The sequence below is a fragment of the Thermanaeromonas sp. C210 genome, assembly GCF_013167955.1.
Taxonomy (GTDB): Bacteria; Bacillota; DSM-521; order Neomoorellales; family Neomoorellaceae; genus UBA12545.
Genome location: NZ_BLWF01000003.1, coordinates 518,823 through 576,493, shown reverse-complemented (window position 1 = coordinate 576,493; position 57,671 = coordinate 518,823). Strand labels below are relative to the sequence as shown.

Sequence of the window (57,671 nt, the reverse complement as noted above, 5' to 3'; positions counted from 1 at the left end):
CCTGGCCCTTTACGGCGGGAACGCGGGTAACGCCGAAGGCCCGACCGGTAAAGGCGGCGCCGTGGCCTATTATGTACCCCAGGGGAGTACCCTTAGCGCATTCCTTCAGGAGGTTTATGGCCCCCTGGGCATCTCCGAACTTTATGAGCCCGGCCTCCATGGCCACCCCCAGGGTGACCCCGGCTTCAATGGTGTCCAGGCCGGTATCGTTGCAGATCCATATCAGTTCCGCTACGGCGTCTATATCATCTATCCCGCAGTTGGCCCCCAGGGCCCATACCGACTCGTATTCCAGGCAAGACACGTGCTCTGAGCCGTCCGGCCGGGCCCATATATTGCTGCACTGGATGATGCAGCCCGGGTGGCAGGCGTGCCCAGTGGCGCCCTGGCCTTTCCTCCGGGAGATGATCTCCGCTATCGTCTCGCCGGCAATCTTGCCTGCTCCTTCAAATCTGCCGGCGCTGAAATTGCGCGTGGGAAGTCCGCCGGCTTCATTCAAAACATTGATAAGGGCGGCCGTGCCGTAAGCATTGAGGGTACCGCCCGGTTTGGTGACTCCGTGTTCCCTCAAGGCCTCCACCAGCTTGCGCTGGCCCGCCTTGAAAAGGTCCGGATCGGCCACCTGGACCCCCGGTGCCCCGGAGGAGTCTATGACTATACCCTTCAGGCCCTTGGCACCCATTACTGCCCCCAGTCCCCCGCGGCCGGCATAGCGGCTGGGACGGTCGTCCTTATCGTTGAAGCATACACCGGCCATGGAAAGAAACCTCTCCCCCGCGGGACCGGTGACCGCGAAATCCACGTCTCCGTACCTCTCTTTTACGCGCCGGGCGAAATCGTAAAGCCCCAGGCCCACCAGATCCCCCGCCGGCTCCAGGCTGCCGCCGTCCTTGTTTAGCCGTAAAAGGAAGAACTGGCCCTTCTCCCGCGGCCGGCCTTCTACTATGATGGCTTTGACGCCCATCTTGGCCAGGCTCTGGGCCGCCGGCGTTCCGGCGTTGGCCTCCTTAATACCGCCGGTTAAGGGTGACTTTCCTCCCACCGATATGCGGCCCGAGGACGGGGCGGAGGTGCCCGTTACTATGCCGGGGGCGAAGACCACCTTATTGTTAGGCCCCAGGGGATGGCACGTAGCCGGCACTTCGTCGTAAACTATACGGGAGGTGAGCGCCCGTCCGCCGAGAGTACGGTACTTGGCCGGTACTTCCTCGAATTTTACGGTGCCCTCGGTCATGTTGACCCGGACGATGTAGGCCATGTTGTTCACAACCCCCACTTTCTTCCGTATTAAACAAACTTTAAAAAATTTAAGATCTCGCCGTCTCTCCCCTCCTGTCTGCGCTGGCCTATCCCCACTTTGGAGGCAAAGCCTGCTTGGCTTTCGCTCGCTTATGGCTTCCCTCGCGGGCCCAACTAGCACTAAAGCCTTAAAGCTTTAAGCGGGCTTCCCGGCAAATTCGACCCCCTGTCTCCGTTGCCGGCCGCAAGGCTCCTGCGGCCTCGCGAAGTTTGGCAGCCGCTTGGGTTTAGTTGCTCCTTTTAAGCCAAGGCAGGCCTCTCCCAGGCCACTATCACCCCCTCCTTTCCAGCTCTTCCCGGGCGGGAGCCTATCCCTCTTCCCTTTCTGGTCTGGTTAGCAAAAGGGTGGACAATTTGGCAAAAGTGTAAGACTCATATGGATATATTCGCTACAAAAAGTAAAAATCCTTCTGAAACTATGTCCATAAATCCGAATCCCCAAAGGCCGAGGCGGTGAAGGTTAAACCTCCACCGCTCCCTTTAAAGGCTCAATCTATTCCCCTTATTTGCTGGCGCTTCTCTTCCAGGACCTTCTCGTACTGGGATGCAAGCTGGTCCCGGAGGCGGAGCCATTCTTCCTGGAATTCCGGCATGTGTTCCACGTTGATGCCGGTGCGGCCGCCCATGGGCAGGTTCATGGCCCGGGCGCCCTGGGCCACCTTGACGGCAAAGTCCTCCTTCAAATTGAGGTAGGCCTGTTCCAGGGACCGGGCGTAATATTGGAAGAGCATTTCTATCTCCTTGAACACTTGCTTCAGCAGACTCCTGTTCTTCTTTATCTGGAGCAGGCCGTCCATGCACCGGCGGTTGGTGTTCATGGTGTCCCCGTCCCGGGGCAGGCGGAGGTTGTTTAAAAAGGTTTCCTCTAACCCCTTCAAGACATGCGGCCTTACCTCCGGCTGGATCTTGAGGAGTTCCTCTTTCAAGTTAAGCTCCTGGTCGCTTAAGAAACGCGCCCCCAGCACCTTGCCCTGGGATAAGTTCTCGATCTCTAAAAGCTTTTCCGGGTCCACTTTTACGGCCGCCGCCCTTTCGAGGGCGATCTCCAGGGCGGTCTTAATTCTATCCACGGGAAGCCACCTCCTAACCCTTTATATTATAGCCCTTCCGGCCGGGCTGTACCAAGATCCCAGTTCCTTAGCCACCCCTTGCCGGGGTACTTACGCGCCCGGGCCAGTCTTGCCCGGTCCGGCAGCATGCCCGCCTTCCTTTTCCGGCGTCCCACCTTCCCCGCCACCGGCGGTCTTCGCTACCGCAGACTGCTGGCCCCGGGCTTCTTTGGCCCTCTTGCGGCGGTTTTTAAAAAAGCCCAGGATCCCCAGAAACACCACGATGAGCGCTCCGGCCAGGGCCGAGGCGAAAATAACAATAACCAGCGATACCCCGGGGAAGGTCCACATCAAAAAGTGGATGTCCACCGGGACGGCGTTCTGCACCGCGAACACCGCTATCAACAAAACAAAAACCAGGGCCAGCACACCCCAAAGCTGCATGAAATACTACCCCCGTTCGCGTCTGTTTGTGAGCCTAAGACCGTCCCGGGGAGCGGAACGCCTCCCCCCTGGCCCCAAAAACCTTACAGAATCCCAACCGGCTTCCACCCTTGGGTAAGAATAATGGGGATTTTCGACACCAAGGTTGTTTTTTCCTGCTCCACTCCACCGGAAATCGCCCTCGGTTCCCGGCCCGTAAGGCCCCGGCAGGTCACCCCGGGCGGGCCGGGCAGGGCCGCGCCCTGCAACAGTACCCATCAAGAAGCAAGGGCCCGGGATTTCCTCCCCGGGCCCTCCGATACACCGGTTCTAATCTTCCGCAGCTATTATTACGGCGCGGCCTGTTCCCAAGCACTCCTGCGCCTCTGAAAAGAGCTCTTCCGGTGAAGGAGGGGGTTCCGGCTCCTTTCGGCCGGCGCTGCGGGCTATGAGCCTTAACGCGAGCCACCGCTGCTGCATGCGCTTGTGGAGGCGGGTTACGTACGCCGGCAGCTCTCTATCGATCCAGTCCTCCAGGTAATTACCCACGTAATCGCGGTCGGCGGCGGTGGGCATTTTATAAAAAGCGGCCTTTGCCGCCCGTACGCGGCCGCCGGTGTAAGGCAGCCACCACGGCCGGTAGGGCTCCTCACCGCTGTCGGCGCGTAAGTACCTTATATATTTTCCGGCCACCAGAAAGCTCAGGGCGGGCTTTATCCAAAAGCGCGCGGCTGCGCCCACGCGCAGGATACGGCCGTCTCCCCACAGAAGCAGCTTCCACTGGAGGGCCCGGGCCCGGCGCAGGTATGCCCTTCCCGCGGCGGACAGGACGCCCTGTAGCCGAAGGATCCCGGCCTCCTCAGGGGCTATGCCCCCTTCCACCGCTGCGCGAAAGCCCCGGAAATAGGCCTCTTCCTCATTCCGGTCCTGCACCCACTTGACGGCCTGCAGAACTTCTTCGGCCACCTCCGGCCACACGATATCCGGCCGGTCCCTCCAGCCGGGGCCCAGCTTAGCGGTAATTCTTTCAAGCTGTGATTTAACAGTACCCGGCTTAATACCAAGAGAAGCCGCTATCTCCCACCGTTTTAACCCGGCCCTGGCCAGCAGGGCTACCTGCAGTTCCAGCTCTGCCAGGGTAAGCCGGGCAACAACGAGTTTGCCCTCCCCTGCACACATTCCATTTACCACGCCTTTTCCTCGGGAAGGCTTAGCCCGTCTGCCTTAATTTCTTATCATTCTTGCCAGCCGACGGATGCAAAAAAGGGTACTTCGCCGTGGCGGGTATTCAGGTTCGGGAACTTCTATTTGTTCTCCCGCCAGCAGAAGTGCGGCATTTTGGCAACATAAACGCTCCGCCTCTTCTTCTCCGGCTATTCCGGCAACCTTGCTTTTAGCTTCCGTCAAGATAGGGGGTCTCCGGTGGGCAGAATGCCCATCTGACCCGACGAAATGTACCATTTTGGCCTTAACCATGGCTTCAGCCACCGCCTGCACCTTGCGGCCAAAAGCCCCGGTAAGGCTTCCAGCGTTTACTTGTACCAGCACTCCCTGCTGTATCCATTTAGCCAGTACGGTCAAATCTTCTCCTATTACGCGGTTCCGCTCAGGATGAGCCAGAACCGGAACTACATCCTTTAAGCGCAACTGAAAAAGCACTTCTTCTGTAAAAAGTGGAAGGTCATCGAAGGGAAGTTCTACCAGAAGATAGTTACTTTGGCCCCCAAAAAGGGGCACGTCCTGGATTTTCTCCGCTAGCTCGGGCTCTAGATAAACCTCACCCCCGGGATATACCCGTAAGGCAATCTTTTGTTCATCTAGTTTCCCTTGGAGTTCAGTTACCAGGTCTACCACCCGGCTTTTACCCGGCCAGTTTCCCGGCAAAAAATGAGGCGTGGCCACAACAGCCATGGTTTCCCCCTTACAGGCCGCCCTGGCCATCTTTAGGGCTTCCTCGTCGCTAGAAGCCCCATCATCCAGTCCGGGCAGAATATGTACATGTACATCAATCATTCCCGTAATAGTAGTAATAGTAGTGGTAATATCCACTGCCCTTGCGTTTAATTCCATTTAAGACAACTCCCAGAATCCTGGCGTTAACCCGCTCAAGCTGCTCTTTGGCCTCCCTCGCCATCTCTACCAGTGTCGTGCCGGCCTTAAGGACTAATACCACCCCGCTCACCTGCGGCGCCAGGAGCACAGCATCGGTAACCGCTATTACGGGCGGTGTATCCAGGATAACCATATCGTAACTTTGGCCCAGTTCCCCTAGCAGGCTGGCCATCCTGGCGGACCCTAAAAGTTCGGCTGGGTTGGGGGGGATGGGGCCTGTGGTAAGTAATTCCAACCCTTCCGGCTCAACCACGTTCACCAGTTCTTTAACCGCCTTACCTTCCACTAAAATATTGGTGAGGCCCCGGTGGTTCTTAAGGCTGAATATCTTGTGCTGGACCGGTTTCCGCATGTCGCAATCCACCAGCAGCACCTTATATCCTGCCTGAGCTAATGTTAAGGCAAAGTTAGCCGTCACCGTTGATTTGCCCTCTGAAGGGGCTGGACTGGTGAACAGTATGGATTTTAACGGCCGGTCTACCGAAGCATACTTTATGTTGGTTCTCAAGGTTCTAAAAGCCTCGGATACCGGCGACTTGGGTTGGGACCGGATAACAGGCGCCAAAACCTTTTGCTCCGTCGATACTGCCATGCCAGGATTTCCCCCATTTTAAGACTTAGTTTCGGAAGCCTCCACTTGGGGAATTTTGCCCAATACGGCAAGCCCCAGATACCTTTCTACGTCCTCCGGTGTCCGGATGGTATTATCGAAGTGTTCGGCTACAAATGCCAGAATTACGCCCACGATGAGGCCCAGCACCAGGGCTAGGGCCATATTCAACGACTTCTTAGGCTTAACAGGATCCGTAGGAGCCATAGCCTTAGAGGCTATCAAGAGGTCTGTCTCCCCTAAGTTAACCGACTTAGCAATCTTAGTCTCTACGATCTTTTCCGAAAGGATGTTATAGGCTTTCTTCAAGCTTTCTACCTCGGCCATCAACTTGTCTTCTTCCATCCGTTTCTGGGTTAACTCCATCTGGAGGTCCTTTACCCTTTTTTCCACCTGACCAATAAGGGAGTTCAAGCCCGCGGCTTGGGCTCTCTTTTCGGCCAGGGACGCTTTCTTATTGTTAATTTCCTGCTGCAGGGCGGTGTAAGCAGGATTGACCTCTTCGCGCTCTATGGGTACTGCTGTTTCCCCATTATCCTCAAGCACAGGTCGAACATCCTGGACCTTAATCTTAGGCGGAGTTTCAGCAAGCTGCACCTCTAGCTTGCTTATGGCGGCTTCTAGTTGAGCCGCTGCTATTTCCGCCGCATCTGCCTCCGTCTTGTACTTGGCCAAATTATCCAGGAGGGTGTTCATCTCATTGGTCAGGTATTCCACACTGCGCGGCTCTTGCTGGAACTTCTTAAGTTTCTCCATAGCCGCAGCCAAATCCTTGGAGGTAGCCGCTTGTTGCTCCTGGAGAAACTCAACGGATTTGGTCATCTGCTGCCTGGTATTTTCCGAAACGAACTTGGAGAATTCCTCGCATATGGCGTTGGCAATGTCTGCCGCAAGCTTACTATTGGTATTCTGCACACGAACCTCAATGAGATTAGTATCTTTAATAGCCTGCACCTTAACCATACCCGCCAGGCTGGATGGGCTGTAGAGGTTTTTGTCCAAGCCCAGCCGCTCAATAACCCGGCTAAAGACCACCTCGTTCTTAATCTGGCTTGCATAAGTATTCACGGTCATTTCCGGAAGGCGGGAAACCACCTGCATGGTACTCTCGAGGCTATCTTGACTGGGGGAAACAGAATGCCTCTCCTCCTCTTGGGTAACCAAAAGAAGGGCCCGCGCCTCATACACGGGCGGCAACACAAAAAAACTTAAAATGCCAGTCGTAGCTACTGCCAGCACCGTAACGGCGGCTACCAGCCACTTCCACTTGACCAAGATACCGAGGTATCGGCGCAGATCTATCTCTTCATAGTCAACCCATGCACCCTTTTCCTCGCCGTTCATGCTGTTCCTCCCCCTTCACTTGACGGGCTTTAAGGCCAAAAGCCGCCGGTAATATTCGGCCACCCGGTCATCCTTTGCCCGGGCTTCATTTAGCAGCTTCTGGGCCAAATCTTCTTGCCCGGCCTTAAAGGAAGCTGCTGCTTCCCACACCATAGCCTCGGCGGCAATTGCGGCTTGTTTCCTGGCTGCTTGCAGTAAAGAGATAGCCTCCTGGTATTGCCCTTCCAAGTAAGCAGCCTGGCCGGCTACCAGATTTATCACTGGAGTAACTTCCAGCCGCGGACCTTGCCACCGGCCCGGTGATACCTGCTTCGCCCGGGCCTGAACCAAGTCTGGCAACTGCCTGGCTTTCTGAATATACGGGCGGGCCATATAAATTTCCCTCTGCTCCAGGTAATACCTGGCTGCGGCTATGTAGGTGCGGCCCAGGTGTTCATAGGCCGTAACATCTAAAGGATTGATATCAATTAGTGCTCTGGCCTCGGCTACTCCCTGGTCAACCAGGCCCTGGATCATATAGGCGAAGGATAGGGCCACGCGAACCTTGGGATTATAGGGTTCGAGGCGCACCGCCCTTTTGGCCTTAACAACTGACTCTTCTAGCACCTCGAGGTCATCCCCGGCCAGGCCCAACACCGCGTTAACTTGAGCCAGGTCTGCCGGATAACTCGCCGAGAAGGGGTCCAATCTCTCCGCCTTAAGCAAGAGCTCTTTAGCCAGTCTGTAATTACCTTCAGCCATATTCCGAGCACCCTCGGCACCTATAACCCCTGCCTGGTAGAAACTATAAGCCGGCCCCAAAAGGGCTCCTGCCAGAACCAGACTCAACGCTCCTTGGAAGAGAAGGCGGCGTCCCTGAATCTCAGAAGGGGCCCCCTGGAGCAGCCTTTCCCTACCGCGGAGCACGCCCAGAAGGCACCAGGCCACCATCCCCATAGCCGGTAGCGAGAAATCGAAGTCGAAAAAGCTGTGGACCCCCAGGGTAAGGGCCCCTATACTGGCACTCCAGGCACTCGGCCACAAATCGTCCCTTTCCCGCCGAAATCTCCTCCAAAGTCTCAATAGGCAGATTACCGCCCATACCCATATCAGTGCAAAAACAGTAGCCCCAATGGGCCCGGTCTCTACCCATACCTGGAGGAAGTGATTGTGCACTTCCGAAGAAAAATACTGGGATTCCTGGTACCGGTGATAAAGGGCGTTCCAACCTCCCCCTCCCGTACCCAGCCAGGGATGGCGGCGTATTAATTCCAGAGCATCCTTGTAGTAGGCAATACGCCCTACAAAACTGGGATCGGTACCGCTGATGGTGGCAGCCCGCTGGACTACCGGAGCGGGTAGAAACTGGGCTGCAGCCCTCGGTACAGCCCCGGCCACATAAACAAGGTAAATCACCAGCACCGCCAGAATATATATAGCTCCACCGTAAACAACCATATTCCTTATTACAGGGGTCATTTCCAGCCTAATCCGCCCCCGGCTGACCACTTCCATGGCCAGGCTAACGGCGCAGGATAGAGCTAGATAAAACCCTAAAACTTTTACGGGCCCGTAGCCGTTTGACTGTGCCATGTTAAGCCAGAAGGAACGGCTGGCCGCCATAGCAATCAGGGCATTGAAGGAAACCTGGTAAAAGCCTCGTACCAAGCGTTCCCGGGGAAGCCCGGCAAACCAAACTGCCAGCGCCAGAAAGTAGAGAATCCAACCTCCCCTGGACTGGGTTAATATAAGGGTGATGGTTAAAATGAGGTTAGCCGGTCCCAGCAAACCCCTACCCAGGGTGCTGCCGGCGAACAACCACAAATACAGTCCCACAATTTGGGAGGCTGCGAGGAAAGCGGCCAGGGCATTCCGGTACTGCAGAGTAGAGTGTATTACTCCCCCTTCATAAGCGCCGGGAAACTCTACCAGCCCTGCCGCTGCACCTAAACCCACCAGGCTCACTATCAGACTGGATAAGAATATCGCCCTCAGGAAAAATTGCACGTCGCGGATCCCTTGAATGTACCGGGATACGCTCCAAAAAAGCAAACACAGAGAAAGGGCCTCCAGGGCTTCCCTGGCTGCACCGCTCTTATTAACGGCAACTACCAGCGAAAGCAAATACATACCCGCCATAGCCAGGGGCAAATAATCAGGCACAGAAAAAGGGCCCAGTCCCTCACGCCTATTTAGCCTATCCAGGGCCACTAAGGTAAAAATTACTGCCACCAACTGGTAGGCCACGAGATATTCAGAGGGGAAAAACAGGCCCCGGGAAAGAGGAGCAGCCGTGAGCAATATTAGGAAAGCGAAGGCAGTAAAGGGCTTAAGGTTTACGTTTAGCAGGCGCGTGCCGTATAATGCCTTTCTACCCAAGGTGCTCTCAAGCTCCTCCTTTTAGCTACTAACTGGGTTAATTCGACAACATTTACCAGATTCCTGCAACAAAAAAGCCCCAGCCGCAGGGCTGCGGCTGGGGCGCCGTAGACATACACTTGTACTGCTTCCCGGCTTATAGTAGCCCGGCTGTGGTCATAAAGCGCCGCAGCATTGTGACGCTCTCCGCCCGCGTGGCGGTCTCCTGAGGAGCAAACGCGTCGTCCGCCCTACCCACGACCAGACCAGCCTTAAGGGCCAGGGCTACGGCGTTCCTCGCCCACGGGCTGATCCGCCCGGCATCGGTAAAGGCGGCAAGGACGGCTTCTTCCTCCTCCGGAGTTATAGACTGAGGCTTGCCCGCGCGCTCAAAAGCCCGTACGAGCATGGCCGCCATCTCCTGACGGCTTATCACGGTAGAGGGCCTAAAGGTGTTATCTTCATAGCCCACCACCAGGCCGTACCGGCGCGCGGTTTCAGCGGCCCCGTAGTACCACGCTCCTGGTGAGACGTCACCAAAGGTCGGCCTTGCCGGCTTAACCTCCGGTATGCCCAGAGCCCGAAGCAGCAGTGCTGCGAATTCAGCCCTAGTCACCGCCCGGTTGGGTTCAAACCGGTTGTCCCCTACGCCGGCTACCAGGTGCCGCGAAGCCATGAGCTCGATTTCCGCCTGCGCCCAGTGACCGATGATGTCGGTGAAGGTCCGCGAGTACTCCATCAACGCATATTTGCTGAAGGAGTACAGTCCCACGGTCACCGTGCGAGTAGAGCTGCTCACCTGGCCTCCCACGTATACCCATGCGCCGTCTCCCTCATCATACCGGTAAACTCCCAGCCTGTCTGGCCTGGCAACCTGAGCTGCACCATACCCGAAGGTTACCCACACCGGCGCGGCAAATCTCTCTAGTGCCCTTTCAGAACCGGAAGCGGTGACAACCTTCATGGCCAGCTCCTTTATGTCGCCTACAACCTTAGCCCCCTCAGGCACCTGGGAGCGCAAGGTCTCAGCTTCTGTTCCGGTCACCGGGCGAAGCTCCAGCTTAAGGGTACCGCCCCGCTCCAAAACCTCCTTAACCTCGGGAGCCGTGGCGAGGGCGGGTGGGAGAACAAGGTCCACCACCTGGGTTTCTAAGCGCAGCCCTTTACCGGCTTCGGCAACCGCGAGGATCCCTTCACCCGGCAGCTCAACTATCACGGCCTTGGCGCCAGGCTTTTCGGGGACCTCGATGGTTACTTGCTGCACGTCTGCCTCCTTGACCTGCTGGACCACCACGTCCGGGTCTACCGTGGCTACGGCATTACCCGCGGCATCGAGCTCCACATCGGCCATGATGGGCTCGCCCGGCTCGACCGCAGGAGGCGCAGGTGCTCCTCCTCCACCTCCCCCGCCGCCACCGGGAGGTTCTTGTTTAGGCGGTGGCCCCTCAAAGTCCAGGTAGATGGTTTTTATAGGGCTGGTCCCTTCATAAAAGGTTAGTGTGTAATCTCCCTTAGGGAAGGGTGCGTCTTGGTACACAAAGGTGTAGACCAACTCGTATACCGCAGATTTTGCATCATAAGTAGCACCCTTAACATTTTGTAGGTACACAGTTTGATATACAGCCCCGTTGGCAGAAAGCTGCATCCACATATTTTGGAATTCCTCGGGCGTAACGGGTTGTAGCTTGATCTTGATGGTGTATTGCTTGCGAGTCTCATCGGATGCGTATATTGTAGCGGGATTAGCGTCGGAGGGATTGAGTTTATATTCCTTCTCAGCCTCATCATAAACTTCGACATTTATTAGTTTATTGTTCTCTTCTGCCAGGGCTGCACTACCTGGACCGCAGACCAAGGAGAGCAGGAGGGCTGCGAAGACCACCAGGCAGATGTTCCCCGCCCAGGTCTTGTTAAACCATGCTTTCATTCTCCTTGTCACCTCCTTTCTCCCCCCTGGTGCTGCCTGGGCAGCAACACCTATTGGTTATTTTACCAAATTGAGTGTAAACTTCAAGGTAAATAATGGTAGAAGAAGACAACTTTTGAGCAAAGAAGGAAAATCCTGTGAGTGCGTAGAATTATTTGAGTAAGAAAATTTAACACCGGCAGGGAAGCGATGAACCTCTCCCCGTAACCTCGGGCGCCAGGGGTGAGGTGAGCAAGTGGCGCGACCGGCCCTGCGCAGCGGGAGTGACGTCACGGGTGAGGAAGGAGAAAATTAAAGCCGTCGAGTCCCTGCGCAAGGCCCTGAAAGAAGCGGGCTACTACTCCTTTCAAGTAGATGAAATCATACGGGAGGTGGCCGGCGACACGGAGGTATCCGACATGAGCGATACTCAACTAGACGAGGTAGCCGCTGCTTTACAACGTACGCTGGACTTTGCCCAAATATGCCTTAAGGGAATCAAACCCCCACCGCTGGGGTACGCAACTGGACAGGAAAACTAACTTCGCCTTAAGGACCCCAAGTAGCAGACGTCCCCTTCCTAGCTAGCCCTTTAAGACAAATAGCAGCCCCATTGCCGGGAGGGCATTTCCCCACCCGGCGGATAATATGCTTAGGGGAGGTGGCCCGGCGGGCCGCCTCCCCTTAAGCTGTGCTTTACGTCTGTTCCTGCCCCGGAGGCAGGAAGGGGGCAGCCGGGGCCTGGCCGTCGTGGTCTAGAAGATATTTGACGTAGCGGGACAGGTAGTAGTTCAGCCCGGTCAGCGGCCGGCCGCGCACGGCTGCATTCCACAAGGCCTTGGTCTCCGGAGTTTCGGCCTGCCAGCCGGCAATGGCCTGGGCAAAGTAGCTGCGTACCCTCTCCTGGTTCTCCGTATTGGGGTTCATGGGCACAACGTAGCGCCGGGCGTAATTGATCCCCTTCCATTTGGCAAACACGAGGGCCTTGCCCAGGGTACCGCTGGCATCCATGGACATTAGGGGGGCCGTTACCTTGGCCATGGGGCTCACCTCCTTTCGCCCCTCATTCTAGCAGGGGCTGAAAGAAGGGGCCAACTTCGCAGCCGGCAGGGACCCGGCGGTGCCCCACCGTATCCCATCGGGAAAGGCAAAAGCAGGGCCTTAGGCCGGCACACTTTGTCCTCCGGCCCTTCGTCTGATGTGGGATCACCCCAAAATAAGCCCTTTGCTTCGACCCGGCGGTTAAGCTGTACTTAATTCTTCCGGTACTACCCCCCTACCCTCTCCGTACCCACTCCGTCTAATAGACACAGCTCTTCTCTGGCCTGATCCAGCCACCTGCGCCCCTCTTCAGCGGGTGCTCTTCTCATAGAGTATTTTCCCCTCCGCTAAAGCCCGTCGGATAAAGGGACGGTCCTGCATCCGTTGCCATTCTTCCGGCGTGTAAACCAGAATGTCGCTCGGCACGCGGGGAGCGAGTTCTCTATAAACATAACCCGTTTCTGTTAAGGAAACGCCTGAGCAGTGTTTCTTCAGAAGTGTAAGGCAAGATAAAGACTTTGTCCGTGGAGGAGCTGGATGACCTGGCGGAAAAATTCACCCAAAAGACGTTTTTCGACCGCCCCGGCCAGCTCCTTATCCCCCGTGCGGTCTGATCTAAAAATAACCACTTCTTGCTCAGCCTGGCCCTCTTCAGGTAAAATAAAGAAAAACAGGAGAAACCGGCGATGCCCGTGGATCACGACCGCCTTTTTAAGGAACTACTGACCACCTTTTTCCGGGAATTTATGGAACTCTTTTTCCCTGAAGCCCATGCTTTAATCGACTATTCGGACACCAGATTTTTAAGCCAGGAAATTATAACAGATATTACCGCTGGCGAGAAGCACTACGTGGATATCCTGGCGGAAGTCAAAGTAAAAGGGGAAGACGGGTACGTCCTGGTACATATTGAGCCCCAGGCCTACCGGCAGGCCGACTTTGCCCGGCGCATGTTCATTTATTTCAGCCGGCTTTACGAGAAGCACCAGAAAAAGGTGCTGCCGATAGCCGTTTTTGCCCATGAGAGCAAGGCAGAAGAAACCAACCGGCACGAAGTAGAGTTTCCTTTTCTCAAGGTTCTGCAGTTTGAGTTTTACAAGATCCAGCTCAAGCGACTTTCGTGGCGGCAGTACATAAATAGCAACAACCCGGTAGCGGCGGCGCTGTTAAGCAAGATGAACTATTCTCCCCGGGAACGGGTACAGGTAAAGATCGAGTTTTTGCGCCTGTTGACCCGGATGCATTTGGACCCGGCCAAGATGGAACTGATAACCGCCTTTTTTGAAAGTTATCTGGTTCTGGACGACGAAGAAGAAAAAGCTCTGCAAGAGAAGTTGGCGGAAGAACTTCAACCCGAGGAGGTGCAAAGGGTTATGGAAATAACCACATCCTGGCATTTGAAGGGACGCCAGGAAGGCTGGGAGGCAGGACGCCGGGAAGGCTGGGAGGTAGGCCGCCAGGAAGGCTGGCAAAAAGGACGGGAGGAAGGGCGAGAAGAAGGCAGACAAGAAGGCAGGCAGGAAGGCAGGCAGGAAGGCAGGCAGGAAATAATCATGAGGCTGTTAAGAAAACGCCTGGGCAGCGTTTCTTCAGAAGTGGAAGGGAAGATAAAGACTTTGTCTATCGAGGAGCTGGATGACCTGGCGGAAAAGATACTGGACATAACAAGTGAGGATGAGCTGCTAAAAATCCTTGCCCTTAAACATTGAACCTTTCAAAGGCTGGACGGTTTTAACTGTCCGGTCTTTTATTATGCTAAATTGTTTAACAAGGCAAGCTAGTCCAAGTTAGCGATATTAGCTAGAAGCGGCCTTCCGCCTCAGACTCACCCTCTTCTTTAACACGTTCAATTTTCCAAATCAGGTTTTTTATCCATTCCCGGGCCAGTTCATGTCCTATACGGCTCAAAATTAGAGCATGGGTTTCAGCTGCGGTTCAAACGCACCAATTTGCGCCTCCGGCCTTCTAGCTCCGCCGCTCCTTTACAGCCCGGTCAGCTCCGCTACTGTATCAACGACCTGAGCCGCCAGGGCCACAGCTTCCCGCGCGGTCTTCTGGTTGTATACACGCGCCGGGATGCCGTCCGGCAGCCCGTTGGGGTAGCGGGTCGGGATATAATAGCCGTCGAGAATAGACCATACTCCTGTTTTTTCGGCTATTTTCTTCTCGTAGTGGGCCGCCTTTTCGCCTAAGGTGCTCACGGAATGCCCCAGAACTAAAGTTTCTCCCTGGGCATACAGAAACGCTTTAAGGGCTTTCTCGGCTACTTGCTGGGACAAAAAGCAGGCAATATGATATCCTCCTTCTTCGGCCAGCCTGCGGGCCCACTTGAGGTCTTCTCTGGCCTGATCCAGCCACCTGCGCGCCTCTTCAGCGGGTGCTCTTCTCATAGAGTATTTTCCCCTCCGCTAAAGCCTGTCGGATAAAGGGACGGTCCTGCATCCGTTGCCATTCTTCCGGCGTGTAAACTAAAATGTCGCTCGGCACGCGGGGAGCGAGTTCTCTATAAACATAACCCGTACGCTCCACGAAGGGCAAACCCGTCTCCAAAATTACAATAATATCCAGATCGGTGAACACGTCCGCGCGGCCGCGGGCATAGGAGCCGAAAAGGATTATTTTTTGCGCTCCCAGTTCCCGCAGCTTGTTCACCATGCGGCCAAGCTCTTCTTCCAGTATGGCCTTACATTTGGCCTGTTCCGGCGGTTCCAGAACCTGGGTCCCTCCCCTCTAAGGGTGGCCCTGACCAGTTCGACCACGGTGTTGAACCTTTCTAAGGCCGGCCTTTAGCTTCGGCAACAAAGGATCCATAAGCTCCCTCAATACTTCTTAATCTCCTCCAAAAAGTTTGCAAAAAGGGCGGCCGCTTTATCCTTTAACTCCGGTTGCAAGATTCGAAGAGCGGCCACCTCTTGCGGAAATATCCTCTCTATTTTTTTCCATCGAAGGGCTACTATCTCCAACTTCGTACCCAACAGGGACGCATGCTCAAGAAGATGTCTTGCCCTTCTTTCGTAGACCACCGCGACGTCTACTATATCCCTGGCCTTCAAACTTTCGGCCCGGTAAAAAAGCTTTTTAAGCACAATTTCTTCTGGCGTCTCCACCCGTATATTTTTCTCCCGGAACCGCTCTAATAGGAAATAATTGGCGGTAAGGTGGGGCGCTATTATGAAATCCACATCGCCCCCCGGGAACTTCAACTTAAGGAAATTTGAGCTTTCCACGTAATCCTTGGCCATATCTTGGGTAGTGCGATTCAACCGGGGGCTGAGAAGGGGCAGGTATTGGGCATCGGTGAGGAATACGTCTATATCCCGGCTTTCCCGGTGCCGGAAATAAAAGGCAAGGGCGGTACCCCCGCCCCAGGTCCACTCGTCTTCCGGGATTCTTGAGGCCTCAAGAATGTGAACTGCCCTCGTCAGGAGTTCCTTCCACATATTCCAGCATCTCCTCAAGTTCCCTGTTGCGGTAAAAGGCCTGGACGTACGCCTGGTAATACTTTAGCAGGGTAGCCTCCGGGATGTTATGCCTAGTTATAAATTTGACTATATCCTGCAGGGGCACATCGGTAAAAAAGTTGAACACGTGCGCCATGTATTTTTCACTGAACTCCATATTCTTTAACATCCGGGCCAACTTTTCTTCCGGCAAATAATCCGCCGTTTGGGCATTAATGGTGCCTTCAACCATAGTTATCACCTTATTCATTATCGTTTCTATTGTAACACCTATTTATGGAAAGAACAACAAGTGGTGCGCCTAAACAGGGCTGCCTTGGAGGGGGTTGTGCGGGCTGCCGGTGGACGTGCGGGTTTTAAACCGTTCTCCTCTCCCCTTCGCCTATAATGTCCTTAAGAAGGGACAACTTCTATTCTGCAGAGATGAAAATGCTTATGCTAGTTTTTTCTCATATGTCCTCCTTTCAAACGTTATCTAAAAGAGGTGTTAGGCTTTGAATTTTAATCTTACGAGAAAACTTGGTTGACCTGGAACGTTTTATTAATGAGTTGGGCCTGGGTTCGACCCGCTGGGCGCCTCTTTAGCGGGTGCCCTTCTCATAGAGTATCTTCCCGTCTGCTAAGGCCTGCCCGATCAAGGGAGGTTAGTTTTAAAGCCAGTTGGATATTAAACCTATCATCAGGATTATTCAAATCGACATTTAGCAGCTTTTGAATTAGCTCGATCCTATATATAGCTGTATTATAATGTATATATAGCTTTTTGGCCATCTGTTTTATATTATTTCCGCATCTAAAATACTCTACTAATGTCTCCATTAAATTGCTTCCCTTGCTCTTATCATACTCCAATAACGGACCAAGAATATTCTTAATATCTCTGATGTCTTCCTGATTAACCTTGTCAGGCGTTGTCCCAAAAATCGTGGAAAATGAAGGTGGCGGTCCCTCAATCCTCTGTGATATAACAGAGGTGGACAATCCATACAAAAGGAGGTAACCGCCACCAATGCCAGTATATCACAAGTCAAAAGAAAACCCAATATCCTCCGGAGGCTTTCCTAACTTACCTGACCATGTACAAGTATCCTTAAGGGAGATCATAGGTAAAGCCAAGGAAGGGCTCTTAGCCCTTTCCGTTGCCGTAGGCTTGGATGTGGTTCAATCCATGATGGAGGCCGAAGTAACTGAGATAGCGGGACCCAAAGGAAAGCACAATCCGGAGCGCACAGCTAGACGTCATGGGAGCGAGAAAGGTAGCGTGGTGTTAGGGGGGCGAAAGGTGGCGATCCGGCGTCCCCGGGTGCGCGCCATAAACGGCAGAGAAGTAAAACTTAAAACCTATGAAGCCTTCCAGGATGAAAGGTTCATAACTGAGACAGTTCTAGAGCATATACTTTACGGGTTATCCATAAGGCACTATAAGCATAGCCTTGAACCCATAGGAGAAGAATTACCTGTTCATGGGACTTCCAAGAGCACCATAAGCCGGCGATTTATCTACGCTACCCGTAAGGCCTTAGAGGAGCTGCTAAGCAGGCCTTTGGGAGACAAACGTTTCTTGGTTCTGGTAATTGATGGGGTTGTGTTTGCCGGGCATACAGTGGTAGCTGCTTTAGGCATCACTGACAAAGGCGAAAAAGAGGTCTTGGGCTTATGGGAAGGGGCTACAGAGAATGCTGCAGTCTGTAGGTCTCTTCTTACCAACCTTGTAGAACGCGGCCTAAAGGTGGAAGAGGGTATACTGGTGGTCATAGACGGCTCCAAAGCTTTAAGGGCGGCGGTTAAAGAAGTTTTTGGTAATCGGGCCGTAGTACAGAGGTGCCAGGTGCATAAGAAGCGGAACGTCTTAGAACACCTGCCCAAAGGAGCCCAAGAATGGGTGGGTAAGAAGCTAGAGCAAGCCTGGTCAGAAAAGGATTATCATAAGGCTTTAACGGAACTAAATAGGCTAGCTGATGCCCTTGAAGATAAGTACCCTGGGGCAGCGAGGAGCCTGCGGGAGGGATTAGAGGAGACGCTGACCGTTACCCGTCTAGGTCTACCCGAAACCCTGTGGAAAACTTTACGGTCAACGAATGTAATAGAGACGGCCTTTGACAAGGTCAGGGTTGTTACCCGGAACGTAAAGAGGTGGCGAAATGGGATGCAGGTTTTGCGCTGGGCTGCAGCTGGACTGCTTCAGGCCGAGAAGGGGTTTAACCGCATCAAAGGATACCGAGAGTTACCCTTATTGGCCACGGCTTTGCTGGAAGTCATTACTACTCCAGAGACTTCCAGGAGGGTGAAAACGGCTTAAAAAACGCGAAAGAGGGCGCCACCAAAATTCCACGACGTTTAGGACATGCTCCTTCCAAGCCCTGTAGCGTCGTTATTCCGCCAATTTCCGATCTTAAGTCCCGGCTGCCGGTACCAATAGCATGACTGACTCCCCCACCTCGTTTATGAATAAGGGTCATTACTTCCTGGGTTCCTGTCCCGGAAGCGCCGACAATCCCTATTTTCCCACGCCTGACTTTGTTGGCGAACCCCAGGGGAATATTATTAAGCATCGCCGTCCCGCAATCAGGCCCCATAAGTAAGAGATTGTGATTGCGGGCATAAATTTTAAGTTCCAATTCGTCTTCAAGAGCTACGTTGTCACTAAAAAGCATTACATGGAGGCCTTTTTCCAGAGCCTTCATGGCTTCCCTTTTGGCATAACGGCCGGGGACAGAAATTATACACAGATTCAGGTCTGGGCAAGCCTTCATAGCCGCGTCAAATGATCTGGGCCGATAATCATATGATTCATCTTTGCTGCCGCGTTGGCTTAAAAGCAAATCAACCTGCTTCAGTGCCTGATCAACCGCTTTTTCACTTATCCCCTTAATGCTAATCATTAAGTCATCGGCCGTTGCCTCTTCTAATTCTGGAGCTAGCATCCCCATATTTCTAAGGACTTCTTTATTCAGATTTGTCCCCATCTGAACGGCGGCTTCTTCGATGCCGTCCATACTAGATAGTTGCTGGGTAACTAACATCAATTTAACGGAATCGTAATATTCACCTTTCCTTATTTCTGCTTTCAAAAACATTTCTGGCCCTCCTTGTCTATTTACGTATGTTCTTCAAAGTACATTCTTGAACCTTTGGTATCCATTAATGAAACCTCTGACTTCATCTTATGACTCGACACCAACATACTTTCTATAATTATAAAAGAATGGCAAAAAAGCGAATTATTGGGATGTCGCGCCAAACGTAAGTTAGCCATATACTATTGGGCCCGCTGAGCAGCCGGTTTACTGATATCTTTTGCCATGTCCACCAGGACGTCTTCTACCTGTGCTAGGGGCGCTACTTGCCTGGAGATACGCATTAACATGACGAACTCAAAATAGCTATTAGCTTTGACTGAGGTTCTGGCCGGCATTTTGCCTATACTCTTCGTAGATACCAGGCCTGCTCTCTAATTGCCAGAGAAAAGCCAGGTAAAGGCCTGTAGCTATATCCGTTCCCGAGGTGGCCCCTAACCCCATCAAGTTTCGTACGGCTACAGTTACATTTTCCGGCGTCCCCCGAGTAACACTGTACAGTACCTCCTGTAAATACTCGTGATAATCACCCGCCAGGACCTGGCGTAGAATATGGGCACTCAGGGAAGTGGTACGGTCGAGGTTATCAATTATTGCCTGTCGTAACAGGGGGAGGTAAACCTGGTACTCTGCTCCGACACCGGCCGCGGCCGCAAGGCCCACAACTAAATCATCCCCTGCAGGGGTCAGGCCCGGACCATAGCCCAAGATACCAACCACGGCCGCTGCTAGGTCATCTACCCGGCCGTAACACAAGCCCCTGGCCAGGAGATTGAGGGAGGCGGCCAGGGGATGGCCTTCGTAATGGTCGATTATGTCCTTCATCCCGCCCCTGGTTCCCCAGTGGCAAATTGCTGCCTGTAATGCCTGTAGATTATTGGGTGGCAAATTTTCCCTGTCCCAGGTCAAAGCCGCCCGGTCTCGTCCTGGCCATAACCGCACGCACCGGCAGTCCACGGCCAGAACTTCTCCTACCACCAGCCATTCTCCCTCTAGGCTAACTGACATACCCCGCCGCAGGCCCAGGGTTGTAAAATCCATATTTTCCGGGAGATCAATAACGAGAAAGCCTGGCGCGTTGCCCGTACCCCGGCATACCAGGGAAAATAACCTTTCTTCCTGGTAGAGGTTCAACACCCGGTGAAAAACGCTGTGGACACTAAAGTTTAACCGGTGCCTTCCCGACCCTTTGCCTCTCAGGCCGGGCTGCAACAACCGGTAAAAGCGCCAGCCAGCACAGGTTGCCGTAAAAGAATAAATCCCACCCGTCCCCCTTCCACACTTCCCTTTTTAATCTTGACCCTCATGTTTTATGGCACTATCCTGGTCCCGGCTTTTCCTGCCACCGCAGCAACTATGGCCTCCGGTGAAGTAATTATGCCCTGGCCACCATTATTTCTGAGGTACCGCAAAATCGCCATAATTTTAGGCCCCATATTCCCCGGTGGGAAGTGTCCCGCCTCCAGGTAGGCCTCTGCCTCCGGCACCGTCAGGAGATCCAGTTCCTTCTGGTCGGGCTGGCCAAAATTAATGGCCACCTTGCTTACCCCGGTAGAGATAACCAGCATATCGGCCTTAATTTCGGTAGCCAAGAGCGCTGAGGCATAATCCTTGTCAATGACGGCAGCTATTCCTTCCAGCCGGCCATCCTTTTCTATCACAGGGATCCCGCCCCCGCCAACGCAGATAACAATGTAGCCATTGGTAATTAAGTCCCTGATGGCCGCGCTTTCCACAATGGCCCGCGGTTCCGGCGAGGGTACTACCCGCCGCCAACCGCGCCCGGCATCCTCAACTAAAGTCCAGCCATCTTCCTGCTTATGCCGCTCCGCTTCTTCCCTGGTCATAAAGGAACCAATAGGTTTGCTGGGGTTTTGAAAGGCTGGATCGTTACTATCTACTACCACTTGGGTGACTACAGTAACCGGCTCTCTTCTTATGCCACGTCGGCGAAATTCATTAATGAGGGACTGTTGAATCATATAGCCGATGGCCCCCTGGGTATCGGCCACGGCAAATTCAAGGGGTATCAGGGGTAGCTCCTGAGCAGCCAGTTCAGCCCTGCGAATTAGGAAACCGACCTGGGGACCGTTCCCGTGGGTAATGGCTACATTCCAGCCCTGCTCGACTAGTTCAGCAATGTTATGGCATGTTTCTTTTACCGTTTCCAGCTGAGACTTTAAATCAACTTGCCCTTTCGTTTTAATTAAGGAATTGCCGCCAATGGCTATTACAGCCAGCTTGTCCATATCTTGTCTTATGCTCCCCCTTTACATCTAAAATTCGTCATATGCTTTAGCCCCAAGGACGTCAAGATTTCGAGGCTTAGTCATAAATATTACATTTTCAAGGAGAAAGAGTCCTTTATAGTAAACATACAAAAAGCTGGGGCGCTCTTATGAACACACACCACCCAGCCATTTATGGAACTCCTTTTCCCCGAAGCCCATGCCTTTAATCGACAGCATAGCTTGAAAAATTTCCTTAGTTGGATTAAGCTGGATATATAACGGCCGACAGGCAGGAAGGCAGGCAGGAAATAATCCTGAGGCTGTTAAGGAAACGGCTGGGCAGTGTGTCTTCATAAGTGGAAGGGAAGATAAAGACTTTGTCCGTGGAGGAACTCGATGGGCTGGCGGAAAAGATACTGGACATATCAAGTCAGGATGAGCTGCTCAAAATTCTTACTATAAAACATTGAACCTTTCCCAGGCCGGCCGGTTTCCCCCGGGCCGGCCTTTAGCGTTTAACACCCTTACTTAACAGCTGACAGCATCTCTGCCAGGCGGGCGATGCCGGCTTCGCATTTTTCCCTGGCCTCCCGGGCCAGGGCCTCGAACTGGCTCCAGAGGTATTCCGCTTCCCTTTCCCGGCCCTGAGCCTTTAACCACTCGGTATACCCGGCTATGAGCTTTTCGTCAAACAGGTCCTCAGGCTCGCGCACACTCATATTGGTACCGTCTAAAGTAACGGGCATATGGGCAAAAAAGTTATATATACTTATCAGGTAAAGCATTTCAACCAAACCCGGCTTCTCTATCCCCACACCTATATTCACCAAAAAGATTAGTTTTTCGACCGCCCCGGCCAGCTCCTTATCCTCCGTCCGGTCTGCCTGTTCTTTTAAAATCCGGACAAGTTCGGGCCAAAAGCATTCGGCCTCCTTCTTTTCCCACAGGCATTCCCTAACCCAGCCGAAACCCCACATATCTTCATCGATGGCCTTCTTAAGGAACTCCAGCGGCAATAGGGCGACCGCATTGATAAGAAAACCGTAGAGGCCCTGGATCACTGCGTACAGGGGCAAAATCAGCTTTATCCTCCCTTCCCTGATGGCCTTCAGAACAGGTCGGACCTGCGGCAATAATTTCGTGTATAAATATTCACCGTAAACCAAATTCCCTTCCAAGAGGTCCATTATTTTATTTTGGGCTTCTTCTTCGCTGCCTTCCCCGATTTCCTTCGCGATCTCTTCTATTGTATCCTCGGCTTCTTCCAATTCTTCTGCCGTCGCCCTTATAACGGCCGTGTTGAAAAAGTCCCGGGTATTATCATCAACGAACCACCCTAAACCGATAAGAAAGGTTTTTAGCTCTCCATCTGCGTAGTTTTCATGGTGCAGGGAATAGGCCATAGAGTAGATAGCTTCAAAAACAAAATCGTCGCGGGCAGCAAGTTCTGCCGAAAGCCGTCGGATGAATCTCTTTAAGTGCTCTTCGCCCTCGTCTTGTGCCCGTTCAAGTTCCAGCAACAAATCACCGGGAATGCGGATAGAGCGGAGATGTTCTTTGGCCTTCAGCAATTTTTGTAAGCGGTTGATCAGGATTTCCAGACCTCCCGGCCCAGAGGTTTCTAATGCCTTCTCCTCTTCCTCCCAGGCTTCTATTAACAGCCGCCCCAACCGTTCAGGATCGGGAGGCGTTCCCCCTTCACCCATGGCAAGGCCACACTGGAAACCCAGGGTAGTAATAACCTCCCTCTCGGTGGCGGTGTATACTCCCGGCCCAACAGCCCGCTGCAAAAGGCGAGTGGCTTCTTCCACCCGGGAAAGGCAGCACTTTTTATATTTCCGGCCGCTGCCGCAGGGACAATCGTCATTTCTTTCAACCCGGTAAATTGGCACTGTATAGCACCCCTACCAATCCTGCAGTTTCTCAGAACTAAATTACTCCCTTCAAGTTTCTGCGCCGTCTTCCTTCCCTCCGCCGATCCTCCCCTCCCGGTCGGCCTCGGCGACGTTGAAATACCGCAGGGAGACGTAGTTAAAACCCCCGGCGGCGGCCAGGTCGTTCAGCACCTTTTCCACCACGGCCTTGCTCCGGCCGTAGGGGTTGATGGGGTTAAAAACGGCTTCCTCCGGAACGGTCGGCATCACTCATCAGTGTCCTGGGTTTTTATGTAATCCTGCAGGAGCCGGACAAAGGGGTCCAGGGAAGTGGGCATCAAAGCGTTGACTAGCCTTTCGTCAGCCGTGAGAAACACCCCGTTTTTGGCCACGGTCAGGGCGATATATACGCTGTCATACAGCGTCCGCCTGTAGAAGCAAGCAATCTCAAAAGCCGCGGGAAGCAGGGGACGGATTTCAGCAACGCTGGCAGGGAATTTTTGAGCTATGGCCCCCAATATCTTGCGGGCATCTTCTTCGTCAATTTCGCCGCGCATGCACTTTTTCCAGAGGACATTGCCTATTTCCGCGAAAATCAATTCCGGCGCCCATAAACGGCAGTCGCCTTTGGCCGCCCTATCCAGAAGCTCTACTGCCAACTCCGATTGGGGTTCAGGAATGTACCACTTTACAGCGACGCTGGCGTCTACGATAAATATCTTCTTCACCTTTCCCTGTCCTCTCTGATTAAATCGACGCTGTCGCTGTAGCCTTTCCCTTTTGCCTGCAGCTGCTTCCTTATCTCGGCAGCCAGCTTGGTGCCGTCCAGGCCTTTTTCACCCGCGGCTTCTTCCAAAATCTTATGCAGTTCCGCCTGTAAAGACCTGCCTTTAGCGGCAGCCCGCTGCTTTAAAGTAGCTAAAACCTCCCTGGACACATTGCGGATAAGGACGTCGGGCAAAGCCGGCACCCCCTTGCTATCATTTTGATAGCATCATTATAACATTTGCCGCCTACAACAGCAACCCTGACAGGGCAAAAGAAACCATGAGCATAGAGTATATCCCTACTTGTTGCGAGGCCTTTCTATTGCTTACCCCAACCAGGTCTGGGGTATAGACATCACCTACATCAGGCTAGTCCGGGGCTGGATGTACCTGGTAGCCATCATGGACCTCGTGGTCTTGTGAAAGTATATTTGCCAGTAGGCATAATAGCGGGCAAAAACGAATTGCTCTGCGGCCATGAACCCCTTATGACTTACCATCAAGTTGGTTTGTCTATCGTTTAACTCGAGAGCTGCCAATAGCCTACTCAAGTCAAAATGCCCGTAACTAGCCCCCGTCATCAAGGCATCACGCAAAAGGTAGTCCATACGGTCTATATCAAGTTGCGAGGAAATGATATTTTTTACCAGCTGCCATTGAGGATCACCTTGGAATACTTGACATATCTTTTTGGGCAACCCCCCGAGTCCATGCTTTCTAGAACGCACCGGATTTCTGTGGGAGCCGTGATAATTTCTATAGCCCAGGTTTCATGCCTTTTATCTGGAGTCATTATACCTTCTAGGACATGTGACAGCGGGCCATGCCCTATATCGTGCAGGAGCCCGAGACAACGACCTAGTAGCTTTTCTTCCTCAGAAAACTGGAATCCTTTGTGTTCGAGCTCGGTCTCCAATCTTACAAATAGGTGAAAGACGCCAAGGGAATGGCAAAACGAGAATGTTCGGCACCGTAATATGTAAGAAAGGAGAGGCCAAGCTAGCGGATCCGCCTTAACCGCTGAAACTCCTTTGTCGTAACTAGTGCCATAAATTCCTTTGGTACAACGATATACCCATGTACAGGGTCTCGGAATAATTTACTCTCAGCCATTCTAACCTTCACCACTTGCTGTTACTGCTTCTCTACCTCTTCAAGGACAAGTTTACTCCCTCCGGAAACCCGGCAGCACCAGGCGTAAGAGCTCCTCCACCCCGACCATGTCCGCCCGCCAGCTGGGCAGGGAAATAAGGGCCAGGAAGCGCTCAAGCCCCACGGGGTCGAACGGAATTTACGAAGCCTTGTCGCGAATGAGCATAACTTTCAAGGTATGTAACAAAATCTGGACATCATTCAGCGGTGAAAGGGTTTTAGCGTAGAGTAGATCATAACGAAGCTTGTCCGCCGGGGTGGTGCTGTAGCGTCCTAAAATTTGGGCCAGCCCTGTGATGCCCACCGGCAGCCGGTGCCGCCAGTCGTAACCCGGCACTTCTTTTTTAAACTGCTCCACAAAAACCGGCCGCTCCGGCCTGGGGCCAATAAAGCTCATTTCCCCTTTTAGAACGTTCCAGAGCTGCGGCAACTCGTCAATGCGGGTAGCCCTTAAAACCCTGCCCACTCGGGTTACGCGAGGGTCTTCTGCCGTAGCGAGGACCGGACCTGTTAACTTTTCCGCGTCGGGGACCATGGTCCGCAGCTTGATCAGCCGGAACACCCGGCCTCCCTGTCCCACCCGCCATTGGCGGTAAAATACCGGGCCTCCGGGGGATTCTATTTTTATGGCAACGGCGGCCAGCAAAATCAGAGGTACGGCAACTACGCCCAGGAATAAAGACAAAGCTATATCAAAAATGCGCTTCCAGGCACCCGAAGGTGCATATGTAAAACCGTCCACCCTTAGAATAGGTATACCGTCGAGGTGTCCCATCCGTGACTGGGAGAGGAGTATTTCATAGATGTCGGGAACGATAAAGACGGCCAAATTGCGGGCGGTGACTTCCCGCAGCATCCTCTCTCGCTGCTCCAAGGGGAGGCCGTCGCAGAGCATAACCGCCCTGGGCCTGCTTTCATCCAGAATTTTTCCTAGCTCCTCATATGTACCGCGTACCGGAACCTCCAAGTCGCCAGGGGCGGGCGCGGCTCCGGGCTCAACTACCAGCCCGACAACCCGGTAGAGGCGCCCCCCATCGCTGTGAAGCTGGCGAGCCCGAGCAGAAGCTGCTTCGTGTGGCCCCACAACTACCAGGGTTAAGACTCCTTGGCGCCAGATGCTATAGCGCCATAGGCCATACCGCCAGGCACTTAAAAGCAAAAGTTGCAGCGGCGCCGTTAAAATGAAAACCGAGCGGGGAAAGGTATATTTCTGCAGCATGTAAGATAGGGCAATGCCGAAAAGGGAGGTTAAGACAACAACCCATACCAGAGCCGCGAAAATCTCTATCCACTGGTGGCGGCCGCCGACATAAAGACCGTAGCTGTAAAAAAGAATGAAGGCCACCAAGGTAATCCAGATGGCCGACGTCCAGTAGGCCTGCCAGTTAACAGTGGGAATCCGGCCCTCAAAACGTATTAAAAAAGCCAAATAAAAGCTAAAGTTAATAATAAAGAGGTCCCCCAGGATCTTGACCAGCTTCGTCCAGCGCAAGGCCTGCAACCCTCCCCCACGGTGGACCCTATATACGTGACGTAAATTTCTACACTAGAAAAAAATATTCCTTCTTTTTACCCAGCAGGCTTGCCGCCAGCCCGCCCTATTATCCAAATAAATCAAAAGCATGCGCCCTCTTCCCGGCATAACCCGCAACCCCTTGCTTTACAACGTTACCACCAGGATACTTCTATCAAGTTTCGACAACAGTGGTAAATATTCCTTCTTAGGCGGCTGGAGGTAACGGTGAACTATAGCCAGGGCCTCTACCGGGCACAAGGGTATAAAAACTAGGCCAGCAGCTCCTAAAATACATCACGCGGCAAACATCCTGCGGGCATAAGGATATAGAAAAGGCCGCCCGAACCCGTCGTACGGCCCTGGAAAGTTTCTATTTGGCTAAGGTGTTTACCAATGGAAGCTAGCCCAAGTTGGCGATATTAGCTAGCAGGTTGTAAGTAAACCAGCCGTCACCGGTAACAAAGAACTGGGGTTTGGCCGTGGTCGCATCCCTCTGGATCCCAATACCATCCGAGTACGGCATAAAGGAAACCACTTTGTCCCACCGCACGCGAAAAGCCTTCTTGGCCCCTTGGAAATAGAGGTGTTTGGTAGTCACCGCGAGGATCCCCCTGTCTACCAACACCTTTTCCGTTATTTCCACCGGCCGGCCCCGGAAAGAGCCGACCCGGTAATATACCCCCTTGGCAATCCTAAAACTTACCCCGTGGCTCCCGCCCACATATCCCCGCCGGGTTTTTTCTTCATAGTAGGCCACATCGTTAAAGGCCCAGATGAGGGCCTCGCTCTTTTGAAAGTTAAAGGGCAACTCCCCTACCGGGTGGAAGCGGGAAGGAACCTTGCCTTCCATAAGCTCCCTTAGCACTGCGCCCTTGACGAACCGGGTATAGAAGCCGTTTCTGTCCAGGTCTTCCTGGGTGAAGTCAAAATGCCTGGCGAACTGGGCCAGCCTGTTTTCTTCCTGGGCATCCAGGTTGCCGTCCTCCAGAAAGTGGTTTACCGCCTTCTCCCACCCGGCAATTAATGCATCCCGCACCTGTTCCGGCGGGATAAAACTCTCCCGGGCCACTTCTTCCAGCCGGCCGGCAAGGGTTTCCAGCGTGCCTTCGGGACTTTCTCCCAGGGCAGCGTCTTTGGCCAGGTTGACCATTTCGGCCCAGCCCCGGTCGCGCTTCTCCGCGCACTCCCGGTGCTTTTTACGAAGAAATCCGGCCGGCTTTCCGCAGTAAATGCACGTGCCCATAAAAACCCTCCGGCAAAAAATGTTCTATCCCACGATACGCGCTCTAACGGTCGCCTTATCCGGTTTAGCCGTAGTATGTCAGGGCTCAATTCTTTTAATTTCCGGAAACTTATCAAAATGACGATCGTAAGAATATATCTCCGGCTTCTTTCCCGCTGCCATTTTAGCAGCAACGAAGGCATCCGTCCAATCAACATTCTTTTCTACATACCACTCGGGAGCTTTCCTGGCCACCGACTTGCTGGAAAGACGCATGCCACGAAGAGAAAACAAAAAACTTCCTCTACCCCGTCTTCAACCCTTTGTAAAAGGGCAGAACATCGTTCAGCTTTTAACTGATCGTCATTCACAAGAAAACGTAGGATGATGTTGGCGTCAATCACTCTTGCCTTCCCTTGCAATCTCTATGGCAACCTCTTCCATGGCCTGATGACGTGCCTTCAAAAAATCCTGTTCCCCCTCTACCGGTACGCTGCCTTTCAGGGCGGCTATGTCATGACTACCTTTTTCAATCTGTACGGTACCTTCCTTTATTATAAAGCGAAGATGTGAGCCCGGTGCGACGCCTAAAAACTTGCGTATTTCTGCCGGGATGGTTACCTGGCCTTTCGATGATATCTTAGCGATAGGCATAATAACCACTTCAATTACCTTTACTCTAATTTTATTGTAAAGAAGATCGATTTATATGTAAAGATAACCTTAATGCCCCACCTCTTCCTCTTCACCGGCGATTCCTACCAGCTTTTCCAAATAAGCCCGCAAGTCTTTTGCGCTGTTAAAATAGCGATAGCCCAACTGATTTAGAATCCTATTCTGCTCCCTATCCTCCTGCAGGACCAGGGCTACCGGCTGGCTGTAGCCCTCCTGCACCCCGTTAGGCCAGGCCAGGTCCACAACAGTCAGCACCTCCCCGGCAGGGCCGCATATTTCAAAATCAAGCTCCGGCCTGGGAAGTTTGTTTGCCTGCAGCCATTCCAGCAGGGCGCCGATTTCTTCGTCATCCGCCGCCATGGGCGCCGGGGCCGCCTCTAAAGTTGTCGAATAGCTGACCGCGGCCGGGGCGGCAGGCGAACCGTTAAGCAGCTCCTCCACGAAACGATTGGCCGCTGCAGCCAAAAGGCGCCGCCGCTCAGCGAGAAACTCCCTGTAGTTTTCCACCCGCCAGAGCTCCCGGTCCAGGGGCACCCACTGAGAGGCCAGGGCCCCCGGGAACCTCTTTTCCACTTCCTCTAAATAAACCTCAGGCCTCCTGTCGCTAATGGCCAGGTTGGCTCCCTGGGTGAGAAAGCAGAGGTTGGCAATGGCGTTGACCTCCGCCTTCTGGTAACCATGTTCATAAAGAAGGGCCTTGGGAAAGATGTGGTGCACCTGCAGGGCATTGAGTTTGCCCAGCAGATTCGCCGAAAGGGGCACGCCGCTGCACCAGTCCCGGGCGCCGTAAACCCTGGTCAAAAGATAAAGCATGGGATAAAACCTGGCACCCAGGCTCCACCCGGCAAAGTCTTCCGGCCGGATGGTGAGGCTGCCCCGGGAGAGGCGGAGCTGCTCGATCAGCCGGTCCAGGGCACCGTCCACCGGCTCCAGGACTTTTAGGTCCTGATTCAAAACAGTTTCCGTGGAGCCGGCAAAGCGGCCCCAGAGGAAGCTGTGAACGTACCAGTACAGAAGGCGGTCGCGCTCCCTGGCATCCTTCAGCTTGCCGCCCCGCAGGACAAGATACCTGGTCATCACCGGAAAGGCATAGCGCCCGCCCAGAACCCGGTCATGGTCGAGGCCCAGGCGGCCGGAAATCATATTCAACAGGTAGTTGCAGGCATCCTGGGCCAGGACAAGACCCTTTTGAAACTGCGGCGCATTTACATCTTTTAAAGCGGAAAAAGAAGCCTCCCCGGTGAGGATGGTGGTGATATTACGCAGCAGCCAGTCGAGGTTGAAGTGGAAACCGGCCTTTTCCCAGCCGACAAGCACCTCCTTCATGGCCTGCCTGGCTTCCGGCCATGCGGCGCAGATCTTGGCCAGGGCCAGGTCGCCCTGGGAAAGCTTGGTGCCGCCGCTGTTGACCCGATTAAAGATGTCCACCACCACGTCAATGGTCTTGTCCTCGCCGGTCACCTCTTCCACATGCAGGTCTATATTCTTGATCCCATCAATAGCAGTCAGGCGCTGGATATAGACCTCCATCCGGTTCGCCAGCTCCGGCACAGCGTACAGCCGGCCGATGAACTTGCCCACCCCGGCCTGCATGAGCTCGGTGATATTCACCCAGAGGGGGTTGTCTTTCATTTTAGTAGGCATATAGAACTCGAAGACTTCATCCTCCAGGTGAAAATAAAGGCCGGTGAAGGCCTGGGCGTTGCCGTCGAAAAACCGGGGCGGCCTGCCCCTGATGATCCCGTAAAGGGTGGTTATCCGCTGCTGGCCGTCGAGCAAAAGTTTTACCACTCCCGGGGCCGGGGCTTGGTCACCTCTAGAAGCGGCGCCCTCCGAACGTGTGACCCACACCAGGAGGCTTCCGATGGGATAGCGGCGGTAAAGGGACTGCATCAGGCCGCGCACCTGGTCGCGGTTCCATACATACCCCCGTTGAAACTCGGGCAGGGCCATGCTTCCCAAATCGATCTGGTCGAGGATAGTAGCGATTTTCAAAAGGCGTCAACCCCTTTCCAATAAAGAGGCATCTGCGTTGTGGCCGATTTTTTAGAGGGTTTTGCCATAATCTTACAAAAGCAACCCTTAGCCTTAGGCTGCCTTTACTAAACTACTACGTAGGTTTTCTCCTTTCTTTTCTCGTATCCTCCCTAGCGCCATGGCCAGCATCACCGCTAACGCTAGAGCGCATCTTAAACTCATCTTCTGTAATCCCCGGATAAGGTGTTGCTCAAAACCAAAACTCTGGTCTAATCGGCTGTTTACTCGCTCCACCGCTGTACGCTTCTTGTAAAGTTCCTGCCAACGGTAGCTGGAACGAGCCAATGGTGTAAACACCCTCCGGTCTTCTTTAAGGGGTATCCGAATACTGCTCTTGACCGGACATTTATCTATACCCTTGCATCTTAACCCATAATGCCTGGCCGGACAGCGGTATTTTAATGCTTCCCGGTCTCTCTCAAATCCTCCATAGGCCATCTCCCTCTTTATCCCCGTATCCGGACAGTAACAGCTAACTTTGCCCTTATAGTCGTATACTACGTTCTCCTGCCCCGCTATTAGTTTAGTTTCTTCCCCGTCTTTCCATTGGTTCCTTATGTCTATGACCGGCTTTATTTGATACTCTTCCCATAGCTTAATGTTCAGTTCTGTGGAATCGTAGGCCTTGTCTGCTGCAAGATATTTAATCCTTTCAAAGGTCCCCGGTGCCTTCTCTTTTAGCTTCTCCAAAAGCCTAGGCGCCTCTTTTACTTCGCTCGCCGACGCCTTGGTCACTTTGAACCCTATGGGTAGTTCTTATAGGGCATCTACTATTAGGTGCAGGCGAAATCCAAACTATTTCACTACTTTTTCCCACTGGCTGCCGTCTTCCCTTTTACCCCGGTAAATCTTACACCCCCAGTCTGCATCTCGTTCCCGCCGACCATCAGGTCTAAGCTCCCCCACTTTTTCCTTCTTCCTCCCACGACTTAAGCTCGCCAAGGCTTTGCCGTCTATGGCCGCTACTTCTCCAAAACGCGGTAGTTCCTCCCTTATCTCCTCTACCAGCCGGTAAAATATTTCTTCGACCTTTTCTTCTTTCTTAAGCAGTTTCCGCAAAAACCGGCTGTATACCCATGACGGCGGTACAGCTTTTTCTCCCTTAACAAGGTCAAATCCACATGGCTCCCTTAATTGAGCGTTTCGTTTTAGCTCCCGCCTTAAACTCTCTATCGAAGGATGTTGGTATACTATCCCTGCCGGTACAGAGTTCCATACGGCCCTTATGGGATAGTCATCCCGCCCATTAGCCCGTTCCCTCTCCAGTTCTACCATCAATTCTTCGTCCGGCATGTATTCAAGCACTAGCCTAAGTCGTTCGAGCTCCCCTAAATTTTGGATTTTCCTCCATCCAAAAAGCGCCTGTTGTGGTATAATAGCCATGGATGACCCTCCTTTGTTTGGTTGGTTTGTCGTTACTTAACAGATTCGCTTCTTAAGGAGGGTCATCCTCTTTTGGGGGTCAATTTTTTAATCCCTTAAACCCAATTCCCCTCAACCCCAACAAAATTCATGCCTTTCCTGGGGTAAAATATTTCCCCCCAATCCCTTCATACCTTCACCTTATCTTATTCCCCGGTCAGCGCAGATGGCTCAGAGGCCCCACCCAGGGCACGAGTGGCGCTGATAATTTCCGGTTGGCTATGGTGTGGCTCTTCCCCGTTCCCGGAGGCCCCTTGACCAGGACATAGGGACGCTTCCTGAGCTGTTCTGCGATCTTCCTTTGTTCGTCGTTCATAGGGAGGGGAAAATACAGCCTGTCACCTACATTGCCGGATAGACCACCGTCTTCAGGCACTGTTTCGGATGAATCACTCAGAGCTTCGCCTTCGGCAACGAAGTGCTCCCAAGGGATTGTGGTAGAGAACCGGGGGTCATTTTCTGCAGCTTCCAGGAAGCGGGTGATCAGCTCATCATAGGTTGTGGGCCGGCGTTCGCGTAGAACTAAAGCTGGGGCCAGGACAATGCGAAATGTTTTATCTGCTCTCTCGAGGGGCCTCCAGCCGTTTTCATCCACCTGGGCATCTGGTGTGGCACGGTTGGCAATAAGCCGCAAAATTTTTCCCATCCTGGCCTTGTCCCATGCCCTAACGTCTAGTTCCTCCAGAAGATCTTCAAGCTCGTCTTTTACCGGGCCCAAATCAGGCCGGTGTTGAAATTCCAGCATATCCAACTCGATCCGGAACCCGTCGAAGGAGGCAGCAGGGGTCACGGTCAGCACGCCGCGGACGGCATCTTGAGAGATCTCCGCCGAAGCCGTAAGAAGATGGCGTTTAATAGTAACCCCAGCAGGATCGCGCCACTGGAGCAGCCCTACAGCGAGGACGAGCTCATAACGTTCCTCAGCTTCCTCGAGGCGACGGCGTATAAAGTCTACGTCCTCATAGAGTTGTTGCACTTCCCGCCAAATGCGAAATTCCTTTGCCCAGGGTTCCCACTGGTTCACCAGATACTCAAGCCACAACTGTTCCAACTTTTCAGTCGCCGACCAATCCCGACGATTCGGTTGAGATTTCGGAGCATTTCTTTTGGTAGCTGAATTGGTCTTCCCCTGCACCAGGTCGAAGAGGTCCTCCGTGTTTTTTAAGGCATATTCTTCCGGTTTATCCAAAAACTCATCTGGAAGCCAAGGTTTTATTTCTTCCGGGATCGGTGGCGGCTCCGGCCTGCGCTTCTTGCGGACCTCCAGCCACAGTTCGGGAATTTCATCGGGCTTCTCCGTGCTAAAGGCCGACCTGCAGGCGTCCTTCCAACCGGAAGGCAGGTCACGGGGGAGATCGGCTAGCCAAAGAACCTTATCCCCGCTTCCGTAGGCCGTAACCCGCTTCCGCCTCAGGGTGGCGAAGTTTTGAAGGAAAGCAAGAAGCTGCTTCGTTTTTGCAAGCTGCTGCACTATAACCCGCCCCCCAAAATCTCTTCCTCCAGGCAAAACCCAGTCAAGGGCCATCAGTCCCCTGCTTACCTATCGTGTTCTCGATAGGATGCTACTATATTCTCTTATTGCGGCAATGATATTATTTATGCGGAAAATCTTTATACCACGCGCCGCGCACTTCAGCGCCAGCGCCCGTATCCACGTTCTCGACCAGTAATCGGGATGGACTAAGATGTAAAATGCAGGTTGTTCTTTTGTTCGAATCAAAGCTTCGATCTGCCTTGTCGTGAGCCCTACATTCCATCGAATGCCAGCATCACTGAGGTATTTTACAGCTGAGAAATCCAAATCAAGATAGGCTTCTCCCAGGATATCAGCCCTACGCTTAAGACCTTCGTCCTTTAAAAAAATATCATAGTTTGCCTGATAACCGCGTTTTCTAACTCTTGGATTCCCATGGGAACAAACCGTCTGGACATTGACCCCAGCACGCCGGAAGCGGGATAGTTCTTCCTCGAACAAAGCAATAGCCTTATCAAAGTCTCCATTGCAACGGTCTAAAGTGTCGTAGTGATACCCAATCTCAAAACCCTCGTTCTGCAACTGTAACATTAAAGGAATATCATAGGCCCTGGTATTAGCACGAAAATAAAATGTGGATCTTAAACCGAGCCTAAGTTCCGCATCAGCAATGTGCTGCGCCCGGCGGGGGTTCCACTCCACATCATGGCGTAAAATTACAAAAGGAGAGAGTTGCTCACTGGCGAGATAATCTCTCACAGTAATTACTCTGTAGCCACTTTCGACAATAACACGCAAAAAGCTTTGGTAAGCCTTAAGCGTAAAATCCAAGATGTTAACCCCCTAATTCAAGGTAATAAAACCCCACCTTAAACCGCCCTTAATTTTGCAGCACTTCGGTGATCACCTGGAAAAGCTTTTCTCCCAGAACCTCGATGCTGTGGTGTTTTTCTACATATTGGCGGCCTCGAAGACCTAAAGTTAAACGTTCGCTTTCCGGCATTTCGTACAGAGCGATTACGGCTTCTGCCAGGGCTTTGCTGTCTCCCGGAGGAACGGTATACCCGCAGCCGCTCTCTTTTACGGGATTATAAGCAAGGTCACCAGAAAAAATTACCGGTCTATACGAAGCCATATAATCAAACATTTTGAGAACACTGCCACTATAGGCACCGAAAGTCGGATCTTTCGTCAGCACAAGAGCATCTGCTTTGGCCAGAACGATAGGGACCTCATCTTTTGGCACTGGCGGTAAGAACTCAATATTTGTAAGCCCCATTTCCCTGGCCAGCCGCATAAGATTCTGCTTTTCGGGACCATCACCCACTAAGGAAAAACGGATCCTTTCGTATCCCCGCTCCTGGACTATCTTAGCAGCTTCCACCAGCACGTGGAGAGCATTAGTTGCGCTATGCGCCCCAAGATACATTACAAGGAAGTCTGGATTGCTCCCCTTCGGAGGTGTAATGCTGCTAAATCGAGTAAGGTCTACACCGTTGGGAATCCAGACAATTTTCTCTTCACTGATGTTGTACCTACTTGTAATGTAGTCCTTCATCTGATTCCCCAAAATAACGATGCGGTCTGATTTCCGGTACAAAAAAAGCTCCAGCGCCCGAAGCAGCTTGACGACGGGATGAGCCTCCCTCATCCTTCCCATATCAACTAATACCTGAGGCCACAGATCCCTAACTTCGAAGATAAACTTAGCGCGATGCTTTTGCGCCAGCCGCCAACCTGCCAAAGCTGCAAAGGGATGCATCGAAGACCCGATGACAACATCCGGGGTAGCAAACCCCCGACTGCATCCAAGAACCCTCCAGCCGTAGGACAACATATTCAACACACGACGCCAATCATTACCGGCATAAGGTACGGTATTGATCCAGACAAATGTCACACCGTCGTATTGTTCTACCCTCATCTTTTCACCAGGTTTTACCTTGGCATACCTGCGGGTGCTGTGGTCAAAGCCTGAAGCAAAAATGACGACTTCGTACCCCCGCTTGACCAGTTCCCGCCCCAGGTCGTAATGCCTGGTGCCGCCGGGCATATCGGGACTGATGGCGTAATGATTCAAAATCCACAGAGAGCCAAGCAAGTAAACAACCCTCCTACCTCAGCCGCGGAACTTAGGTAAAACCCCGAAACCGCAATAAATAAATCCCAATTCCGTAAGTTTTTCGGGATCCAGAGCATTTCTTCCATCCACGATAACGAAAGGCTCACGCATCAAACCTTTCACCTTCCCCCAGTCCAGCACAATGAACTGGGGCCACTCTGTCGCAAGGAGAACAGCCTGCGCCCCATGCAAAACCTCATACGGGTCTGGGGAAAGCTTCACACACGGAGGCAACTGGGAAGCTGCGTTCCGAATAGCGAGGGGATCAGCGGCAGCTACCTCCGCCCCTTCGTCCACCAAATACCGAATAATGTCAATGGCGGGAGCTTCCCGGATGTCGTCTGTGTTAGGCTTAAAGGCCAAACCCAACACAGCGATCCTTCTTCCGACCAACCCTCCCAAAAGCTTATGTAACTTCCTTACGGCAAGAATACGTTGCTTCGCGTTGACCTCGATTACGGCCTTCAAGAGATTGAAACTATAGCCGTTAAAGGTGGAGACAAAATCCAACCCCTTGGTGTCTTTGGGGAAGCACGAACCACCATAGCCCAACCCCGCTTGCAAAAAATGGGGACCTATCCGCTTGTCCATCCCGACGGCAGGCGCCACGGCCTTAATATCTGCTCCTACCAATTCGCACAAATTGGCAATCTCGTTAATGAAGGATATCTTGGTGGCCAAAAACGCATTGGAGGCATACTTCACCATCTCGGCGCTGGTAATATCCATGGTAACCTTAGGGGCCTCGATATCGCTGTAGAGCTCTAATACCTTCTCAGCAGTGCGGGCGTCATCGCAACCTACAACAATCCGGTCCGGATGGTACCAATCCCATACAGCTATCCCTTCCCGGAGAAACTCAGGATTAGACACATAGGATATAGGCACCCTTGCTTTACTGAAAAACCTTTCGATGAGGTATTTACCCGTTCCCGGGGGAACCGTGCTTTTCATCACGACGATGAAGGGATGATCCGCAGCCTCACAAATCGTCCCTGACACTTCGTATACTTGTGACAGATCCACTCTGCCGTCTGGGAGGGATGGTGTTCCTACGGCGATCATGATAATGTCTGCAACCTCAATTGCCTCCCGTAGATCGTCGGTAAAAGAGAGGTGCTGAGATTCAACAGTCTTTCGGTAGACCTCCTCCAAACCTTCTTCGTAAAGGGGCAAAATGCCGCTTCTGAGTTTGCTGAGTTTTTCCGGAGCGCTTTCGACACCGATCACCTGATGGCCTGAACGAGCCAGGCAGCAGGCAGCTACTAGGCCGACATACCCCATGCCAACTACGACAATCTTCACGTTCTGCAACACACCTCTTTCTCAGAAAATTACATCGAAGTAAGTTAATCTCCCACCAATCTAGCTACTATTTTACTGGCAGCATGACCATTTCCATATAGCTCTGCTTCCCTGCCCCGAGAACCAAATCAACGACTCAATACTCTCTATTATATGTGCGACACGATATGGTGGACAAAGTTTGTTCCCCCCAAGCTCTACCAGTTCCACCTACTCGGTCTCCTCAAGTAGCGTTACACAGGGAACACGGTAGAAAAAGGCCGCCTTCTGCACCCCTCCGGAAGCAGTGGCGATGAGGCAGACGTTCTGCTCCAGCATGATCATATCGAGTATCCCACCGGCTCGATGAGGCGCAGGTGAGCCGCAGCTTTCTCAAGGAGCCTCTAACTCTCCATGGCCTTGCGGGTGCTGGGATGAACAGGGAAGACTACCGGGATTTCTTTCCCCACCTCGCAGAGACCCCCGACAGTAGCCCAAAGCCTTAAGGGATCATCGGTGTTTTCCGCCCCAGTAGCATACCATTCACCGGTTTTACAATTTTACAATCTTAGCCTGCTTTCCTTCTCAATCTCATGACGCCTGGCTCTACGTCCCAGAATGTACTTGCCTTTAGGGCCTGCTATCTTATTAAACTTTGGCTTCCATCATGGCCTTAAAGACACCTAAGCCTATGGCAACTGAAAGAGCTAAGAGACCTCTTTAGTCCTGCTCATAGCGTCCTCTCCGCGCTTAAATACGCTTAAGGCCCCATTCCACCTTTCGTCCTTGAATGAGCATTCTATGGAATGGGATCCCTGATACGTACCCGTTTCCACACTCATTGCCTCCTAGTTCCTTACAGATGGTTTTGTCAGCCCAGTGATCTTTAAATACCCCACTCAAACTCATCAACCTCAAGGAACTCTCCAAGCGCCTCCTTCATAATTGCGCAAATCTCCTTTAGCCTCTCTTTTGTCTTAGCCTCGCATCTTGCTACCAGGACCGGCTGGGTATTGGAAGCCCGCACCAGGCCCCAGCCCCCGGGGAAGATAACCCTTGCGCCATCCACCTCTATAACCTCATATCTCCTCTCCTTAAAATGCTTAACTATCCCTGCCACTACCAGCGCTTTTTGCTCATCCGGGCAGGGAATGCGGGTCTCGGGCGTAGCATAATACTTAGGAACATCTTCCAGGAGGCAAGACAAGGGCTTTTCTTGCCGGGATAGAAGCCGAAGGAGCCTTGCTGCCGCATATAGGGCGTCATCGTACCCGTAATACTCATCAGCAAAAAAGAAATGGCCAGACATTTCACCAGTAAAGAGGGCGCCTATTTCCCGCATTTTGGCTTTGATCAAGGAGTGACCGGTTTTATAGAAAAAGGGACGGCCTCCTAGCTTTTCTATCTCTTCTACCAGAGCTTGCGAGCATTTGACTTCTACAATAGCCGGAGCTTCAGGATGACGGGGCAGTATCTCCCGCCAGAAGAGGATCTGCAGCATATCTCCCCAGAGGATGTTCCCTTTTTCATCTATTACCCCCAGGCGGTCGCCGTCCCCGTCCAGGGCCAGGCCCACATCGGCCCTCTCGACAAGGACCACCTTTTTTAAATCTTTTAGGTTGGCGGGGACGGTGGGGTCAGGATGGTGGTGGGGATAGGTGCTGTCCGGCTCACAGTATAAAGGTATCACGTCGCAGCCCAGGGCTTTAAGGAGCTCTACCGCCAGGGGCCCGGCTACTCCATTTCCTGCATCCACTGCTACCTTAAGGGGTCTTTCCAGCCTTATTCTTTCTTTTATGCAGCTTATGTACGCTCCCCTGGGGTCTTTCTCCTCCAGATAGCCTTCTCCCTCCACAAGTTCTTTTTGTTCCAGGAGGCGGCGTATTTTTTGGATTTCCTCTCCATATATGGTGGTTCCCCCGGAGGATATTTTAAACCCGTTATCTTCCGGAGGGTTATGACTGGCCGTGATCATGACCCCCGCTGTCAAGCCGTAATAATGATGGGAGAAATAAAAGACGGGCGTAGGGTTCTCCCCTATATCCACCACCCGGCAGCCACCGGCTATAAGACCCTCTATTAGCCTCTGGCGGAGAAGGGGGGAGTGCTTCCGGTTGTCCCGGGCTACTATTACCTCCTTTTCTCCCCGGCTTTTAAAGTAAGTGGCCAGCGCCCGGCCCAAAAGTTTTACTTCCTCTGGGGGAAAGTCTACCTCAGCCTTGCCCCTTATATCATAAGCGCGGAAAACTATGGGATTCATTCTCTTCTACCCTACCCTTCCGTATTCGTCTTGCAGCCGCACTACGTCATCTAGTTCGGGTGTGGATACCTCTAGGAAAGTAATATCGGTAGTGGCCGAAACTCTATGTATAGTGCCTGGTAAAATATCTACAATTAATCCGGGGTAAATGGAGATCTTCTCTTCCCCTAGCTCTAAGATCCCTTCTCCAGAGAGGAACATCATGGTCTCTTGCTTTAGGCGGTGGTACTGGCGGCTTAAAGAATGCCCTCCCCGGACGTATATCACCTTGCCCACATATTTTTCAGTCACGCTCCACCATACCTCCCGCCCCCAGGGCTTTTCTTGTACAGGGCAATGGGGAAAGGTTCCGTTCTCTAGGAAGGCCAGCCCCAAATCCTGGGGCCTGGCCCTTTCCCCGCTGCTTGTGGTTTTGGAGGTTAAATACTGTTCTAAGCCACGGCGTTTAAGCTCCAGGATGACCTCTTTTAGCTGGGGGGCGCGGGATTTATCGGCTACCAGCAGCACATCTTCGGTGTCAATGATGAGGGCGTTCTTTACCCCGAAGGCGACGACTAGTTTGTCTTCTTTCTGGGCTCGTATGACGCTACCTTCGGTGTCCATAAGCACAGCTTGGGCTTGCAAGAGGTTGCCCTGCCCGTCAAGCTCGCATACTCTTTCCAGGGCCGTCCAGGTCCCCAGGTCGTCCCAGGCAAAGTCCCCGGGGATCACCAAAACTTTATCTGCCTTCTCCATCACGCCGTAATCGATGGATATGCGGGGAAGCCTAGGGAATTCTTGGGCCAGTATTTGGGCTTCCCTCTCGCTTCCCAGGTGAGCTTCTATACGCTTTAACCCCTGGAAGAGTTCGGGTAAGTAACGCTCGATGGCTTTAAGTATCACCCTTACCTTCCAGATAAACATGCCGCTGTTCCAGAGGTACTGGTTAGTACTCAAAAAGGTAAGGGCTTTTTCGAGATCTGGCTTCTCGGTAAATTCCTTCACCCAGAACACGGGCTTTCCCCATTCCCCTGGGTAGGACTCGCCCAGGCGGATATAGCCGTAACCTGTCTCCGGCCGGGTGGGGCAGATACCTATGGTGACTAGACAATCAGTGCTACCAGCTAGTTCTTTAGCCATGTGCAGGGTATCGGCGAAGCGAGCTTCATCGGGTATAAAGTGGTCTGCCGGCAGCACTATCATGACCTGCTCTGGGTCCTGGCGGGCAAGGTAGAGGGCCGCTAGGCCAATGCAAGGTGCCGTATCCCGGCCTACGGGCTCTAGGATAATGTTTCTGGAATTTATCTCTGGTACCTGCTGCCTTACGGCATCTACCAGCTCTTGGCTGGTGACTATGTATAGCTCTTCCAAAGGTACCAGCCTTAGTGCCCGTCGTACTGCTTGCTGCAGGAGGGTACCTTCCCCGACTACTTGCAGGAACTGCTTGGGATAGTCAGTACGGCTGTAAGGCCAGAACCTCTCCCCCCGGCCACCGGCCATGATCACTGCTGAGGCTTTGTGCACAGAGATTTTCCCCTTTAGTCTTTATAGTCCTTAGGGAGCATGTCCTAGACGTCATGGAATTTCAGTAGAGTCCTCTTTCGCGTTTTTTAAGCCGTTTTCACCTTTATGGAAGGAGCGGTAATAATTTCCAGTAAGGCTGTCGCTAACAGTCACACATATAGGCTTTTGCCAATGCTCTATGGTTCGCCTGTTCTACAAGAAAACTTTTTCCACCGTACACTATTTTTAGGGATATCCCCTAACCTCGGATAGGAGATGGGCATACCATAGCTTCTAAGACACGCAGATTTGTAGCTTTTTACAAAGAATGTCACCAAAATGTCATCAAGTTTTCTCTCGCAAAATACATTCATAACAATCGAGAGTTTTCTTAGCGATTGCCTCCCACGAATAATGTTGCTTTAGGTAAAAGCTTACTTCTCTTCCTAATTGTTCTCGCTTTACTGGGTTATCTATTAACTCATTAAGTGCATTGGCCAGCCCTCTAACATCTCCATAGGAAACAAGCAGTCCTGTTTTCCCAGAAATGATTGTCTCTTTAAATCCTCCAACCGCTGTGGCGACAATTGCCTTTCCGAAGGCCATCCCCGTAAGAAGGGCACCGCTTTGGGTAATATCCCTATAGGGGTAAACAACAATATCCGCGGCCTGGTAATATACAGGCAATTCCTCATCTGGTATATACCTAAAGTCACACCTCACCTGCTTTTGAATTTCCAGCCTTGCAATTAAACGTCGAATCTCTTCAAGATACGACGGTTCGCCATGCCCAGCTAGAAGCAGTATGGCTTTAGGATGAGCCTTCGCGACCCACTCCCAAGCTTGAAGTAGGAACTCCGTGCCCTTGTAGGGCCTGAGACTTCCAAAATGCAGAACCACGTTTTTACCTGCTAGGTTCAAGCGGGCTTTAGCCTCTTCTTGCTCTATTTTAGGGCGATCATGGAACAAGGGACCATGTGGAATCACCCAAATTTTCTGTTCCGGAACATTAAAACCACTTATTAATTCCTTCCTTGCCTGCTCTGTATGGCATATCAGTGCATCAACCTCATGGTAGACCCGTTTGAAAACTTCTCGGTACTTCAAGCTCGTATCGTGGGGAAGGACATTATGCACCGTATAAACTATTTTGATTCCCCTTTTTTTAAGTACTTTTATAAACCACAACTCGAAAGGTAAAACAGTGATAAGAGGCAACCACTGGATATGAACAATATCCATGGGGCGCAAACAAAATCGAATTACCCAAAAAATTAAGTTAAAATAGTACTCAAAGGCTTTTAAAAGCTGACGCGTCAATTTACCCCGGATCCCCAAGCGAGCCACAATATCAAGAGGGCCAGGGTAGTTTTTGACATTGTTCTTTTTAAAAAAATCCTTATCAAGATGGAATGTGATACACCCCAAAATTACATTAGCATATGCACACAGGGCCTTGTAAAGGTAAAAATCATACCAAGGACTCATACACAGGCCATCTAGCAGAAGGACACTCAATTTTTTACTCATTTTCCCCACCACTTTAAATCGTAGATTTGAATTGCCTTAACTGTTCTGCCCACAAAATAGAGAGAGTCTCAAACACTCTTTCTCTTACCTTGAAAAACTCGTGCGCCTTTTTAGAAGGAAGAAAGGACAACAGGTAACTTGTAAATTTCCGCAATTTGCAGTAAATCAGCTGCAATATCAAAGTAAGGTGTATCTTCCACTCTGGGTAATGCTTTCTCAAAAACAGCATGTTGCTCTGAACCTGAAGTTTTAAAAATCTATCGTCAGGACAGACTTTAGTAGAGCTTCCCCCGCGCACATGGATTACCTTTGCTTCGGGAAGAAAAACAACCTTCCAACCTGCCTTGCGAAGTCGCATACAAAAATCCACATCTTCACCGTAAAAGAAGAAATCCTCATCAAAGCCCCCTACAGCTTCGAAAGCTTCCCGTCGAATAGCCATCACTGCACCATCGATATATCCCACTTCCCGGGGTTTTCTATCCCAGCGAAACCAAGGCCATGTTAGTGCCTTCAGCAGGTGCTTGCTGCTGGTGATGCCTAAAATGTTTTTAATGCTACTCAAAGGCCCTGGTATATCTCCGTAGCTCCTTTGCCACTTGCCATCGGGGAACACTTGCTGAGGACCCACTGTTCCAACCTTTGGATTTTTTTTGAGGCAATTAATTAGAGCCATCTGCGCTGACGCGGAAATAAGAAAGGTGAAGGTATGAAGGGATTGGGGGAAAAAATTTTACCCCGGGAAAGGCATGAATTTGGTTGGGGTTGAGGGGGATTGGGTTTAAGGAATTAAAAAATTGACCCCAAAAAAGAGGATGACCCTCCTTCAGAGCGAATCTGTTAAGTAAGACCAAACCAACCAAACAAAGGAGGGTCATCCATGGCTATTATACCACAACAGAGGCTTTTTGGGTGGAGGGAAATCGAAAATTTAGGGGAGCTCGAACGACTTAGGCTAGTACTTGAATACATGCCGGACGAAGAATTGATGGTGGAACTGGAGAAGGAACGGGCGAATGGGCGGGATGACTATCCCATAAGGGCCGTATGGAACTCTGTACTGGCAGGGATAGTATACCAACATCCTTCGATAGAAAGTTTAAGGCGGGAACTTTGGCGTAATGCCCAATTACGAGAGCTATGCGGATTTGACCTAACGAAGGGAGAAAAAGCCGTACCGCCGTCATGGGTATACAGCCGGTTTTTGGGGAAACTGCTTAAGAAAGAAGAGAAGGTCGAAGAAATATTTTACCGGCTGGTAGAGGAGCTAAGGGAGGAACTACCGGGTTTTGGAGAAGTAGCGGCCATAGACGGCAAAGCCTTGGCGAGCTTAAGTCGTGGGAGGAAGAAGGAAAAAGTGGGGGAGCTTAGACCTGACGGTCGGCGGGAACAAGATGCAGACTGGGGGTGTAAGGTTTACCGGGGTAAGAGGGAAGACGGCAGCCAGTGGGAAAAAGTAGTGAAATGGTTTGGATTTCGGCTGCACCTAATAGTAGATGCCCTATACGAACTGCCTCTAGGGTTTAAAGTTACCAAGGCGTCGGCGAGCGAAGTAAAAGAGGCGCCCAAGCTTCTGGAGAGGGTAAAAGAGAAGGCACCGGGGACCTTTGAAAGGATTAAATATCTTACAGCAGACAAGGCCTACGACTCCACAGAACTAATCATCGAGCTATGGGAAGAGTATCAAATAAAGCCGGTCATAGACATAAGGAACCAATGGAAAGACGGGGAAGAAACTAAACTAATAGCGGGGCAGGAGAGCGTAGTATACGACTATAAGGGGAAAGTATACTGTTACTGTCCGGAGACGGGGATAAAGAGGGAGATGGCCTATGGAGGATTTGAGAAGGACCGGGAAACATTAAAATACCGCTGTCCGGCCAGGCATTATGGGTTAAGATGCAAGGGAATAGATAAATGTCCGGTTAAGAGCAGTATTCGGATACCCCTTAAGGAAGACCGGAGGGTGTTCACGCCGCTAGCACGTTCCAGCTACCGCTGGGAGGAACTTTACAAGAAGCGTACAGCGGTGGAGCGAGTAAACAGCCGATTAGACCAGAGTTTTGGTTTTGAGCAACACTTTATTCGAGGATTAAAGAAGATGAGTTTAACATGCGCTCTAGCGTTAGCGGTGATGCTGGCCATGGCGCTAGGGAGGATACGAGAAAAGAAAGGAGAAAACCTACGCAGTTTAGTAAAGGCAGCCTAAATTAAGTGGTAGATACTACCATAAAGGGTGGTAGAAGAAGTAATATACCCTTTTTGGGGTTATTTTACCAACGCTTGCCATCTCCTTAAGGCTTTTTATATTCCTGAGGCGCCTACCCTATTAATTATAGGGTTGCTTCTGTAAGATTATGTCAAGGCCTTCTAAAAAATCGGCCACAACGCAGATGCCTCAATTAGCAAATCAATTGCTTTTTGGTCTATTACTACATCTGCATTAGTAATGATAACAAAATTCCCTTGGGCATTGGTGACACCTACATTTACGGCATATGCATAACCCTTGTTTTCGTCGTTTGCTATAATCTTAACTGACTCGAATTTTTCTCTGATCATCTCAACTGTGCCATCTGTAGAGCAGTTGTCCACTACAATGATTTCGCCAATCAGACCACTATAAAATAACAGCGAATTAAGACACTGAAAGGTATAATTTCTGCAATTATGTGAAATGATGATTATACTAACGAGCGGAAAATTCAACATGCTCACTTCCCATGCTGAACTTTTTACTTTCCTTTGGCTTTATAAGAATAATCCCTGCAAGGGCAACCGCAAAAGAAATTACGTAATAACCCAGTCTGAAAATGTTCATTATTGCTGACATTTCGATATAAAGATAAAGAAATGATACAGCAGTCAAACAAAGGATATTAGGTTTTCGCCTTATATGTTGATAGAGAAACGTTACAAAAAGCCCAAGTAGGTAAGGAAATATAACTACTCCAGGAATTCCAAAATCAATATAAACATCTTTTAAATATGTCCCAGTGTTCATTTCTCGAATTCCAATATCAACGAACTCTTCGTAATAAGAAACATATGTTGATAAACCAAACTTCGACAAAAGCCTAAAAAAAGGCGCAAATGTCTGGGTTCCCGGAATTTCGCCCCTACCAAGAACATCACGATCCATCTTAAGGCTTTCAGCAAACGCTATCGGCGGTCCACCAACGTATACATAAAGTGAAGGCCTGAAAAGCCCAGTTTTTTGTAAGAAATTTAACAGATCAGATTGTGGCACTGAGTAACTCTCGATGCCACCCCGTATGTCCCGAATAAAATTTGTCCCCATAAAGACGACCAAACTTATCAGTAGAACAACAATAACCAATTTAGAAGTCTTTTTAATAACCAACTTGTTTTTCTTTTTTCCTAGTTTAACATTGGCAAGAATTAAATAAGGAGTGATATACAACCCTAGTGCCATAAATATACCTGCTCGACTCATAGAAGCTAGGTTTGATAAAAACACTAAAATTAATGGAAAAATGTTCAAAAAAGTAAATTGCCGCGTCAAAGCGATTTGTACCCCTGCCAATGCAGAAGCAGCGAGAGCGAAAGAACTTAAATATGGAATTGAAAAAGCATAACGACCTTCAATTCGCTCAGAGTATATCAAATTAGCATTTTTGATAAAGCCTGAAAAACCGCCATAGGTACTAAGAATACCAAGCCACTCATAACAAATTCCAATTGCTGCCGCCATACAAAACAGAAAAGTTAATTTTCTTATTTTATTTATCTCACTTCTAGCGTTATAAAAAGCATATGCAGTCTTATTGCTATATTTTGAATTTATTACTTTGTGAGCTAGCACAATTGTAAAAAAACCTAATGCAAAAGCAAAATATGATATTGCGATCATTATCCACCCATAAGGATCTATTTCCTTAAAACCGACCCAATTCAGCGTTGCAGCGAGCAGTCCAATGTACCACACAAATGTGTATATTCCGAGGGGATTAAAAAAATGATTTGTAGCAATCCACGAAGAAACTATCATAACTGCTGCAAAAAAGGTGAGAATAATTTCGGACATTGAATCACTTCCCCATGAACCCTTTAAACTTTCTTTTTTCCTCAAATTATACTCTAATTGACTTCATCCTTTGCAACGGAAATAGTTTGCAACAACTTAATAAAAGCATATCCTCCGAAGTGATCTTTAGCTTCAAAGTAAACTTTAGCTTCACAGTCCAATGACAATCGTAACCACACACCATAAACTTTATCGCCCTCTATGGTCCTGCCATAACTCGAATCATGTCGTCGGCTACTCTATTCCAGGAAAAATACGCAGCTGCGCGATAACTTTCAGCCTGAGCCGCAGTATAGTATTTATCATTCTCAAGGATCTTTACTATCAGCTCTGCGAGGTCATATATGTTATCGTCTTCGAGAAGCTCTCCATTATGCCCAGGCGTAATAATCTCAGGCATTGCGAATGCATTCCTTCCTATGCAGGGAAGTCCGTGAGCAATAGCTTCCGCAAAAACAATACCAAATGGTTCAAAGCGTGAAGGCATAACAAACAAATCATGATCCTCAAAAAGTTGGCCAACTTGATCTATTGGTACTTGCCCGAGAAAGCTGATCCCTTCTGGAACCGGGCCAGGCATAGGCCAGTTCGGTGGACCAGCTATTGTGAGAGTCACATGATGACTATACTCCCTCCGCAAAAGCTCAAGCGCTCTCACGCATAGATCGCCACCCTTACGCCAAAAATCCCTCCCAACAAAAAGTAGACGTCCCCTACGTGTTCCCATCCTCTGTTTCGCTTGCAGTACAAGCTTTGGCTCTACTGCGGCATTAATTCCTGCGTGGACCACATGAACTTTCTTCGGGGGAAGTCCAGTCCACTTAATCAAAGTAGAGGCAAACCACGCACTCATAGCAAAGACACCAGCTGCTTGCTCGTAGATTTTTCGTTGCCTATCTCGCCGCTTCCGAATAATCTCAATACTAAGACCAGGAAAACCCGGAACCCCGTGTGATTTATCATAGTAACGCTCCAAAACATCATAACTCAGGTCTTGATAAAGATAAAACGGAACAGGCAATTGAGCTAAATCTCCAATCTCGAGTACAGCTGCTACATCATGCTCCTTCAATTTATTAATTATGTATCGAGTACAGACAAAATCCCAAAGAGAAGACCTGTTCCACGTACTAACCCACCGATTATTTCTCCTTTTCGTATACAAAGCCTTTAGTGCCAAACGTTGCACTCGCCCAATCTTCGGACCAAAATCAACAACTTCTATTTTATTTTTCATGGCATTGAAAAGATTCCAAGGAGTATACGACCAGGTTCGCTCTGGAGGGTCATCCCAAGCGCATGCAAATCCTATACGCATTTTAACCTAATAATCTCCTTCCCCTTTTATACATGTGACAATAATCACGCATGTTAGCAAGATAACTCTAAATCCAACGTTCTAGCTTCAATATCGCTTTCGGAAACTACATCACTAAAATGATTTTTCTCTTACTCCCTCTTTACTTCATTCTAAAACTATATCACTATTGGCAGCATCTTCTGTCTGCTTAATGTGAAACACTTGTTCCATATACTTTTCGATAGAATTCGTAGTACTCCCCTGTAATTATGCTTTCCACCCATTCCTGGTTGCGAAGATACCAGTCAACTGTAGACCGCAACCCCTTTTCAAAATCAACCGACGGCTGCCATCCCAACTCGTACTTAATTTTTGAACAGTCCAAAGCATACCGAAAATCATGCGCACTACCCCGGGGATCTGGGATAAACTTCACCAGGCTTAAGATAACCTCCACTGGTTTCCGAACCACATCAGCAACAATCCGGCAGATGCTGTGGACTACTTCTAGGTTTCTCTTCTCGCAGCCTCCTCCAATGTTGTAGATCTCGCCGGTCCGGCCCTTCTCCAGGACCAGGGCGATGGCCCGGCAGTTGTCCTCGACAAAGAGCCAGTCGCGCACCTGCTTCCCTTCGCCGTAAACCGGGAGCTCCTTGCCCAGCAAGGCGTTGCGGATCATCAGGGGAATGAGCTTTTCAGGAAACTGGTAAGGCCCGTAGTTGTTCGAACTTCGGGTAATCACCACAGGGACGCCGTAGGCCTTGTAGTAAGCCCGGCAGAGGAGGTCCGCTGCCGCCTTGCTCGCGGCGTAAGGGGAGTTCGGGCGCAGGGGCGCTTCCTCACTGAAGTAGCCCTCCTCCCCGAGGCTGCCGTAGACTTCATCGGTAGATATCTGAAGAAACCGCTCCACTCTGTATTTCCTTGCCGCCTCGAGGAGCACCTGTACCCCCTTGACGTTGGTTTCGATAAAGGGGGTGGAGTCGAGGATGCTACGGTCCACGTGGGATTCAGCGGCAAAGTTGACCACCACATCAGGCTGCTCCTGGGCGAAAAGCTCTTCCACCAGGCCAGCATCAGCAATGTCTCCCTGGACGAACTTGTAGCGGGGGTGTATTTCAACATCCCTGAGATTAGCCAGGTTGCCCGCGTAGGTGAGCTTATCTAAATTGACCACTTCCCATTCCGGGCGCTCCTTCAGCACGTAGCGGACAAAGTTGCTGCCGATGAAGCCGCAACCTCCGGTCACCAGAAGTTTCACGAAGACCCTCCTCCCTGGTAAGTAAAACCGTTCACGGCGTCCTTGAGCGGCGGCCACCTGGCGTCTTTGGGAGAGAGGACGGGGTTCTCCACCGGCCAGCTGATCCTGATGTCGGGGTCGTTCCAGATGATGCCGGCCTCGCACTCCGGAGCATACTCCTCCGTAGTCTTGTAGAGGACCTCGGCCGCCTCGCTCAGCACGCAAAACCCGTGGGCAAACCCCGGTGGAATGTAGAGCATCCGCTTGTTCTCGGAAGAAAGCCTGACACCAACCCACCTGCCGTAGGTCGGGGAACCTTTCCGGATATCAACGGCCACGTCGAAAATCTCGCCGACAACCACCCGGATGAGCTTCCCCTGAGCCTTGGGAGGGTTCTGATAGTGCAGCCCTCTCAACACTCCTTTTCTCGAACGGGAGTGGTTGTCCTGAAGAAAGCGCTCGGTGATGCCAAAGGCGGCGAATTCCGAATACTTGTAGGCTTCCAGGAAAAAGCCCCTCTCATCGGGGAAGACCACCGGCTCGATGAGAACAACTTCGGGTATCTCCAGGCGCGTAAACCGGAAGGGCATGGGCTAGATGTTCACCTCCGCGTCATCTCCGATCATCAGGCGCAGTGCTTTGCTGTTCTGCTTCCCTCCGGCGACCACGGCGTTTCTGCCAATGATGCTGTCCTCCAGCCGCTCGATGTTCACCAGCCGCGCCCCGTCCAGGACCACAGAGTGCTCCAGGGCCGTCCCTTCAATGTGGCAGTTGCGCCCCACGCTGGTGTAAGGCCCGATGAAGGCATCGCGGACGACACTTCCTGCGCCGATGACCACCGGCCCCCGTACCGTGCTCCGCTCGATCCGGGCTCCTACCTCCACCTTCACCCTCCCCACGATCCTGCTTTCCCCATCCACCTCGCCGCTAAGCTCCCTGTTGATGAGCTCGTCGAGGACTACACGGTTGGCCTCTAAAAGGTCGTCTTTTTTCCCTGTGTCAAGCCACCAGCCCTCAAGGACGTGGCTCCGCACCCTCTTGCCAGCATCAAGGAGCTCCTGGATGGCGTCAGTTATCTCCAGCTCCCCCCGGAAGGAAGGCTTGATCCTGCCGATAGCCTCGTGGATCGCCGGCGAGAAGAGGTAGATACCCACCAGGGCGAGGTTGGAGGGCGGGTCCTTGGGCTTCTCCACCAACCGCAGGACGTTGCCCTTTCCGTCGACTGCAGCCACACCGAACATGCGGGGGTCCTCAACGGGTTTCAGGAGGATCAAAGCCTCAGGGCGCGAATTTCGGAACTCCTCGACGAGGCTTTCGATGCTCTGTCCGATGAGGTTGTCGCCCAAATACATGAGAAAGGGTTCGTCACCCAGGTAGTCCCGGGCCACCATCACGGCGTGCGCCAGACCTTTGGGCTCGTCCTGAACGATGAAGGTAAAGGAAAGGCCCCAGGGGTTTTCCGCCAGCGCCGCTTGGATCTGGTCGCCCGTTTCGGGGGCAATCACCACCCCCACCTCTCTGATTCCTACCGCAGCAATCTGATCCATCACGTAGTGGATGATCGGCCGGTTGGCCACCGGGACGAGCTGCTTGGCCATGGTGTAGGTCAAAGGACGCAGCCGCGTGCCCCTGCCACCAGCTAAAACCAAACCCTTCACAGCTTCTCCCCTTCTTCCTTGATTTCGCCCAAAAACTTTGCCAGGGCCTCCTCCCAAGGAGGCATAACGTCGAGCCCCTGCAATTTGAGCATGTAATTTTCCAAGACAGAGTTTTTAGGCCGCCGCGCCGGCCGGGGGAATTCTTCCGTTGCCACTGGCCTCACAGTCACGGGTCCCGGAAGCCCCGCGGGGGGTATTAGTTGGACCGCCCCGTCCAGTTCTTCCCTAGCTTCGTAACCTACACCCTTGAGGATCTCCAGGGCGAATTCAAACCACGTGCAGCTCCCCTGGGCGGTGCAGTGGTAGGTGCCGTAACTGTCGGTTTCGATGAGCCTCGCGAGCTGGTGGGCAAGGTCCGCTGCCCAAGTCGGAGTCCCCCGCTGGTCGTTCACCACCCGGAGCTCCTTCTGCTCCCTCGCCAGGCGCAGGATGGTCTTGACGAAATTCTTGCCGGTCCGTCCGTAGAGCCAGGCCGTACGCACGATGAAGAACCTGAACCACTGCTCCTTTACCAGATTTTCGCCCACAAGCTTGGAAGCTCCGTAGGTGTTGATGGGGTTGGGGGGATCGAACTCCAAGTAAGGGCCCTCTTTCCCCCCGTCGAAAACGTAATCGGTGCTCACGTGCGCCAGCTTCGCCCCCACCTCACGGGCGGCGATGGCGGCGTTCCGCGCTCCCAGGGCGTTAACGAGAAAAGCACGGTCCCGCTCCCTCTCCGCCCGGTCCACATCGGTGTAGGCCGCAGCATTGATAATCACGTGGGGGCTTGTCCGCTTCGCCAGCGCCAAAAGCTGCTCAAGGTCAGTGACATCGGCCTCAGTCCGCGTCGCAGTAGTCAACTTGTGCTCCGGCGCAAGAAGCGCGCACAGCTCCGAACCCAGTTGACCGGCAGCACCAAGAATCAGAATACGCATGGGAACCTCCTAAGGCTTGATACCCTTCAAAATTCCCTCGCGTTCCGATTGTTCTAAAATGCGACACCAGCAAAACCAAGCAAAACAGGCAAGAAAACCCAGAACTATAAGTACCTGAATTACCAACGGTGAACATATAAGCAATCTCCTTACGGTATAAATCCCTGCCCCAAGCACAACGACAGCAAGAAAAGTAACCATCACGCTATTTGCTCTCAGCAGACTTTTTGATAACCGGCAAATCTGAAAAGCGGCACCGAACAGCAGGGCTGCATCTAAAGTTACCCTTAGCGCCCATGAAGCTGCTGCCCCGGTTATACCCCACCGATTAATCAAAAACCATGCAATCCCAACGTAAAGGGGCAGCTCTAGCAGGTGAAATTTCGCCGGAACGTCAGGCCGCCCCACTCCTTGGAGCAGTGTGTAAGGGATCTGAGCAAGTGAATTGAACAAGACACCTATTCCAAGAATTTGCAGCACTCTACTGCTCTCTGTAGCAAAGTCAGATCCTAACCACAGCCCGAGAGCGTCATGGGCAAATACACCCAACACCAAAACTATAGGCCCCACTCCGAGCAGGATGTACTTTATCGACCGCCCAAAAAAAAATTGAGTCTCGTCCTATCCTCAATCCCCTGGATGGCGCTAAACGCCGGAAACAGAGTCGTAGCAAGGCTTCCTGGAATTATGAGCAAACGGGTCACAACTTCATAAGGTGCAGTGTAATAAGCAACATCGGACATAGTCAAAAACGAACCGACCAGCAGTCGATCGAGATAGACCAGAATAGGGCTTATTACGCTAGAAATGGTAACCCATGCCCCAAACGACAAAAGTTGCAGGAAAAGGGAAAAACTCGCCACCCAGTGGTTCAATCCTGGAAGGACGCGAAGAGTTAGAAGGAGAAAGGCAATCATGGCAACTAACCGCGCCCCGAGAATTAAACCCACAATACCTGGAAAATGAAACCCTAAGGCTAACCCCACCAGAGGAAGAATAAAGGTCAAGCAACTAGCAGGAACCTTAACGGCATTTACCAGGTCGAATCTCTGAGCAGCTCCTAAAGCCCCCGCAAAGGAACCAGAAATTAAAGCTACTGGAACACCAAGGGCAAGCACGTAAAAAGCAGTTCTGGCTTCTTCCACTAAACCTGGGGGAACATTCAATATCCGTTCGACTAATAAAGGAGTTATGAGAGCTAGAGTAAGCCCACCCGCCACACCGAAAACTGCCTGGGTTGTCACGGTGGTCCAGAGGAGTCCTGGCACCCGGTCCGTTTCACCTTTACCCAAGGCCTCAGCCACGTACTTTGTAGTGGCCCGTCCCAGCCCCAGGTCGAAAACGGAAAAGTAACCCAGGATTACCCATGCCAGCGAGAGCAACCCAAATCGCTCTGTACCTAATCCACGAACAATGAAGGGGATAGTAACTACTCCAACCAGTAAAGGCAACACCTGGCCCAAAAAATTGAATAAGGTGTTGCGGGCGAGTAAGGTTCCTTTAATTTCCATTTTAGCATTCACCTACAGTGCGTTTCCCAATTCTGTGGATGTCTTACGCTGTCGCTCAAGAGACTCCACGTAAGATTAACTTTGCTTTTAATGCGTCAAATGTTGTCTTTGAAAGGAAATCTTTCATCGATTAGGAAATCTTTCATCGATGCGTGTTTCTATAATAACAGTTACTACCAAATTGAGTGTCTTTAAATTTCCCGCGATAATTTTAACGGGAGGCGGTGCCTACCAGATCTATCCTCATAAGGTTACGTTATTCGCCATAAAACGCCTAATTCCTTCCTGGTAATCCTTAGGGTACGGCGGAAAGGGGGCACAGGCAAAGAAAGGTACGCGAGGTGTGGTATAGTCCGGCGCGGTGGGCGCCTGCGGTAGCGAGGTGGGTTTAAAAGAGGGCGTAAGATTATAAAGGCCCGGGGAGGTCGGTGCCCGGGCCGGTGGGTTTTTGCCTGTGGTTTCCTGCCGCCGCGGTGAGGGTTGGTGCCGCAGGCGGCGGCGTCCTGGGTTGTAGGCGGCAGTTGCAGGATGGGCGGGTTTGGGTTAGGGCTTGCCCAGGAGTATTTCCTGCAGGGGCCGGCGGAGTTCTACGGGTATGGTGGCGATTTTGGTGCGGCGGCCGTCTATCACGGCCCTGCCGACCATGACCAGGGCCCGGGACCAGAGGAAGCCCAGGCAGGAGTTGGGGTCTTTCTCCTCCCAGAAGAAGCCGTCGCCTTCCATGGAGCCGAACTTGCGGGTTACGGCGTTTAGCCTGCTCCACCCGCCCTTGCGCAGGAGATATTTGAGGAGCACCCGGTCCTCTCCTTCTATATCCTCCTGCAGGATCCTCTCCAGGTTTTCGCGGCAGGTGAGGAACTCTATGAGCTGCTTTTCCCGGTCGCGGCGCAACCGGGCGGGTTCCAGGCCGTACCTTAGGCAGGCGGCGTCGAGCCACCCGGCGGGCATATTTTTGAGGCCGCGGGCCAGGGTGGGGTCTACGGGTAGGGGCTTCTCTTCTATTTTCTTGCGCTCCTCCTCTTCGAACATCTCCGCCAGGCCTTGGGGGAGATCCGCCAGGAGTTCCTGCAGTTGTATCTCCTGATCCAGGAACTCGATTTTGCGCCGGAGCTCCGCCGGTACGGCGGCCCGGTTTATATTCCCGAGCCGCTGCCGGGCCTCCTCGAGCCTGTCCAGGAGGAACATTAAGGCGGCGGAATAGAAGAGCACGGTCGGGTCCCCGGGGGCCAGTTCTTCCAGCTCCTGCACCAGGATAAGGGCCTGCTCCACTTCTCCCTTTTCCCGCAGGAGGTCTGCCAGGGTGAGGACGGCCTGGGGGGAATAGGGCCCTTTTTCGTAAAGGTTCCAGAGGAGCTTCAGGGCCTCATCCACCTTGCCCTTGCCCCGCAGTTCCAGGGCCTTCTTGACTACGGCGTCCACTTCGGGATTGGGTTCCGTGACGATGGGGACTTTTTTGAGCTCCACCTTGCGCTTTTGGCCGTCGAGGACCATGGAAAAGGGTTCGCCTTCGGGGAGGACCCCGGCTTCCACCAGGGCCCGGGCGGCCCCCATTTTTACCGCCCGGCCGAAGAGGGGGGAATCGAGGATGCTTAAGCCCAGCTTCCGGCCCCACTCGCCGCCGTAGAGGACGAGGGCGTGGGCGGCCTTCGCCGCATCGTGGTGCTCACCGCGCTGGAGGATGAGGACCAGGGAGGACATGCGGATGTAGCCGTCCTGGAAGGCGCGCTCCAGGCCTTCCTCCAGGGAGGTGGGCTCGAGGGGTTTTTCCGGGGCCGGCCTCCCGTAGAAGGTATCGAAGTTCATTTGAAAGGGAGGGATTACTCCCCTCTGCACCAGGAAGGCTACCTGCTGGAGGCCCGATGAATAAGGATGGACCCCGGCTATGGAGGACCACAGGGCGGCGGCTAGGTTGTACCGGCCCAGGTTGAAGCAGGCGGCGCCGGCCAGGAAGGTGTTTTCCGGGGAGGAGTGGTAGGGCTTCCAGCGGCGGTAGAGCTCCAGGACCAGGGGGTAGTCTTTGAGAGCCGCCGCGGCCTGGAGGATGGGGGTGGTGCAGTCCGCCAGGCCCGGGGGGACCTCTCCGCGGGTGCTCAGCATTTCTGCCACGAGCCCCTCGAAGACCTCTACGGACCGGTCAAGCCAGGCCCTGGCCTCTTCTTCCCGGTTTAAGGCGGTGCAGAGGCGGGAGGCCAGGGCGTAGGTGAAGGGGTGGGCCCGGGCCCCGGCTTCGCCGCCCTCCAGGGCGGGGGCCAGGGCTTCCAGGGCCTCCCCGGGTTTTCCGGCCATGAAGAGGGCCACGGCCAGGTTGTTGCGGGTGGGCACCGCGTCCTCTTCTTCCAGGGCGGCGGCGAAGGCCCAGGCGGCCTTGTTGAATTCGCCTTTCTCCAGCAGTTTCTGGCCTTTTTTGAAGAGTCGCTGCGCGTCGGTCAAGGTCATTTTCCTTTCCGGTACCCGAAGTTCTAGGGGACTGTTGGGGAGTCCTTTTCGACAAGAAGAGGAAAAATCCTGCCATCTATTCCTCCTCATTCGCCCATGACTTTGATGACCACCCTTTTTCTCCTCTGCCCGTCGAATTCGGCGTAGTAGATCTGCTGCCACGGGCCCAGATCGAGCTTTCCCCCGGTTACCGGCACCACCACCTGGTGGTGGACGAGGATGCTTTTGAGGTGGGCGTCGCCGTTATCCTCCCCCGTCCGGTGGTGCCTGTAGGGCCGGCCGTAGGGGGCCAGCTTCTCCAGCATTTCGTCTATGTCCTGGATGATGCCCGGCTCGGCGTCGTTGACGTACACGCCGGCCGTGATGTGCATGGCCGACACCAGGACCATACCTTCCTGGATGCCGCTCTCTTCCACGGCCTTTTCCACTTCGCCCGTTATGTTGATGTACTCGCGGCGGCGTTCGGTGTTAAACCAGAGGTATTTGGTGTAGGACTTCATTGGACGTTACCTCCTCTAGAAGAATTTGCACACTTACACACCCCGCCCGGGTCTGTTAATTCCTTTATCTCACTGAGACAGAAGGGAATGGGGATGCGGGTACTCTGGTGCTTGGAGAGCTTTTCGAAGAGCTCGCGGCTGCGGTGGGACACTTTGGCCGCATCCAGGAGCCGGAGTTCCAGGGTTTCTATTTTGAGGAGGCAGTTTAAGCGGTGGCCGCCGGCCAGGTGAAGCCGGGTGCGGAATTCCCCTTCTTCTATGCGCTCCCACGAGTCTATTTTCTGCAGTACAACATAGCCTATGCCGCCGTGGTCCCGGTACAGGGGCCGGCGGACGGGCAGGGCCACGAGGGTGATGCCGGGGGGCAATACTATGGGAGGCCCGTGCCGGCGCTTACCGCGGTGCCAGGCCGCCGAGCTCTGGTGGCGGCTTACGCCTAGGAAGGCCGCTGTGTTCTTGGCGACGGTTGGCACGCGGTACCTCACCGTAACCTTGTCCCCGTTATCGAACCACACCTCTGTGTAATTGCCCCCGTCGGGACCGTAGACGGGTACGAGGCATACCAAACGCGCAAGCTCGCTCTCCCGCAGCCACGAATATTGCGTGGCTTTCACCGTCAGACACCTCCCAAACGAAGATGTTAGAAGTTGATTGTATTGTCCCCCATGCAGCCGGGGAAGATCAAACTACGAAAGTTCGGGGAAGCGAAGAAAGGTTTAAGTATTTGCAGTGCGGACGAAAGGTTGAAGGTCGTATCCCAGCGTATTACGCAGATCTAAGCAGCGGCGGATACAGTTTGGTGTGAATTATCAGCGTTCTTCCAGCAGTTCCTGCACCTTTTCCAGTCCGGTAGAAGTGAGGCGCCAACGTTTACCCTCCTGGCCGAGCCAGCCTTCCTTCTTTGCCCGCTGGAGGTAGGTGGTGAGGCTGTTGATGGTGCTTGTTTTTTCGCGGAGCTCGTCTTTGAGGATGCGGCGGAGGTCTTCGTTGGTGGGCTGCTCGTGGCGGCAGTGCTCGCAGTAGTACACGGCGAGGGTGACCAGTTCCTTGTTGTTCTCCACCCTGGCCCTGGAGCGCAGTTCGGCCATGGTGGGCGACGCCGGGGGCGGCGCGGGGGCGGCTTCCTCCACCGCGGGAACGGGCTCCACTGCTACTTCTACCCTATCGCTTTCTTTGCCCCACTCATGTAAAAGTTCTGATAGATGCTCGCGCAAAACTTCCTTGACGAACTCCGCTTCGCCCTTGAGGACCAGTTTGCCCCCGTGCACGGCTATTCTGCAGTAAGCCTGCACCGGTTTCACCTCCTATTGGTGTAAGTGGTATGTTTTTCCTGATAACAGTCTATCAGACGACATTTTTGTTGTCAATACGATTCTGAACAGGCAAACAAATTTTGCATGCCGCCTTGCGGGCGCCGGGCCGTGCCGGTAGTGAATGGCGAAAGGTGCCCGGCATGGGACGAAGGGTACATGGCGCCGGGCCTAATGCGGGTATATGTGCGGCGGGTTGCGTGAAGGAGGCGAGAGGGACCGGACATTACGGTGACACGCGGGCCTTCTAGGGGCAGCTTACGGGGATGCCGGGTGTGAAGAAGTAGAGGTATTTTTCTTTGACGGGCCGGCCGTAGATGGTTTCTACGGCTAGGCCGTATATGTTTAACTGCGGTGTGTAGTGCCGTACCACTTCCTGCAGGTTGCCGGGGTCTACCCGGTCCGTCTTGTAGTCGATGAGGAGCCAGCCGTCGCCTTCATCGGCCAGGCAGTCGATGATGCCCTGTACTACCACGCTTTCCCCGGCCCCCTCCCCTTCCAGCTCCGGGTACAGGCGGCACGCGGGCAGGGACAGGGTGAAGGGAACTTCCCGCCGCACGGTCCGGGCGGCCAGCAGGCGGCGGCCGAGATCCGTGGCAAACAAGGCAGCGATGTCCGCGCAGGACACGGCGGCGGCCTGTTCGGCGGTGAGGATTTCCCGGTCCACGAGGTCCTGTATCTGGCGGGCGATGCCGGCCGCGTCGAGGTCCGCCTTGAGGTTGAGGTGCTGCATGACCAGGTGGTATGCGCTGCCCACCTCGGCGGCGGAAAGCCCGGCCGCTTGCGTGGCGAAGCGCGGCTGCCGGGCCACGCGGGGAAGGTAGGGACGCACGGCCACGTCGTCCTGGAGGAAGAGGTGGTCCTCCCGCGTGGTCAGGTCGCTGACGGATACCTTGGCGGGGACAGAGGCCCAGGCGTGGTAAGGGTATTCCCACTCCAGGACGGACACTATCTCCTCCCGGCGGGGCCCGGCGGGCACGGGCTCCAGGGCCCGCAGGGCGGCCAGGGCGCCGAGTTCCTCTTCAGCGCCGGGCTCTGCCGCACCGGCCA

At 52.6% G+C, this 57,671-nt stretch carries 54 protein-coding genes and 4 pseudogenes (2 of these 58 cut by a window edge); 6 read left to right on the top strand and 52 right to left on the bottom strand.

The genetic code is table 11. The annotated features are described in order from the left end of the window. The 9 genes from TAMC210_RS10220 to TAMC210_RS10180 all read right to left on the bottom strand — a co-directional run. Positions 1-1,258: the 5' portion of an aldehyde ferredoxin oxidoreductase family protein gene (locus TAMC210_RS10220; protein ID WP_173298686.1), read on the bottom strand. Its footprint begins 488 nt before the window's first position; 1,258 of the gene's 1,746 nt are visible here — the first part of the coding sequence; it begins with the start codon at positions 1,256-1,258; its stop codon lies beyond the left edge, outside the window. Between the two features lie 529 nt (positions 1,259-1,787). Beyond that, a complete protein-coding gene (locus tag TAMC210_RS10215) occupies positions 1,788-2,369 on the bottom strand; it encodes a hypothetical protein (RefSeq protein ID WP_173298685.1) in 582 nt (193 codons plus the stop codon). Positions 2,370-2,459: 90 nt separating this feature from the next. Continuing rightward, the gene (locus tag TAMC210_RS10210) at positions 2,460-2,792 is read right to left on the bottom strand and encodes a LapA family protein (protein WP_173298684.1); all 333 of its coding nucleotides are present in this window, start codon (positions 2,790-2,792) and stop codon (positions 2,460-2,462) included. Positions 2,793-3,101: 309 nt separating this feature from the next. Continuing rightward, entirely contained in the window at positions 3,102-3,950 is an 849-nt protein-coding gene (locus tag TAMC210_RS10205) for a helix-turn-helix domain-containing protein (RefSeq protein WP_173298683.1), read from the bottom strand. Between the two features lie 45 nt (positions 3,951-3,995). After that, positions 3,996-4,841, bottom strand: a complete 846-nt coding sequence (locus tag TAMC210_RS10200; RefSeq protein ID WP_173298682.1) for a tyrosine-protein phosphatase — start codon at positions 4,839-4,841, stop codon at positions 3,996-3,998. After that, positions 4,777-5,475, bottom strand: a complete 699-nt coding sequence (locus tag TAMC210_RS10195) for a CpsD/CapB family tyrosine-protein kinase (protein WP_173298681.1) — start codon at positions 5,473-5,475, stop codon at positions 4,777-4,779. Before TAMC210_RS10195 ends, TAMC210_RS10200 begins: the two co-directional genes overlap by 65 nt. A gap of 18 nt (positions 5,476-5,493) precedes the next feature. Beyond that, on the bottom strand, positions 5,494-6,837 hold the full coding sequence (locus TAMC210_RS10190) for a GumC family protein (protein WP_173298680.1): 1,344 nt from the start codon (positions 6,835-6,837) through the stop codon (positions 5,494-5,496). A 15-nt stretch (positions 6,838-6,852) separates the two neighbouring features. Further along, the gene (locus tag TAMC210_RS10185; protein WP_173298679.1) at positions 6,853-9,195 is read right to left on the bottom strand and encodes an O-antigen ligase family protein; all 2,343 of its coding nucleotides are present in this window, start codon (positions 9,193-9,195) and stop codon (positions 6,853-6,855) included. Positions 9,196-9,331: 136 nt separating this feature from the next. Beyond that, positions 9,332-11,101 carry an S-layer homology domain-containing protein gene (locus tag TAMC210_RS10180; RefSeq protein ID WP_173298678.1) on the bottom strand — a complete coding sequence of 590 codons (1,770 nt, stop codon included), beginning with the start codon at positions 11,099-11,101 and terminating at the stop codon, positions 9,332-9,334. Between the two features lie 275 nt (positions 11,102-11,376). On the opposite strand from TAMC210_RS10180, the gene TAMC210_RS10175 reads away from it, so the two are divergent. Next, the gene (locus TAMC210_RS10175) at positions 11,377-11,622 is read left to right on the top strand and encodes a hypothetical protein (RefSeq protein WP_173298677.1); all 246 of its coding nucleotides are present in this window, start codon (positions 11,377-11,379) and stop codon (positions 11,620-11,622) included. A 154-nt stretch (positions 11,623-11,776) separates the two neighbouring features. Here the strand turns inward: TAMC210_RS10175 and TAMC210_RS10170 are convergent, their stop codons facing one another. After that, positions 11,777-12,121, bottom strand: a complete 345-nt coding sequence (locus tag TAMC210_RS10170) for a hypothetical protein (protein ID WP_173298676.1) — start codon at positions 12,119-12,121, stop codon at positions 11,777-11,779. A gap of 686 nt (positions 12,122-12,807) precedes the next feature. Between TAMC210_RS10170 and TAMC210_RS10165 the strand changes: the two genes are divergently transcribed. Continuing rightward, entirely contained in the window at positions 12,808-13,830 is a 1,023-nt protein-coding gene (locus tag TAMC210_RS10165; RefSeq protein WP_173298675.1) for a DUF4351 domain-containing protein, read from the top strand. A 273-nt stretch (positions 13,831-14,103) separates the two neighbouring features. Here the strand turns inward: TAMC210_RS10165 and TAMC210_RS10160 are convergent, their stop codons facing one another. The 5 genes from TAMC210_RS10160 to TAMC210_RS10140 all read right to left on the bottom strand — a co-directional run bounded on the left by TAMC210_RS10160 (position 14,104) and on the right by TAMC210_RS10140 (position 16,572). Then, the gene (locus TAMC210_RS10160; RefSeq protein ID WP_173298674.1) at positions 14,104-14,511 is read right to left on the bottom strand and encodes a HEPN domain-containing protein; all 408 of its coding nucleotides are present in this window, start codon (positions 14,509-14,511) and stop codon (positions 14,104-14,106) included. Next, positions 14,492-14,776, bottom strand: coding sequence for a nucleotidyltransferase domain-containing protein (locus TAMC210_RS10155; RefSeq protein WP_173298673.1), 285 nt, complete (start codon positions 14,774-14,776; stop codon positions 14,492-14,494). Before TAMC210_RS10155 ends, TAMC210_RS10160 begins: the two co-directional genes overlap by 20 nt. Positions 14,777-14,940: 164 nt before the next feature. Further along, complete coding sequence (locus TAMC210_RS10150) at positions 14,941-15,561, bottom strand: nucleotidyl transferase AbiEii/AbiGii toxin family protein (protein WP_173298672.1); 621 nt, start codon at positions 15,559-15,561, stop codon at positions 14,941-14,943. Beyond that, the gene (locus TAMC210_RS10145; RefSeq protein ID WP_254388621.1) at positions 15,521-15,832 is read right to left on the bottom strand and encodes a hypothetical protein; all 312 of its coding nucleotides are present in this window, start codon (positions 15,830-15,832) and stop codon (positions 15,521-15,523) included. Before TAMC210_RS10145 ends, TAMC210_RS10150 begins: the two co-directional genes overlap by 41 nt. 347 nt (positions 15,833-16,179) lie before the next feature. Then, positions 16,180-16,572 (bottom strand): helix-turn-helix domain-containing protein, encoded by a 393-nt coding sequence (locus TAMC210_RS10140; protein ID WP_173298670.1) that lies wholly within the window; start codon positions 16,570-16,572, stop codon positions 16,180-16,182. A gap of 19 nt (positions 16,573-16,591) precedes the next feature. Here TAMC210_RS10140 and TAMC210_RS10135 point away from each other — a divergent pair, with 19 nt between their 5' ends. Then, positions 16,592-17,881, top strand: coding sequence for an IS256 family transposase (locus tag TAMC210_RS10135; protein ID WP_173298416.1), 1,290 nt, complete (start codon positions 16,592-16,594; stop codon positions 17,879-17,881). On the opposite strand, the gene TAMC210_RS10130 is transcribed toward TAMC210_RS10135, so the two are convergent. The 3 genes from TAMC210_RS10130 to arcC form a co-directional block, all read right to left on the bottom strand. Continuing rightward, complete coding sequence (locus TAMC210_RS10130; protein ID WP_173298669.1) at positions 17,844-18,659, bottom strand: hypothetical protein; 816 nt, start codon at positions 18,657-18,659, stop codon at positions 17,844-17,846. The genes TAMC210_RS10135 and TAMC210_RS10130 overlap by 38 nt on opposite strands. 309 nt (positions 18,660-18,968) lie before the next feature. Beyond that, a complete protein-coding gene (locus tag TAMC210_RS10125; protein ID WP_173298668.1) occupies positions 18,969-19,796 on the bottom strand; it encodes a DUF2877 domain-containing protein in 828 nt (275 codons plus the stop codon). A 173-nt stretch (positions 19,797-19,969) separates the two neighbouring features. Further along, the gene (gene arcC, locus TAMC210_RS10120) at positions 19,970-20,908 is read right to left on the bottom strand and encodes a carbamate kinase (protein ID WP_173298667.1); all 939 of its coding nucleotides are present in this window, start codon (positions 20,906-20,908) and stop codon (positions 19,970-19,972) included. A 257-nt stretch (positions 20,909-21,165) separates the two neighbouring features. Here arcC and TAMC210_RS13960 point away from each other — a divergent pair. After that, a pseudogene (locus TAMC210_RS13960) lies at positions 21,166-21,360 on the top strand (DUF4351 domain-containing protein). Between the two features lie 54 nt (positions 21,361-21,414). On the opposite strand, the gene TAMC210_RS10110 reads toward TAMC210_RS13960, so the two are convergent. The 4 genes from TAMC210_RS10110 to TAMC210_RS10095 are packed head-to-tail and all read right to left on the bottom strand — an operon-like array spanning position 21,415 to position 23,725. Next, positions 21,415-22,782 carry a YecA family protein gene (locus TAMC210_RS10110; RefSeq protein WP_173298665.1) on the bottom strand — a complete coding sequence of 456 codons (1,368 nt, stop codon included), beginning with the start codon at positions 22,780-22,782 and terminating at the stop codon, positions 21,415-21,417. Positions 22,783-22,833: 51 nt separating this feature from the next. Continuing rightward, a complete protein-coding gene (locus TAMC210_RS10105) occupies positions 22,834-23,031 on the bottom strand; it encodes an NAD-dependent epimerase/dehydratase family protein (RefSeq protein WP_173298735.1) in 198 nt (65 codons plus the stop codon). Beyond that, a complete protein-coding gene (locus TAMC210_RS10100; RefSeq protein WP_173298664.1) occupies positions 23,031-23,492 on the bottom strand; it encodes a type II toxin-antitoxin system VapC family toxin in 462 nt (153 codons plus the stop codon). The genes TAMC210_RS10105 and TAMC210_RS10100 overlap by 1 nt, the downstream gene beginning before the upstream one ends. Then, positions 23,489-23,725 carry a FitA-like ribbon-helix-helix domain-containing protein gene (locus TAMC210_RS10095; RefSeq protein ID WP_173298663.1) on the bottom strand — a complete coding sequence of 79 codons (237 nt, stop codon included), beginning with the start codon at positions 23,723-23,725 and terminating at the stop codon, positions 23,489-23,491. The genes TAMC210_RS10100 and TAMC210_RS10095 overlap by 4 nt, the downstream gene beginning before the upstream one ends. A gap of 88 nt (positions 23,726-23,813) precedes the next feature. Here TAMC210_RS10095 and TAMC210_RS10090 point away from each other — a divergent pair. After that, positions 23,814-23,939: pseudogene (locus TAMC210_RS10090) on the top strand (IS3 family transposase); the annotation flags it as partial. Here the strand turns inward: TAMC210_RS10090 and TAMC210_RS13550 are convergent. The 16 genes and pseudogenes from TAMC210_RS13550 to TAMC210_RS10010 all read right to left on the bottom strand — a co-directional run. After that, entirely contained in the window at positions 23,891-24,031 is a 141-nt protein-coding gene (locus TAMC210_RS13550) for a hypothetical protein (protein WP_254388636.1), read from the bottom strand. The pseudogene TAMC210_RS10090 and the gene TAMC210_RS13550 overlap by 49 nt on opposite strands. Before the next feature lie 143 nt (positions 24,032-24,174). Beyond that, positions 24,175-24,510, bottom strand: coding sequence for an HD domain-containing protein (locus tag TAMC210_RS13955; RefSeq protein ID WP_373996450.1), 336 nt, complete (start codon positions 24,508-24,510; stop codon positions 24,175-24,177). Between the two features lie 312 nt (positions 24,511-24,822). After that, entirely contained in the window at positions 24,823-26,175 is a 1,353-nt protein-coding gene (locus tag TAMC210_RS10075) for a sugar transferase (RefSeq protein WP_173298661.1), read from the bottom strand. A gap of 424 nt (positions 26,176-26,599) precedes the next feature. Next, positions 26,600-27,442: a hypothetical protein gene (locus TAMC210_RS10070; RefSeq protein ID WP_173298660.1), complete on the bottom strand. Its 843-nt coding sequence runs from the start codon at positions 27,440-27,442 to the stop codon at positions 26,600-26,602. Positions 27,443-27,520: 78 nt separating this feature from the next. Beyond that, positions 27,521-27,715, bottom strand: a complete 195-nt coding sequence (locus TAMC210_RS13355) for a type II toxin-antitoxin system VapC family toxin (protein ID WP_217267346.1) — start codon at positions 27,713-27,715, stop codon at positions 27,521-27,523. A 102-nt stretch (positions 27,716-27,817) separates the two neighbouring features. Next, positions 27,818-28,075 (bottom strand): AbrB/MazE/SpoVT family DNA-binding domain-containing protein, encoded by a 258-nt coding sequence (locus tag TAMC210_RS10060; RefSeq protein ID WP_173298659.1) that lies wholly within the window; start codon positions 28,073-28,075, stop codon positions 27,818-27,820. A gap of 69 nt (positions 28,076-28,144) precedes the next feature. After that, a complete protein-coding gene (locus TAMC210_RS10055; RefSeq protein WP_173298658.1) occupies positions 28,145-30,091 on the bottom strand; it encodes a GmrSD restriction endonuclease domain-containing protein in 1,947 nt (648 codons plus the stop codon). Positions 30,092-30,184: 93 nt separating this feature from the next. Beyond that, a pseudogene (locus TAMC210_RS13950) lies at positions 30,185-31,516 on the bottom strand (transposase). A 196-nt stretch (positions 31,517-31,712) separates the two neighbouring features. Then, positions 31,713-33,026 (bottom strand): hypothetical protein, encoded by a 1,314-nt coding sequence (locus TAMC210_RS10045; RefSeq protein WP_173298657.1) that lies wholly within the window; start codon positions 33,024-33,026, stop codon positions 31,713-31,715. A gap of 69 nt (positions 33,027-33,095) precedes the next feature. Then, positions 33,096-33,860 carry a hypothetical protein gene (locus tag TAMC210_RS10040; RefSeq protein WP_173298656.1) on the bottom strand — a complete coding sequence of 255 codons (765 nt, stop codon included), beginning with the start codon at positions 33,858-33,860 and terminating at the stop codon, positions 33,096-33,098. A gap of 49 nt (positions 33,861-33,909) precedes the next feature. Further along, complete coding sequence (locus TAMC210_RS10035) at positions 33,910-35,130, bottom strand: glycosyltransferase family 4 protein (protein WP_217267345.1); 1,221 nt, start codon at positions 35,128-35,130, stop codon at positions 33,910-33,912. Between the two features lie 18 nt (positions 35,131-35,148). Further along, positions 35,149-36,456 carry a UDP-glucose dehydrogenase family protein gene (locus TAMC210_RS10030; protein ID WP_217267344.1) on the bottom strand — a complete coding sequence of 436 codons (1,308 nt, stop codon included), beginning with the start codon at positions 36,454-36,456 and terminating at the stop codon, positions 35,149-35,151. Between the two features lie 865 nt (positions 36,457-37,321). Further along, positions 37,322-38,695, bottom strand: a complete 1,374-nt coding sequence (locus tag TAMC210_RS10025; RefSeq protein ID WP_173298654.1) for a phosphomannomutase/phosphoglucomutase — start codon at positions 38,693-38,695, stop codon at positions 37,322-37,324. Between the two features lie 6 nt (positions 38,696-38,701). After that, a complete protein-coding gene (locus TAMC210_RS10020; RefSeq protein ID WP_173298653.1) occupies positions 38,702-40,198 on the bottom strand; it encodes a mannose-1-phosphate guanylyltransferase in 1,497 nt (498 codons plus the stop codon). Between the two features lie 324 nt (positions 40,199-40,522). Further along, a complete protein-coding gene (locus tag TAMC210_RS10015; RefSeq protein WP_173298652.1) occupies positions 40,523-41,707 on the bottom strand; it encodes a glycosyltransferase family 4 protein in 1,185 nt (394 codons plus the stop codon). A gap of 13 nt (positions 41,708-41,720) precedes the next feature. After that, a pseudogene (locus tag TAMC210_RS10010) lies at positions 41,721-42,407 on the bottom strand (glycosyltransferase family 2 protein); the annotation flags it as partial. A 180-nt stretch (positions 42,408-42,587) separates the two neighbouring features. On the opposite strand from TAMC210_RS10010, the gene TAMC210_RS10005 reads away from it, so the two are divergent. Continuing rightward, positions 42,588-43,916 carry a transposase gene (locus TAMC210_RS10005; protein WP_173297661.1) on the top strand — a complete coding sequence of 443 codons (1,329 nt, stop codon included), beginning with the start codon at positions 42,588-42,590 and terminating at the stop codon, positions 43,914-43,916. Between the two features lie 161 nt (positions 43,917-44,077). Here the strand turns inward: TAMC210_RS10005 and TAMC210_RS10000 are convergent, their stop codons facing one another. The 14 genes from TAMC210_RS10000 to addA all read right to left on the bottom strand — a co-directional run. Then, positions 44,078-44,419, bottom strand: coding sequence for a glycosyltransferase family 2 protein (locus TAMC210_RS10000; RefSeq protein WP_254388618.1), 342 nt, complete (start codon positions 44,417-44,419; stop codon positions 44,078-44,080). Further along, on the bottom strand, positions 44,397-45,755 hold the full coding sequence (locus tag TAMC210_RS09995; protein ID WP_173298649.1) for an O-antigen polymerase: 1,359 nt from the start codon (positions 45,753-45,755) through the stop codon (positions 44,397-44,399). The genes TAMC210_RS10000 and TAMC210_RS09995 overlap by 23 nt, the downstream gene beginning before the upstream one ends. 199 nt (positions 45,756-45,954) lie before the next feature. Next, the gene (locus tag TAMC210_RS09990; RefSeq protein ID WP_173298648.1) at positions 45,955-47,073 is read right to left on the bottom strand and encodes a glycosyltransferase family 4 protein; all 1,119 of its coding nucleotides are present in this window, start codon (positions 47,071-47,073) and stop codon (positions 45,955-45,957) included. A gap of 190 nt (positions 47,074-47,263) precedes the next feature. Further along, a complete protein-coding gene (gene rfbB, locus TAMC210_RS09985) occupies positions 47,264-48,313 on the bottom strand; it encodes a dTDP-glucose 4,6-dehydratase (RefSeq protein ID WP_173298647.1) in 1,050 nt (349 codons plus the stop codon). Further along, positions 48,310-48,882 (bottom strand): dTDP-4-dehydrorhamnose 3,5-epimerase, encoded by a 573-nt coding sequence (gene rfbC, locus TAMC210_RS09980; protein ID WP_173298646.1) that lies wholly within the window; start codon positions 48,880-48,882, stop codon positions 48,310-48,312. Before rfbC ends, rfbB begins: the two co-directional genes overlap by 4 nt. A 3-nt stretch (positions 48,883-48,885) precedes the next feature. After that, positions 48,886-49,950 (bottom strand): glucose-1-phosphate thymidylyltransferase, encoded by a 1,065-nt coding sequence (locus TAMC210_RS09975; RefSeq protein ID WP_173298645.1) that lies wholly within the window; start codon positions 49,948-49,950, stop codon positions 48,886-48,888. Beyond that, positions 49,947-50,864, bottom strand: coding sequence for a dTDP-4-dehydrorhamnose reductase (rfbD, locus tag TAMC210_RS09970; protein WP_173298644.1), 918 nt, complete (start codon positions 50,862-50,864; stop codon positions 49,947-49,949). Before rfbD ends, TAMC210_RS09975 begins: the two co-directional genes overlap by 4 nt. 9 nt (positions 50,865-50,873) lie before the next feature. Continuing rightward, a complete protein-coding gene (locus TAMC210_RS09965; protein ID WP_254388635.1) occupies positions 50,874-51,416 on the bottom strand; it encodes a polysaccharide biosynthesis C-terminal domain-containing protein in 543 nt (180 codons plus the stop codon). A gap of 35 nt (positions 51,417-51,451) precedes the next feature. Then, on the bottom strand, positions 51,452-52,375 hold the full coding sequence (locus tag TAMC210_RS09960) for a flippase (RefSeq protein ID WP_173298642.1): 924 nt from the start codon (positions 52,373-52,375) through the stop codon (positions 51,452-51,454). 543 nt (positions 52,376-52,918) lie between these two features. Then, the gene (locus TAMC210_RS09955; RefSeq protein ID WP_173298641.1) at positions 52,919-54,811 is read right to left on the bottom strand and encodes a tetratricopeptide repeat protein; all 1,893 of its coding nucleotides are present in this window, start codon (positions 54,809-54,811) and stop codon (positions 52,919-52,921) included. A gap of 86 nt (positions 54,812-54,897) precedes the next feature. Beyond that, on the bottom strand, positions 54,898-55,311 hold the full coding sequence (locus tag TAMC210_RS09950) for a secondary thiamine-phosphate synthase enzyme YjbQ (protein ID WP_173298640.1): 414 nt from the start codon (positions 55,309-55,311) through the stop codon (positions 54,898-54,900). Beyond that, positions 55,308-55,925 carry a hypothetical protein gene (locus tag TAMC210_RS09945; RefSeq protein WP_173298639.1) on the bottom strand — a complete coding sequence of 206 codons (618 nt, stop codon included), beginning with the start codon at positions 55,923-55,925 and terminating at the stop codon, positions 55,308-55,310. The genes TAMC210_RS09950 and TAMC210_RS09945 overlap by 4 nt, the downstream gene beginning before the upstream one ends. 195 nt (positions 55,926-56,120) lie before the next feature. Continuing rightward, entirely contained in the window at positions 56,121-56,603 is a 483-nt protein-coding gene (locus TAMC210_RS09940) for a hypothetical protein (RefSeq protein ID WP_173298638.1), read from the bottom strand. 265 nt (positions 56,604-56,868) lie between these two features. Then, on the bottom strand, positions 56,869-57,671 hold the 3' portion of the coding sequence (gene addA / locus TAMC210_RS09935) for a helicase-exonuclease AddAB subunit AddA (RefSeq protein WP_173298637.1). 2,905 nt of this gene lie beyond the right edge of the window; only the last 803 of its 3,708 coding nucleotides appear in the window; the start codon falls outside the window, past its right edge — the gene reads right to left on this strand; its stop codon occupies positions 56,869-56,871.

Excerpts from the sequence above, each read along its gene's own strand:
- TAMC210_RS10210 (WP_173298684.1), bottom strand. The coding sequence starts at position 2,792 with ATGCAGCTTTGGGGTGTGCTGGCCCTGGTTTTTGTTTTGTTGATAGCG.
- TAMC210_RS10205 (WP_173298683.1), bottom strand. The coding sequence starts at position 3,950 with ATGTGTGCAGGGGAGGGCAAACTCGTTGTTGCCCGGCTTACCCTGGCA.
- TAMC210_RS10200 (WP_173298682.1), bottom strand. The coding sequence starts at position 4,841 with ATGGAATTAAACGCAAGGGCAGTGGATATTACCACTACTATTACTACT.
- TAMC210_RS10195 (WP_173298681.1), bottom strand. The coding sequence starts at position 5,475 with ATGGCAGTATCGACGGAGCAAAAGGTTTTGGCGCCTGTTATCCGGTCC.
- TAMC210_RS10190 (WP_173298680.1), bottom strand. The coding sequence starts at position 6,837 with ATGAACGGCGAGGAAAAGGGTGCATGGGTTGACTATGAAGAGATAGAT.
- TAMC210_RS10180 (WP_173298678.1), bottom strand. The coding sequence starts at position 11,101 with ATGAAAGCATGGTTTAACAAGACCTGGGCGGGGAACATCTGCCTGGTG.
- TAMC210_RS10170 (WP_173298676.1), bottom strand. The coding sequence starts at position 12,121 with ATGGCCAAGGTAACGGCCCCCCTAATGTCCATGGATGCCAGCGGTACC.
- TAMC210_RS10165 (WP_173298675.1), top strand. The coding sequence starts at position 12,808 with ATGCCCGTGGATCACGACCGCCTTTTTAAGGAACTACTGACCACCTTT.
- TAMC210_RS10160 (WP_173298674.1), bottom strand. The coding sequence starts at position 14,511 with ATGAGAAGAGCACCCGCTGAAGAGGCGCGCAGGTGGCTGGATCAGGCC.
- TAMC210_RS10155 (WP_173298673.1), bottom strand. The coding sequence starts at position 14,776 with ATGGTGAACAAGCTGCGGGAACTGGGAGCGCAAAAAATAATCCTTTTC.
- TAMC210_RS10150 (WP_173298672.1), bottom strand. The coding sequence starts at position 15,561 with ATGTGGAAGGAACTCCTGACGAGGGCAGTTCACATTCTTGAGGCCTCA.
- TAMC210_RS10145 (WP_254388621.1), bottom strand. The coding sequence starts at position 15,832 with ATGAATAAGGTGATAACTATGGTTGAAGGCACCATTAATGCCCAAACG.
- TAMC210_RS10135 (WP_173298416.1), top strand. The coding sequence starts at position 16,592 with ATGCCAGTATATCACAAGTCAAAAGAAAACCCAATATCCTCCGGAGGC.
- TAMC210_RS10130 (WP_173298669.1), bottom strand. The coding sequence starts at position 18,659 with ATGTTTTTGAAAGCAGAAATAAGGAAAGGTGAATATTACGATTCCGTT.
- arcC (WP_173298667.1), bottom strand. The coding sequence starts at position 20,908 with ATGGACAAGCTGGCTGTAATAGCCATTGGCGGCAATTCCTTAATTAAA.
- TAMC210_RS10105 (WP_173298735.1), bottom strand. The coding sequence starts at position 23,031 with ATGCCGACCGTTCCGGAGGAAGCCGTTTTTAACCCCATCAACCCCTAC.
- TAMC210_RS13550 (WP_254388636.1), bottom strand. The coding sequence starts at position 24,031 with ATGGTAAGTCATAAGGGGTTCATGGCCGCAGAGCAATTCGTTTTTGCC.
- TAMC210_RS10070 (WP_173298660.1), bottom strand. The coding sequence starts at position 27,442 with ATGGGCACGTGCATTTACTGCGGAAAGCCGGCCGGATTTCTTCGTAAA.
- TAMC210_RS10060 (WP_173298659.1), bottom strand. The coding sequence starts at position 28,075 with ATGCCTATCGCTAAGATATCATCGAAAGGCCAGGTAACCATCCCGGCA.
- TAMC210_RS10025 (WP_173298654.1), bottom strand. The coding sequence starts at position 38,695 with ATGAATCCCATAGTTTTCCGCGCTTATGATATAAGGGGCAAGGCTGAG.
- TAMC210_RS10015 (WP_173298652.1), bottom strand. The coding sequence starts at position 41,707 with ATGAGTAAAAAATTGAGTGTCCTTCTGCTAGATGGCCTGTGTATGAGT.
- TAMC210_RS10005 (WP_173297661.1), top strand. The coding sequence starts at position 42,588 with ATGGCTATTATACCACAACAGAGGCTTTTTGGGTGGAGGGAAATCGAA.
- TAMC210_RS10000 (WP_254388618.1), bottom strand. The coding sequence starts at position 44,419 with ATGTTGAATTTTCCGCTCGTTAGTATAATCATCATTTCACATAATTGC.
- TAMC210_RS09995 (WP_173298649.1), bottom strand. The coding sequence starts at position 45,755 with ATGTCCGAAATTATTCTCACCTTTTTTGCAGCAGTTATGATAGTTTCT.
- TAMC210_RS09990 (WP_173298648.1), bottom strand. The coding sequence starts at position 47,073 with ATGCGTATAGGATTTGCATGCGCTTGGGATGACCCTCCAGAGCGAACC.
- rfbC (WP_173298646.1), bottom strand. The coding sequence starts at position 48,882 with ATGCCCTTCCGGTTTACGCGCCTGGAGATACCCGAAGTTGTTCTCATC.
- rfbD (WP_173298644.1), bottom strand. The coding sequence starts at position 50,864 with ATGCGTATTCTGATTCTTGGTGCTGCCGGTCAACTGGGTTCGGAGCTG.
- TAMC210_RS09960 (WP_173298642.1), bottom strand. The coding sequence starts at position 52,375 with ATGGAAATTAAAGGAACCTTACTCGCCCGCAACACCTTATTCAATTTT.
- TAMC210_RS09955 (WP_173298641.1), bottom strand. The coding sequence starts at position 54,811 with ATGACCTTGACCGACGCGCAGCGACTCTTCAAAAAAGGCCAGAAACTG.
- TAMC210_RS09950 (WP_173298640.1), bottom strand. The coding sequence starts at position 55,311 with ATGAAGTCCTACACCAAATACCTCTGGTTTAACACCGAACGCCGCCGC.